Origin of the sequence: Amycolatopsis pittospori, from assembly GCF_013870525.1 — a bacterium.
GTDB classification, from domain to species: Bacteria; Actinomycetota; Actinomycetes; order Mycobacteriales; family Pseudonocardiaceae; genus Amycolatopsis; species Amycolatopsis pittospori.
The window spans coordinates 1-56,971 of sequence record NZ_JACBXD010000007.1 but is presented as its reverse complement, the minus strand read 5'-3'; the positions used below and the strand labels follow the sequence as shown (position 1 = coordinate 56,971).

The 56,971-nt window shown below is 68.9% G+C and carries 51 protein-coding genes (1 of these 51 cut by a window edge); 29 read left to right on the top strand and 22 right to left on the bottom strand.

All coding sequences use genetic code 11. The features are described from left to right. Together H5J31_RS05760 and H5J31_RS05755 are read left to right on the top strand one after the other, a co-directional pair. Positions 1-1,806: the 3' portion of an albusnodin/ikarugamycin family macrolactam cyclase gene (locus H5J31_RS05760; protein WP_181771405.1), read on the top strand. Its footprint begins 15 nt before the window's first position; only the last 1,806 of its 1,821 coding nucleotides appear in the window; its start codon lies beyond the left edge, outside the window; its stop codon occupies positions 1,804-1,806. A gap of 56 nt (positions 1,807-1,862) precedes the next feature. Next, positions 1,863-2,495: a lasso peptide biosynthesis B2 protein gene (locus tag H5J31_RS05755; protein ID WP_181771404.1), complete on the top strand. Its 633-nt coding sequence runs from the start codon at positions 1,863-1,865 to the stop codon at positions 2,493-2,495. Between the two features lie 54 nt (positions 2,496-2,549). Here H5J31_RS05755 and H5J31_RS05750 read toward each other — a convergent pair whose 3' ends face one another. The 3 genes from H5J31_RS05750 to H5J31_RS05740 form a co-directional block, all read right to left on the bottom strand. Further along, complete coding sequence (locus H5J31_RS05750) at positions 2,550-2,690, bottom strand: hypothetical protein (RefSeq protein ID WP_181771403.1); 141 nt, start codon at positions 2,688-2,690, stop codon at positions 2,550-2,552. 482 nt (positions 2,691-3,172) lie between these two features. Further along, on the bottom strand, positions 3,173-3,862 hold the full coding sequence (locus tag H5J31_RS05745) for a dienelactone hydrolase family protein (protein WP_181771402.1): 690 nt from the start codon (positions 3,860-3,862) through the stop codon (positions 3,173-3,175). Further along, a complete protein-coding gene (locus tag H5J31_RS05740) occupies positions 3,859-4,743 on the bottom strand; it encodes an arginase family protein (protein WP_181771401.1) in 885 nt (294 codons plus the stop codon). The genes H5J31_RS05745 and H5J31_RS05740 overlap by 4 nt, the downstream gene beginning before the upstream one ends. Before the next feature lie 76 nt (positions 4,744-4,819). Between H5J31_RS05740 and H5J31_RS05735 the strand changes: the two genes are divergently transcribed. Then, positions 4,820-6,172 (top strand): TrpB-like pyridoxal phosphate-dependent enzyme, encoded by a 1,353-nt coding sequence (locus H5J31_RS05735; protein WP_181771400.1) that lies wholly within the window; start codon positions 4,820-4,822, stop codon positions 6,170-6,172. Positions 6,173-6,240: 68 nt separating this feature from the next. Here H5J31_RS05735 and H5J31_RS05730 read toward each other — a convergent pair whose 3' ends face one another. The 4 genes from H5J31_RS05730 to araD all read right to left on the bottom strand — a co-directional run bounded on the left by H5J31_RS05730 (position 6,241) and on the right by araD (position 12,559). Then, a complete protein-coding gene (locus H5J31_RS05730; protein ID WP_328701388.1) occupies positions 6,241-7,455 on the bottom strand; it encodes a GGDEF domain-containing protein in 1,215 nt (404 codons plus the stop codon). Positions 7,456-7,594: 139 nt separating this feature from the next. Next, positions 7,595-8,806 (bottom strand): MFS transporter, encoded by a 1,212-nt coding sequence (locus H5J31_RS05725; protein ID WP_181771399.1) that lies wholly within the window; start codon positions 8,804-8,806, stop codon positions 7,595-7,597. A gap of 81 nt (positions 8,807-8,887) precedes the next feature. Then, positions 8,888-10,690 carry a VanW family protein gene (locus tag H5J31_RS05720; protein WP_181771398.1) on the bottom strand — a complete coding sequence of 601 codons (1,803 nt, stop codon included), beginning with the start codon at positions 10,688-10,690 and terminating at the stop codon, positions 8,888-8,890. 150 nt (positions 10,691-10,840) lie between these two features. Then, entirely contained in the window at positions 10,841-12,559 is a 1,719-nt protein-coding gene (gene araD / locus H5J31_RS05715; protein ID WP_181771397.1) for an L-arabinonate dehydratase, read from the bottom strand. Between the two features lie 34 nt (positions 12,560-12,593). Between araD and H5J31_RS05710 the strand changes: the two genes are divergently transcribed. From H5J31_RS05710 to H5J31_RS05700, 3 genes are read left to right on the top strand one after another with little or no spacing between them, the layout of a single operon-like run. Then, entirely contained in the window at positions 12,594-13,250 is a 657-nt protein-coding gene (locus tag H5J31_RS05710) for a GntR family transcriptional regulator (protein ID WP_181771396.1), read from the top strand. A 2-nt stretch (positions 13,251-13,252) separates the two neighbouring features. Then, positions 13,253-13,756: a metallophosphoesterase family protein gene (locus H5J31_RS05705; RefSeq protein WP_181771395.1), complete on the top strand. Its 504-nt coding sequence runs from the start codon at positions 13,253-13,255 to the stop codon at positions 13,754-13,756. An 18-nt stretch (positions 13,757-13,774) separates the two neighbouring features. Beyond that, positions 13,775-14,779 (top strand): PHP domain-containing protein, encoded by a 1,005-nt coding sequence (locus H5J31_RS05700; protein WP_181771394.1) that lies wholly within the window; start codon positions 13,775-13,777, stop codon positions 14,777-14,779. Positions 14,780-14,854: 75 nt separating this feature from the next. Here H5J31_RS05700 and H5J31_RS05695 read toward each other — a convergent pair whose 3' ends face one another. The 3 genes from H5J31_RS05695 to H5J31_RS05685 all read right to left on the bottom strand — a co-directional run bounded on the left by H5J31_RS05695 (position 14,855) and on the right by H5J31_RS05685 (position 18,006). After that, positions 14,855-15,706, bottom strand: a complete 852-nt coding sequence (locus H5J31_RS05695) for a chitosanase (RefSeq protein WP_181771393.1) — start codon at positions 15,704-15,706, stop codon at positions 14,855-14,857. Positions 15,707-16,177: 471 nt separating this feature from the next. Next, positions 16,178-17,344, bottom strand: a complete 1,167-nt coding sequence (locus H5J31_RS05690; protein ID WP_181771392.1) for a saccharopine dehydrogenase family protein — start codon at positions 17,342-17,344, stop codon at positions 16,178-16,180. Positions 17,345-17,364: 20 nt separating this feature from the next. Continuing rightward, positions 17,365-18,006 carry a GOLPH3/VPS74 family protein gene (locus tag H5J31_RS05685; protein ID WP_181771391.1) on the bottom strand — a complete coding sequence of 214 codons (642 nt, stop codon included), beginning with the start codon at positions 18,004-18,006 and terminating at the stop codon, positions 17,365-17,367. Positions 18,007-18,208: 202 nt separating this feature from the next. Between H5J31_RS05685 and H5J31_RS05680 the strand changes: the two genes are divergently transcribed. The 6 genes from H5J31_RS05680 (at position 18,209) to hrpA (ending at position 27,077) form a co-directional block, all read left to right on the top strand. Beyond that, a complete protein-coding gene (locus H5J31_RS05680; protein WP_181771390.1) occupies positions 18,209-19,690 on the top strand; it encodes an APC family permease in 1,482 nt (493 codons plus the stop codon). Continuing rightward, on the top strand, positions 19,687-20,256 hold the full coding sequence (locus H5J31_RS05675; RefSeq protein ID WP_181771389.1) for a GNAT family N-acetyltransferase: 570 nt from the start codon (positions 19,687-19,689) through the stop codon (positions 20,254-20,256). Before H5J31_RS05680 ends, H5J31_RS05675 begins: the two co-directional genes overlap by 4 nt. Positions 20,257-20,305: 49 nt before the next feature. Further along, the gene (locus H5J31_RS05670) at positions 20,306-20,617 is read left to right on the top strand and encodes a hypothetical protein (RefSeq protein WP_181771388.1); all 312 of its coding nucleotides are present in this window, start codon (positions 20,306-20,308) and stop codon (positions 20,615-20,617) included. A gap of 40 nt (positions 20,618-20,657) precedes the next feature. Then, complete coding sequence (locus H5J31_RS05665; protein ID WP_181771387.1) at positions 20,658-21,875, top strand: cation:proton antiporter; 1,218 nt, start codon at positions 20,658-20,660, stop codon at positions 21,873-21,875. 13 nt (positions 21,876-21,888) lie between these two features. Then, the gene (locus H5J31_RS05660) at positions 21,889-23,052 is read left to right on the top strand and encodes a lactate 2-monooxygenase (RefSeq protein ID WP_181771386.1); all 1,164 of its coding nucleotides are present in this window, start codon (positions 21,889-21,891) and stop codon (positions 23,050-23,052) included. Between the two features lie 191 nt (positions 23,053-23,243). Then, positions 23,244-27,077 carry an ATP-dependent RNA helicase HrpA gene (gene hrpA / locus H5J31_RS05655; RefSeq protein WP_236004754.1) on the top strand — a complete coding sequence of 1,278 codons (3,834 nt, stop codon included), beginning with the start codon at positions 23,244-23,246 and terminating at the stop codon, positions 27,075-27,077. A gap of 99 nt (positions 27,078-27,176) precedes the next feature. Here the strand turns inward: hrpA and H5J31_RS05650 are convergent, their stop codons facing one another. Beyond that, positions 27,177-28,877 (bottom strand): bifunctional 3'-5' exonuclease/DNA polymerase, encoded by a 1,701-nt coding sequence (locus tag H5J31_RS05650; protein ID WP_181771384.1) that lies wholly within the window; start codon positions 28,875-28,877, stop codon positions 27,177-27,179. 155 nt (positions 28,878-29,032) lie between these two features. Here H5J31_RS05650 and H5J31_RS05645 point away from each other — a divergent pair, with 155 nt between their 5' ends. Next, entirely contained in the window at positions 29,033-30,667 is a 1,635-nt protein-coding gene (locus H5J31_RS05645; RefSeq protein ID WP_181771383.1) for an acyl-CoA synthetase, read from the top strand. Here the strand turns inward: H5J31_RS05645 and H5J31_RS05640 are convergent. Continuing rightward, positions 30,664-31,653 (bottom strand): hypothetical protein, encoded by a 990-nt coding sequence (locus tag H5J31_RS05640; protein ID WP_181771484.1) that lies wholly within the window; start codon positions 31,651-31,653, stop codon positions 30,664-30,666. The two genes, H5J31_RS05645 and H5J31_RS05640, sit on opposite strands and share 4 nt — an antisense overlap. A 259-nt stretch (positions 31,654-31,912) precedes the next feature. Between H5J31_RS05640 and H5J31_RS05635 the strand changes: the two genes are divergently transcribed. From H5J31_RS05635 to H5J31_RS05615, 5 genes are all read left to right on the top strand, one after another. After that, a complete protein-coding gene (locus H5J31_RS05635; protein ID WP_181771382.1) occupies positions 31,913-33,163 on the top strand; it encodes a S8 family peptidase in 1,251 nt (416 codons plus the stop codon). 112 nt (positions 33,164-33,275) lie between these two features. Beyond that, a complete protein-coding gene (locus H5J31_RS05630) occupies positions 33,276-34,028 on the top strand; it encodes an SDR family oxidoreductase (RefSeq protein WP_181771381.1) in 753 nt (250 codons plus the stop codon). Further along, entirely contained in the window at positions 34,025-35,086 is a 1,062-nt protein-coding gene (locus tag H5J31_RS05625) for a phosphotransferase family protein (RefSeq protein ID WP_181771380.1), read from the top strand. The genes H5J31_RS05630 and H5J31_RS05625 overlap by 4 nt, the downstream gene beginning before the upstream one ends. Further along, positions 35,086-35,742, top strand: a complete 657-nt coding sequence (locus tag H5J31_RS05620; protein WP_181771379.1) for a histidine phosphatase family protein — start codon at positions 35,086-35,088, stop codon at positions 35,740-35,742. Before H5J31_RS05625 ends, H5J31_RS05620 begins: the two co-directional genes overlap by 1 nt. A 10-nt stretch (positions 35,743-35,752) precedes the next feature. Further along, complete coding sequence (locus tag H5J31_RS05615; RefSeq protein ID WP_181771378.1) at positions 35,753-36,670, top strand: SMP-30/gluconolactonase/LRE family protein; 918 nt, start codon at positions 35,753-35,755, stop codon at positions 36,668-36,670. Positions 36,671-36,843: 173 nt separating this feature from the next. On the opposite strand, the gene H5J31_RS05610 is transcribed toward H5J31_RS05615, so the two are convergent. Continuing rightward, positions 36,844-37,314 carry a VOC family protein gene (locus H5J31_RS05610; RefSeq protein WP_181771377.1) on the bottom strand — a complete coding sequence of 157 codons (471 nt, stop codon included), beginning with the start codon at positions 37,312-37,314 and terminating at the stop codon, positions 36,844-36,846. 61 nt (positions 37,315-37,375) lie between these two features. Here H5J31_RS05610 and H5J31_RS05605 point away from each other — a divergent pair, with 61 nt between their 5' ends. Then, entirely contained in the window at positions 37,376-38,326 is a 951-nt protein-coding gene (locus H5J31_RS05605; protein WP_181771376.1) for a helix-turn-helix transcriptional regulator, read from the top strand. A gap of 358 nt (positions 38,327-38,684) precedes the next feature. Here the strand turns inward: H5J31_RS05605 and H5J31_RS05600 are convergent, their stop codons facing one another. From H5J31_RS05600 to H5J31_RS05585, 4 genes are read right to left on the bottom strand one after another with little or no spacing between them, the layout of a single operon-like run. Then, positions 38,685-39,512: an enoyl-CoA hydratase family protein gene (locus H5J31_RS05600; protein ID WP_181771375.1), complete on the bottom strand. Its 828-nt coding sequence runs from the start codon at positions 39,510-39,512 to the stop codon at positions 38,685-38,687. Then, positions 39,509-40,201, bottom strand: a complete 693-nt coding sequence (locus H5J31_RS05595; RefSeq protein ID WP_181771374.1) for an SDR family NAD(P)-dependent oxidoreductase — start codon at positions 40,199-40,201, stop codon at positions 39,509-39,511. Before H5J31_RS05595 ends, H5J31_RS05600 begins: the two co-directional genes overlap by 4 nt. Beyond that, positions 40,198-41,700: a benzoate-CoA ligase family protein gene (locus H5J31_RS05590; RefSeq protein ID WP_181771373.1), complete on the bottom strand. Its 1,503-nt coding sequence runs from the start codon at positions 41,698-41,700 to the stop codon at positions 40,198-40,200. Before H5J31_RS05590 ends, H5J31_RS05595 begins: the two co-directional genes overlap by 4 nt. Beyond that, complete coding sequence (locus tag H5J31_RS05585) at positions 41,697-42,422, bottom strand: creatininase family protein (RefSeq protein ID WP_181771372.1); 726 nt, start codon at positions 42,420-42,422, stop codon at positions 41,697-41,699. Before H5J31_RS05585 ends, H5J31_RS05590 begins: the two co-directional genes overlap by 4 nt. Positions 42,423-42,470: 48 nt before the next feature. On the opposite strand from H5J31_RS05585, the gene H5J31_RS05580 reads away from it, so the two are divergent. From H5J31_RS05580 to H5J31_RS05565, 4 genes are all read left to right on the top strand, one after another. Continuing rightward, a complete protein-coding gene (locus tag H5J31_RS05580; protein WP_181771371.1) occupies positions 42,471-43,292 on the top strand; it encodes a PaaX family transcriptional regulator in 822 nt (273 codons plus the stop codon). Beyond that, positions 43,289-44,071 (top strand): tryptophan 2,3-dioxygenase, encoded by a 783-nt coding sequence (locus H5J31_RS05575; protein ID WP_181771370.1) that lies wholly within the window; start codon positions 43,289-43,291, stop codon positions 44,069-44,071. Before H5J31_RS05580 ends, H5J31_RS05575 begins: the two co-directional genes overlap by 4 nt. Then, on the top strand, positions 44,068-45,258 hold the full coding sequence (locus tag H5J31_RS05570) for a PLP-dependent aminotransferase family protein (protein ID WP_181771369.1): 1,191 nt from the start codon (positions 44,068-44,070) through the stop codon (positions 45,256-45,258). The genes H5J31_RS05575 and H5J31_RS05570 overlap by 4 nt, the downstream gene beginning before the upstream one ends. Before the next feature lie 120 nt (positions 45,259-45,378). Beyond that, on the top strand, positions 45,379-46,449 hold the full coding sequence (locus H5J31_RS05565) for a Glu/Leu/Phe/Val family dehydrogenase (protein WP_181771368.1): 1,071 nt from the start codon (positions 45,379-45,381) through the stop codon (positions 46,447-46,449). Positions 46,450-46,545: 96 nt separating this feature from the next. On the opposite strand, the gene H5J31_RS05560 is transcribed toward H5J31_RS05565, so the two are convergent. Both H5J31_RS05560 and H5J31_RS05555 read right to left on the bottom strand, forming a co-directional pair. Further along, a complete protein-coding gene (locus tag H5J31_RS05560; RefSeq protein ID WP_076164687.1) occupies positions 46,546-46,734 on the bottom strand; it encodes a DUF5302 domain-containing protein in 189 nt (62 codons plus the stop codon). Positions 46,735-46,810: 76 nt separating this feature from the next. Continuing rightward, positions 46,811-47,776, bottom strand: a complete 966-nt coding sequence (locus H5J31_RS05555) for a winged helix-turn-helix transcriptional regulator (RefSeq protein ID WP_181771367.1) — start codon at positions 47,774-47,776, stop codon at positions 46,811-46,813. A 131-nt stretch (positions 47,777-47,907) separates the two neighbouring features. Between H5J31_RS05555 and H5J31_RS05550 the strand changes: the two genes are divergently transcribed. Next, on the top strand, positions 47,908-49,380 hold the full coding sequence (locus tag H5J31_RS05550) for a carotenoid oxygenase family protein (RefSeq protein ID WP_181771366.1): 1,473 nt from the start codon (positions 47,908-47,910) through the stop codon (positions 49,378-49,380). A gap of 131 nt (positions 49,381-49,511) precedes the next feature. Next, positions 49,512-50,735 carry an acetyl-CoA acetyltransferase gene (locus H5J31_RS05545; protein ID WP_181771365.1) on the top strand — a complete coding sequence of 408 codons (1,224 nt, stop codon included), beginning with the start codon at positions 49,512-49,514 and terminating at the stop codon, positions 50,733-50,735. Positions 50,736-50,926: 191 nt separating this feature from the next. Here H5J31_RS05545 and H5J31_RS05540 read toward each other — a convergent pair whose 3' ends face one another. Then, a complete protein-coding gene (locus H5J31_RS05540) occupies positions 50,927-51,793 on the bottom strand; it encodes an alpha/beta fold hydrolase (RefSeq protein WP_181771364.1) in 867 nt (288 codons plus the stop codon). A 63-nt stretch (positions 51,794-51,856) separates the two neighbouring features. Here H5J31_RS05540 and H5J31_RS05535 point away from each other — a divergent pair, with 63 nt between their 5' ends. Beyond that, positions 51,857-52,594: a TetR/AcrR family transcriptional regulator gene (locus H5J31_RS05535; protein WP_181771363.1), complete on the top strand. Its 738-nt coding sequence runs from the start codon at positions 51,857-51,859 to the stop codon at positions 52,592-52,594. A 118-nt stretch (positions 52,595-52,712) separates the two neighbouring features. On the opposite strand, the gene H5J31_RS05530 is transcribed toward H5J31_RS05535, so the two are convergent. Beyond that, positions 52,713-53,345: a TetR/AcrR family transcriptional regulator gene (locus tag H5J31_RS05530; protein ID WP_181771362.1), complete on the bottom strand. Its 633-nt coding sequence runs from the start codon at positions 53,343-53,345 to the stop codon at positions 52,713-52,715. A gap of 146 nt (positions 53,346-53,491) precedes the next feature. Here H5J31_RS05530 and H5J31_RS05525 point away from each other — a divergent pair, with 146 nt between their 5' ends. Beyond that, positions 53,492-54,100, top strand: a complete 609-nt coding sequence (locus H5J31_RS05525) for a hypothetical protein (RefSeq protein ID WP_181771361.1) — start codon at positions 53,492-53,494, stop codon at positions 54,098-54,100. 171 nt (positions 54,101-54,271) lie between these two features. On the opposite strand, the gene H5J31_RS05520 is transcribed toward H5J31_RS05525, so the two are convergent. Then, positions 54,272-55,633, bottom strand: a complete 1,362-nt coding sequence (locus tag H5J31_RS05520; RefSeq protein WP_181771360.1) for a sensor histidine kinase — start codon at positions 55,631-55,633, stop codon at positions 54,272-54,274. 111 nt (positions 55,634-55,744) lie between these two features. On the opposite strand from H5J31_RS05520, the gene H5J31_RS05515 reads away from it, so the two are divergent. Further along, on the top strand, positions 55,745-56,260 hold the full coding sequence (locus H5J31_RS05515; RefSeq protein ID WP_236004735.1) for a P-loop NTPase family protein: 516 nt from the start codon (positions 55,745-55,747) through the stop codon (positions 56,258-56,260). Next, positions 56,257-56,916: an ATP-binding cassette domain-containing protein gene (locus H5J31_RS05510; protein ID WP_181771359.1), complete on the top strand. Its 660-nt coding sequence runs from the start codon at positions 56,257-56,259 to the stop codon at positions 56,914-56,916. Before H5J31_RS05515 ends, H5J31_RS05510 begins: the two co-directional genes overlap by 4 nt. The last annotated feature ends 55 nt before the right edge of the window (positions 56,917-56,971 follow it).

The window sequence follows — 56,971 nt, the reverse complement described above, 5'->3', positions numbered from 1 at the left end:
CCAGGCCTGCTCGGAGTCGTTCCCGGGCCGGTGCCTGCCGAGGCCGGGTCGGCCCGCGCCGAGCCGGTGTGGGCCGGTGAGACCTCGTGGGTCACGTTCGGTGCGTGGCGGGACCGCGAAGTGCGGACGGTGCGCTGCCCAGGGGGAATGCTCGCACTGGTCGGCCAATGCTTCGCGAGTGACGCGATCGTTCACGGGGACTTCCGCCACGCGCTGGAAAAGGACCGGCTCGGTGACGTCACCCGGTGGCCGGGCAGCTACCTGGCGGTGGTGGTCCGACCGGACGATGTGACCGCGTTCGTCGATCTCGCGGGCCAGTACCCGCTCTATTTCCACACGACCTCCGGCCGGACCGTGCTCGGTACCCGGGCGGGAGTCACTGCCCGGGCAGCGGGTCTGCGGCAGGAACCGGACGTGCTCGCCCTCGCGGCCGAGGTGTTCTGCCCCGGCATCCCCCTGCCGACCGATGCGCACTCCGTCTACCGGGGACTCAAGAGGGTGACGGGCGGTCAGGCGGTGCAAGTGCGCCGCGACGGCGTGTGCCGGACCTGGGTCTACGAAACCCTCGTCCCGGATCGGAACCGGTCGCCCCAGGAAGCCGCGCACGCGCTGCGTGCGGCCCTCGAGAACGCCGTTCGCGCTCGCGCCGCACCGCGGCTGACCGCCGACTTCAGTGGTGGTCTCGACTCGACATCGCTGGCCTTCTTGGCCGCCGGGCAGCGAGATCGGGTGCTCCCGGTGTTCACCTACCACCATCCCGAAGCGCCGGCCGACGACCTGAGCCACGCGAAGCGCTATCTGGAGCACGACCGGCGGCTGCGGAACACGGTCATCACCGGCACTCGTGCCTCACTTTCCTACCAAGGGCTCGACACGGCCGCCCCGACGGATCTGCCTGATCCGGGTGCGGTCACCCAGGTCCGGACGAGGCTCCGGTTGCGGCACATCGCGGACGAGGGCGGTGGCGTGCACCTCGGTGGCGAGGGCGCGGACGCCCTTTTGGTGGCCGCGCCGGGCTATCTGGGTGATCTCGCGCGTCAAGGCGCGCTGCGGAGACTGAACCGGGAGTGCCGTCAGCTCGCCCGTCAGCGCAAGGTCGCGCCCGCTCGGGTGCTGGCGCGGTCCACGGAGCTCTCCCTGACCTCGCTCGGCCGCGCCCTGCGTTCGTCGGCGAACCGCTTCGAGCGGCCGGTGGACCGTCAGGTCCAGTGGCTGGACGCGATCGCGTGGTGGCCAGAGCCGGGTGCCGAGACCACCTGGCTGACCGGACCGATGCGGACGCGGTTGGCCGAGTTGTTGCGCGCCGGGGCCGCCGAGCTGACCCCGCCCGCGGGCGCGGGGATCGGCGATTGCGCCGCGGTGGCCGAGGTCCGGACCGCCGGAATGGTCCAGCGGCAGCTCGACGAACGCGCGCGGCCGTTCGGGATCTGGCCGCAGGCGCCATTCCTGGACAACGACGTCATCCGTGCCTGTCTCACGCTCCCCGCGTACCAGCGGGCCGATCCGGCGACCCGCAAGCCCCTGCTCCGCCGCGCGCTTTCCGGCGTCGTACCGGAAGCGGTGCTTTCGCGCAGTACCAAGGGAAACTACTCCGGCGAGGACTACAAAGGCGTCCGCGAAGCGTCGGCGGAGCTCAATGCCCGTCTGTCCCGCACGAGGCTGGCCGATCTCGGCCTGATCGAGCCGGGGAAGGTGAAGGCGGCGCTGTCGCGTGCCACCACCGGCCTGCAGACACCGTTCCCCGCGCTCAACCGGTTGTTCGCCGCCGATCTGTGGCTGCAGGGGATCGACGGTGGTGCGGCGTGACCGGGACATCGAGGGTGGTTCATGTCGAAGCCGCCGAGCACGAGGGGGGTGTGCTGTTGAATCTGCGTAGCGGTCGTTGGTACGCCCTCAACACCACCGCCGCGTTACTGTGCCGGGAGTTGCGCACCGGCGGACTCGAGACCGCGGTACAGGCGGTCAAGGATCGGCACCCGTCGGTGGGCGAAGGACGGATCCGCCGTGATGCCGAGGAAATGGTCCAGCGGCTGGCCGATCGGAACCTTGTCGTGTTCGAAACCCCGGAGGCATCGACGGTGCCCGGCACGGGTCCACCGATCGTCGCCGGCACGGGAAGCGGCCGATACCGGCTGCGGGCCAGGTTGGCCCTGGTACTGGTGACACTCCTGCTGTGCCTGCCTTTTCGCTGGACGCTCCGGGCCGCGGCGGCCCTGCGCGTACGGGGCCGCACCGCTGCCACCACGGAAGAAGCGGCGGCCATGGTCCACATGATCGACCGGGTCGCGAAGCATTTTCCCGGTCGCGTGGCCTGTCTCGAACAGTCGCTGGCCGCCGTGCTCACCGCGTGGTTGTCCCGGCGACGACTCACGTGGGTGATGGGCGTCGCCGAGGATCCGTACCGATTCCACGCCTGGGTCGAAAGCGAGGGCGTCCCGGTTCTCCCGGCGGAGGAGCCCGGCTTCTCCGGATATCGGCGGGTGCTGACCCTGTGAACGGGAAAAGGCGATCGCGGTGGCGCCGCGATCGCCTTTTCCTTCCGTCGTCGCTCAGTGGTGCAGCAACGTGATCAGCTCACTCCAATCGTACGACGGCGCCAAAAAGATCACCACGACGATGGTGATCCACCAGCGCAGCGGCAGAGTGGGGAGATCGCTACAACGGACTTCCAATGCGAAACGAACCTTCATGTCTTCACCTCCCCTGATTTCACCCGACAACCTGAGTTTGACACGGGTCGCCGAGGGGTGTCCGAGCCGCGTTTTCGCCTTTTACTTCGGCGTCTATTTCGGCTTAAGCGACGGTTTCCCTTAATTGGGAGAGGGTGATGTGTCGAAATAAAGAAATCGGGCGGGGATCGGGCGATGGTTGCTGCGATTCGAAGAACAGCGACGGGTTCGACGACCGGGGTGCGTTCCCGTGGGCTTCGCTGTGCGTCCTCGGCCGTCGCCTTCGGCCGTCCGGCGTTGTCGCGGCGGGAGACCTCGTACGTTGCGTCCGGCCTGCCCGAAGCGGCCGGACGGCCGAAGATTTGAACGTCCGCCGTGATGACCGGAAGCCGCGACGGTAATCCCGAAGCAGACGTCCGGTCCGACTACGGCCAGAACGTCCTCGTCGGGGATCGGAAAGCGCTGGGATAGTTCACCCGGCCGGGTGAGTGGCCGGTAACGGTTCAAGCGGGGAAGGTCCGCCTCAGGAACTCCAGTGTCAGCTCCCAGGCGGCGGCCGCGGGCTCGGGCTGATGGAACATCGGCGCCACGTGGTTGTGGAACGCGTGCCCCGCGCCTTCGTGAATGTGGATCTCCGCGCCGTCGTGAGAAGCCACCGCGTCGGCCAGCTTCCGCACACCCTCGACGGGGATGTACGGATCCGCCCCGCCGAACTGGAACTGAATGGGGCAGGAGATCTTGTCCAGCAACGGGATCTGCCCCGGCACCTGTGAGCCGTAGTACGACACGGCGACGTCCGGGGTGCCTTCGGCGGCTGCGGCGTAGGCCATCGAACCGCCGAGGCAGAAGCCGAAGACGCCCGCGCGGCCATCGGTTTCGGGCAGGTCGCGGAGCATGGCCAGGGTCGCGAGGACGTCGTTGACCGCGCGTGCCGGGTCGAGTTTCCCGGCGACCTCCATCGACGCCGAGACGCCGGCTTCGTCGTGCGTGGCGGACCAGGAGGGGGCGATCCGCCAGAACAGTTCGGGCACGGCGACGACGTAGCCGAGCGCAGCCAGGTCGGCGGCGACCGATTTGAGGTAGTCGTCGAGGCCGAAGATCTCCTGGATCAGCACCAGACCGGGGCCGGAGCCGGATTCGGGCAGCCAGAGCGGGGCTTCGAACGCGCCGTCGGCGACGGTCACCTGGGTCATCGGGTTCCTTCCAGTGCGCGTACGAGGCAATCCGCCACCAGCGCCGCCTGCGTGCCGTCGGGGTCGAGGTCGGGATCGAAGATGGTCAGTTCCAGTCCGGCCGCGCCGGGGAGCGCGACCAGCCCGCGGAGGAGTTCGACCAGCGCGTCCGGGCCGAGGCCGCCGGGGTCGGGACTGTCCACAGCGGACACGAACTCCGGGTCGAGCGTGTCGATGTCGATGTGGATCCAGAAACCGTCCAGCGGCGCGAAGATCTCGCGCGCCGCGGCGAGTGCGCCCGAGGTGCCGGACGCCATGATCTCCTGGCTGGTGAACGTGCGAAGCCCGGCTTCGCGCGCTTCGGCGGACTCCTCTTCGCGGACGCCCAGAACCAGGACGTCCTCGTCGCGGACGTACGGCGAGAGGCCGTCCACATCGGCCAGTTCCGGAGCGCCGCGGCCGGTCACGACGGCCAGGGCCTCACCGCCGACCGCGCCGACGTGGTCGGCGTTACCGAGGTGCCGGAAGTCGTCGTGCCCGTCGAAGTAGACGATCCCGAAGCGGCCTTCGCGACGCAGAGTCAGCGTCGCGGCGAGAGCGATCGAGCAGTCGCCGCCGAGTACGACCGGGAAGCCGCCGTCCGCGCGGATCTTCGCCAGCCGTCCGGCCAGCTTCGCCGTGTAGTCGGCTATGCCCGCGGCGTTGCGGACACCGCTTCCGGGCGACCAGTCGGGCAGGTAACGCGGCGGGGTGACCACGCCGCCATCGGCGGCGCCCAAGCGAGTGAGCAGGCCGTGATCACGCAGCGCACCCGGCGCCTTGTAACAGCCCGGGACCACTCCTTCGGCGGGCGGACGCAGTCCGAGATTCGACGGTGCGTCGAGCAGTACGAGATTCCCCATGCCCACACCGTAGTAGTGACTCCTGGTGTCGCGCTGTCCGTCCCCTTAGGTTGGAAGGCTCACTGTAGGAGGCGCGATGGTGGAGCGGACGAAGTACATCCTCGACGAAGCTGACATGCCGACCCGCTGGTACAACGTCATCCCGGATCTCCCGGAGCCACCACCGCCGCCCCTGCATCCGGGCACGCGCGAGCCGGTCGGCCCGGACGATCTCGCGCCGCTCTTCCCGCAGGCGCTCATCGCTCAAGAGGTCACCACCGAACGGTACGTCGACATCCCCGAAGAGGTTCAGGACGTCTACCGGCTCTGGCGTCCGTCGCCCCTGTTCCGCGCGCGACGCCTGGAGAAGGCGCTCGGCACGCCGGCGCGCATCTACTACAAGTACGAGGGTGTCAGCCCGGTCGGTTCGCACAAGCCCAACACCGCGGTGCCGCAAGCGTTCTACAACGCGGCCGAGGGTGTCACCAGGCTGACCACGGAGACCGGCGCCGGACAGTGGGGGAGCGCGCTCGCCTTCGCCTGCGCCACTTTCGGCCTCGAATGCGAGGTATGGCAGGTCCGCGCCTCCTACGACCAGAAGCCGTACCGCAAGCTGATGATGGAGACCTTCGGTGCGACGGTGCATCCCAGCCCGTCCACGCTGACCGGGTCCGGCCGCGCGATCCTGGCCGCCGACCCGGACTCCACCGGGAGTCTCGGGATCGCGATCAGCGAGGCGGTGGAGCAGGCCGCGCAGGCGGAGAACACGCGGTACGCGCTGGGCAGCGTGCTCAACCATGTCCTGCTGCACCAGACGATCATCGGCGAAGAGGCGCTCAAGCAGTTCGAACTCGCCGGGGACACCCCGGACGTCCTCGTCGGCTGCACCGGCGGCGGATCGAACTTCGGCGGGCTGGCCTTCCCGTTCCTGCGGGAGAAACTCGCCGGGCGGATGGACCCGGTGATCCGCGCGGTCGAGCCGGCCGCCTGCCCTTCGCTCACCCGGGGGAAGTACGCGTACGACTTCGGGGACACCGCCGGGCTGACGCCGTTGCTCAAGATGCACACCCTCGGTCACGACTTCATCCCCGACCCGATTCACGCGGGTGGCCTGCGCTACCACGGGATGTCACCGCTGATCTCGCATATCCACGAACTCGGGCTGATCGACGCGATCGCCATCGGCCAAGAGGATTGTTTCGCCGCCGGGGTGCGATTCGCCCGTACGGAAGGCATCATCCCCGCGCCCGAGCCGACGCACGCGCTCGCGGCCTGTATTCAGGAAGCATTGCGGTGCAAGGAAACCGGTGAGGAGAAGGTGATCTTGACCGCGCTCTGCGGCCACGCGCACCTCGACCTCCCCGCGTACGGCGCGTACCTGGCGGGCGAGATGGTGGACAACAACCTCTCCGAAGCCGCCCTCGAGAAGTCTCTCGCCGGCCTCCCGTGATCGCGTTTAGTCCTCTGAATGCGGTCCTTGCGCGTGCAACTACCGCATTCAGAGGACTGAACGCGGGGTCAGCCGGTCACCTGGTAGCCGGACGTCCGGTTCCGCCCGGTGTTCTTGGCCTCGTACAGCGCCCGGTCCGCGACAGCGATCAGGGCGTCCAGGTCGGTCATGCCCGGCCGGTCGGCGAGGCCGATCGAAACGGTGACGTGCTCCGGCAGATCATCGGCGTGCGAAGCGATACTCGACCGGATCCGCTCCGCGATCGCGTGCGCGTGCACGGCGGGGGTGCCGGGTAGCAGGACGACGAACTCCTCGCCGCCGAACCGCCCGACCAGGTCGGTTCCGCGTACCTCGGTCCGCAGCGTCTCCGCGATGGCGGCGAGGTACTGGTCGCCGACCAGATGCCCGTGCCGGTCGTTGATGAGCTTGAACCGGTCGACGTCGAGCATCAGCAGGCTGGTGTGCCGTCCCGCGCGGCACGCGCGGTCGAGTTCGTCGGTCGCGGCGTCGCGCCACGCCTTGGCGTTGAGCAACCCGGTCTTCGCGTCGCTGCGTGCCTGCCGCTTCAGTTGCCGCAGCAGCACGCCGCGGTGCAGCACCAGCGTGATCCCGACGATCAGCAGCAGTACCACCGGCCAGTCCCGCAGCGCCCACGCCACCACGACACCGAGCGCGATCGTCGCCGCTTCGAGGGCGTACTCGAACGGCTTCGCCAGCGCGTCGCGCAGCCTGTCATGAGGGGTGCCGTAGTAGACCGCGATGGTCATCAACACCGTGTTGACCAGCAGGAACACCCCGCCGGCCACGACGACCACGCCGAACGACCGGACGTCGCGGGGCATCACGTCGAACGGGACCGCGTACCGGTCGAGGAAGGCGGCGGCCGCGAAACCCGAGAGCACGGTCGCCGACATCGAGAACGTCCGCCGGAACAGCGGGTTCGGCTGCCCTCGGTACCAGCGGTAGAAGAAGGACACGGCGATGACCAGCGCGGCGAGCGTGGGATGCACCAGCAGGACCGCGGCGAAGGTCCAGACGCTGTCCAGCGAGATGTGCGGCGTTCCCGCGAACCGCTCCCGCACCCGTTCCACCGGACGCGACAACTCCGTGTACAGCACGATGCTGGCGATCAGGACCGCGAAAGGGACCGCGTCGCCGGGGTTGAGGGGCACACGGAGAAGAGTCCAGGCGGATCCCACGATCGCCGCGACGTCCACCAGGAGGACGAAGCCGATCAAATTGCGGTGGGGTAGCCGCCACAGCGCCCAATTCGTTAGCGCCACGGTGACGAACGTAATCGGTTGGATACTAGGTGTCACTACGCTGTATGGGTAGGCGTGGGTGCACCACGCGTGACCGGATCCGAGGGTGTGAGGGGGTGGGACCCATGCGCGGGCAGAACTGGTGAATACCCGGTTCCGGTCAAAGGGGGTGAAGCGGGGCCACGTGGCGCCAAGCCCGGGTGGCCGGAACAGCCACTACGAGACCGGCGAGTGCGATGACCGAGACCGTCGTCGCGGGTGAACCGAGTACGCCGACGAGCAGGCCGCCGGCGATCAGCCCGATTCCCTGCACGGCGATGAGTCCCGACCCGGCGAGGCCGAAGGCCTGGCCTCGTTCGGTGTCGGGTACCAGCCGCATGAACGTGGTGCTCGCGGTGACCTGGTAGGCCGCGCACATCCCGGACAGCACGAGCAGTCCGGCGGCGTAGGGCAGCGATGGCCGGAACCAGAACGCCGCGAGCGGCACGATCGCGCCGAGTGCCAGCGCGCCGACCAGCTTCAACCGCACTTCGGGCCGCACGAGACGGCCGAGGACGAACACCCCGAGCACGATTCCGGCCGGATGCGCCGCGAGCAGCAGTCCCGCCGTCACCGCCCCGCCGCCGATCTCCGCGGCGTAGGGCACGGCCAGCCCCTCCGGCACGATCACGAATCCCGCCAGCCACGCCAGGCCGACCAGCGCCCGCAGCCGCCGGTCACGCCAGATCGTGCGGGCACCCGCCGAAAGCCGCCGCATCGTCGACGTCGCGGGCCCGTCGGCTCCCGTCGCGGGCCGGGCGCGGACGCCGAGCCGCAGGACGATCGCGGAGATCCCGAACGTCACCGCGTCGAGGGCGAGACCGCGGCCGGTCCCGACGGTGGCGATCACCGCGCCGCCCAACGCGAATCCGGCCAGCTGGCCGATCTGGTTGGTGATCTTCAGCAACGACTGGCCGAGCACGTACTGGTCCCCGCTCAGCACCGACGGCAGGACCGCGGCCTGCGCGGCGGTGAACGGCGCGTTGGCCAGCTGCACCACCACCAGCACGGCGGCGAGGACGGGCAGTGGGATGCCGGGGATCGCGAGCACCGCGACCAGGAGTGCCCGGACGACGTCGGAACAGACCATCACCGCGCGGCGCGGGAACCGGTCGGCCAGGCCACCGAGCAGCGGCCCGCCGATCAGATCGGGCAGGTACGTGAGGGCGTAGGTCAGCGCGGGCCAGGTCGCCGACCGGGTCCTTTCGAACACCAGGACCGACAGGGCGACCCTGGCCACCTGGTCGCCGAGGATCGACTGGAGTTCCGCGAACCAGATCGCCCGCAGTTCACCGACCGCGAAGATCTGCCGGAAGGTCGCCGTCGAGGTCACGAGGTGGCCACCCCCGTTCGGTCGGGTCGGCCACTCAGCGTACCGCCCCGGACGCGCTAGGTGAACGCGTCCGGGTGAAAATTACTCCGTACCGCAGGTGATCTTCGGCTGCGGGTTGTAATGCACGTTGCGGGTGTGGCGCCGGACCTCGCGACCGGTCGCGGCGTCCTTGATGACCCGGGTGTCCGAGGTGGTGAAGCCGGGGGCGCCGTTACTGGGCTTGCAGTTCTCGGCGGGGCCGGGCTTCGTCGGCGGGTCGGCCGGGTTGGAGCGGCCGCCCGGAATCGACTCGACGGTGTACTTCTTGGTGCCCCAGAGCCGGATCGTGATGTCCGACGGCGACCAGATGGTCTGGATCGCGACCCCGGTGTCACCGTCGTTGGTGAACTTCAGGTCGATCACGCTGCCGCCGTTGTGGTTCTGGAACACGGTCGCTTCGCGCGCGGCGGGGTAGCGACTGATGTAGTAGCTGTGTTCCTTGTGCTCGGTGTCCTTCATCCCGGCGAAGTACGACGCGTTGTACAGAGTGGTCGCGAACTGCGAGATCCCGCCGCCGACCTCGCGGCCGGGCGCGCCGTCCTTGATGACACCGGCCTCGACGTAGCCCTGCGCCGCACCTCGCGGCCCGGTGAACCCGTTGAGGCTGAACGTCTCGTTCGGCTTCACGATGGCGCCGTTGACCTTCTGCGCCACGACGCGGATGTTCGTCCCCGAGTCCGGGGCGAAGCCGCCGGTCTTGAACTCGCTGACGACCTCCTTGATACCGAGCTGGTTCGCCTGCTCGGTGGTCACCTTGGCCGGGGTCTTCTTGTAGGTCACCGGCAGCTCGCGGGCGCCGGTGACCTTGAGGACGTCGAGGATCGGCTTGAGGCTCGGCTCCCAGTCCACGACGTTGGCGTCCTCGGAGGGCTGGACGGTCGGCTTGCCGCCTTCGAAGACGATCTGCGCGTCCTTGCCCTCCTTCTCGGTGGACTTCAGCTGCGGACCCGCGGCTTCGATGATCTTGTTGTTGTCCACCTTCGGGTTCAGCACGCCGCCGTCGGCGGGCTCGAAGGTCAGCGCACCCGCGATGGCGTCGGGTTTGACGATGGCGTCCTTGCCCTCGCCCTTGATCACCAGCGGCGCCGCCACGGCGGGTTTGGCGAACTGTTCGAGGGCGGCGTGGACGGCTTCCGGCGACACCTTGACCGGGGTCTGGGTGATCGCGAGCGTGAGCGGTTCGCCGGAGGCCCAGCGGTCGAGGATGGTCTGCTTGGCGGCCTCGACGTCGAGCTTCTGCCCGGTCTTCGGCTCGACGGCGACCGGCTTGGCCTCTTCGAAGCGGATGGTGCCTTCGACCGGTTCGCGGTCGATCTTGTCGCGCAGGCCCTCCAGCGCGGATCCGAGCTTCTCGTCCTCGGTGTGCGTGACGACGCCGACCTCGGTGGTGGAGAAGAGCGACGCGATCCGCGTGAACGGGTTCAGCGGCTGGTCGCCCGCCTGGTCGAGGGTGGCGGGCCAGTCGAGGGTCAGACCTGCCTTGTTCGGCGCCAGCGACTCTTCGACGTCACCCGCGACGACCTTGACCGGCCGGGTCAGCCGCGGCTCGATGCCGCCCCGGAGCTCCTTCTCGGCCGCGGCGCGGTCCATCCCGCCGACATCGACCCCGGCGACGGTGACGCCGCGGGGGACGCTGCCCTGGGAGACCAGCACGTCGACGGCGTACACGGCGACCAGCAGGCCGAACACGCCGCCGCCGATGAAGGCGGCCTTGCGGTAGCTGCGTCGGCGCTTCGGTGGCGCGGGCTCCTCAGGCGTGGCAGACTCCGCGAACCCGGGCGTGATGACCGGGAGAATGTCCGTCTGCTCTGCATGGGACTCGGGCCAGCGCGGTTCCTGCGGCAACTCTCCACCCTCCACGGTCCGGTGGGGGCCGGACGTCGTGATCGAACATCCGGGCCTTCCACACGTTCCGGACGTACCTTCAAGATACGGGGCGCGTTTTGTGGGCCTGCAACTCGCCCGGTCGGGTGAGCGGGTCACTCCGTCAGGTGGTCACTGCGCGTCAGGTTCCGGGTTTTCACCGGCTCTGGCGAGAAAGTCGAAGTCACAGCCCTGGTCGGCTTGCGTGATGTGTTCGGAGTACAACGCGCCGTAACCCCGTTCGTGGCGCGGGACGGGCTTCGTCCACTGTGCCCGGCGGCGTTGCAATTCGGCATCATCGACGTCGAGGGTGAGCCGTCGTGAAGGGACGTCCAAAGTGATCGGATCACCGTCGCGGACCAGGGCGAGCGGTCCGCCGACGTGGGATTCCGGTGCGACGTGCAGGACGCAGGCGCCGTAGCTCGTGCCGCTCATGCGGGCGTCGGAAACGCGGACCATGTCGCGGACTCCCTTGGCCAGCAGGTGATCGGGGATCGGCAGCATGCCGTACTCGGGCATGCCGGGGCCGCCGAGCGGACCCGAACCACGCAGTACCAGTACGGAATCCTCGGTGATGTCGAGCGCGGGGTCGTTGATGCGCTTCTTCAGGTCCTTGTAGTCGTCGAAGACCACGGCGGGCCCGGTGTGGACGAGCAGACGGGGTTCCGCCGCGATGTGCTTGATCACCGCTCCCGAAGGCGCGAGATTGCCGCGCAGCACCGCGACGCCTCCTTCGGTGGCGACAGGGTTTTCGCGCGTGCGGATTACGTCGTCGTTGTGTACGCGAGCGGTTTCGAGTGTCTCGCCGAGGGTTCTGCCGGTGACGGTGACGCGATCGGTGTGCAGCAGGTCTTCCAGCCGGGAGAGCAGACCGGGAAGCCCGCCCGCGTAATAGAAGTCCTCCATCAGCCAAGCCCCGCCGGGCCGGATGTCCGCCAGTACCGGGACCCGCCGCGCGATCGCGTCGAAATCGTCGACGGACAAGGGGATCTGCCCGCGGCCTGCCATCGCGATCAGGTGGATGACCGCGTTGGTGGAGCCGCCGAGCGCGAGGACGGTGGTGATCGCGTCGGCGTACGCGCGCTTGTCGAGGATCTTCGTGATCGTGAGGTCCTCCCACACCATGCCCACGACGCGCGCGCCGCTCGCCGAGGCCATCCGGTGGTGCGCCGAATCGACGGCGGGGATCGACGCCGCGCCGGGCAGGGTCAGCCCGAGCACTTCGGCGACCGACATCATCGTCGAGGCGGTGCCCATCGTCATACAGGTACCGGGGGAGCGGGCGAGCCCACGCTCCAATTCGGACAGTTCCTCGTCGCCGATCAGCCCGGCCCGCTTGTCGTCCCAGTACTTCCACATGTCGGTGCCGCTGCCGAGTACCTCGTCGCGCCAGTGGCCGCGCAACATCGGCCCGGCGGGCACGAAGATGGCGGGCAGTCCCGCGCTCGCCGCGCCCATCAGCAACGCCGGCGTCGTCTTGTCACAGCCGCCCATGAGGACGGCGCCGTCGACCGGATAGGACCGCAGGATCTCTTCGGCCTCCATCGACAACATGTTGCGGTACAACATCGGCGTCGGTTTCTGGAAGGTCTCCGACAGCGTCGCGACCGGGAATTCCAGCGGGAAACCGCCCGCCTGCCACACCCCGCGCTTGACCTGCTCCGCGCGCTCGCGCAGATGCATATGGCAGGGATTGATGTCGCTCCAGGTGTTGAGGATCGCGATGACGGGCTTCCCGAGGTGCTCTTCCGGGTTGTAGCCGAGTTGCCTGCTGCGTGCCCGGTGGCTGAACCCGCGCAGTTCGTCGCCGCCGAACCAGCGGTGGCTGCGGAGCTCCTCAGGGGTTTTCATGACCCGAGTATGGCATCTCATATATGATCTGCTCATGGCATCGACGTTCAGTCTTCCCGCCTCGCGTACCGAAGTGGTACTCGAGGAGATCCGCCGCGGCATCCTCACTCGTGAGCTGAAGCCCGGCCAGCCACTGGTGGAGGCCGAACTCGCGGCGCGGCTCGGAGTGTCGAAGACGCCGGTCCGCGAAGCGCTCAAAGTGCTGTCGAACTCGGGGCTCGTGACCTTCAGCCCGTACAAGGGCGCGTCGGTCTGCGTGGTGGACGCGGAACTGGCGAAGTCGGTCTACGACATCCGTATGGTGCTGGAGCCCGAAGCCGTGCGCCGGTCGGTGGAACGCCGCTCGCCGGACCTGCTCGAAGACGCCGCTGAGGCGCTGAAGGAGGCGTCGGCGGCGATCGCGGACAAGGATCAGGCCGCGCTCAGCCTGCTCAACCGGCGTTTCCACCGTGCGCTCTACAGTGGCTGCGGCAACCCGCTGATGGTCTCGATGCTCGACGGGCTCAAAGACCGCGCCGCGCTGATCAGCGTCGTCGGGTGGGAGGCGAATCCCAGCTGGCGCAAGGAGTGGAACGAGCACAAGGCGGTGCTCGCGGCGGCGAAGAAAGGCGACGCCGACGGTGCGGCCGGGTTGCTGCGAGCGCATATCGGGGACTTCCTCGACCGGATCCTCGACGCCATCGGGGAGTAGCGATGCGCCTGCTGCTGATCGCCGACACCCATCTGCCGCTGCGCGCGAAAGCGATGCCGGATCAGGTCTGGCGCGAGGTCGAGGCGGCGGACGTCGTCGTCCACGCCGGCGACTGGGTCGAGGCCGCTCTCCTTGACGAACTCGAAAGCCGGAGCCGTCGGCTGATCGGCGTCCACGGCAACAACGACGGCCCGGATCTGCGCTCGCGGCTGCCCGAGATCGCGCGGGCGGAACTCGACGGCGTCCGGCTCGCCGTCATCCACGAGACCGGCGGCAAACAGGGGCGCGAGCGACGTTGCGACGAGCTCTTCCCCGAAACCGACGTCCTCGTGTTCGGGCACAGCCACATCCCCTGGGACACGGTCACGCCGAGGGGCCTGCGGCTGCTGAACCCCGGCTCGCCGACGGACCGGCGGCGGCAGCCGTTCTGCACGTATCAGACCGCCGAGATCCGCGACGGTGAGTTGCGCGATGTCGCTCTGCATGAGCTGCCCTCACGCCGCTGACGGGGTAGACAGGTAGCCATGGAACCGGCGCAGGCGTTGAGGGAGATCGCGTTCCGGCTGGAGCGCGCGGGCGAGCCGAGTTACCGGGTGCGGGCCTTCCGGCAGGCGGCCTCGGTGATCGCCAAGGTCAAGCCCGACGACCTGCGCAAACGCGCCGAAGCCGGGACGCTCACCGCGTTGCCGAACATCGGCAAGGCGACCGCGGCCGTCGTCGAGGACGTGCTCGCCGGACGCCGTCCCGCGTACTTCGAGAAGATCGGCGAACCGAAGCTGCCCGACGGCGGTCCGATGCGTGCGGCGCTGCGCGGCGACTGCCACACCCATTCGGACTGGTCCGACGGCGGCAGCCCCATCGAGGAGATGGCCGAGGCCGCCCGCGCGCTCGGGCACGAATGGATGGTGCTGACCGATCACTCGCCCCGCCTGACCGTCGCCAACGGGCTCTCGCCCGAGCGGCTGCGGCGGCAGATGGACGTCGTCGCCGAACTGAACGAGACGATGGCGCCGTTCCGGATCCTGCACGGCATCGAGGTCGACATCCACCTCGACGGCACCCTCGACCAAGAGGAAGACCTGCTGGCACAGTTGGACTTCGTCGTAGCGAGCGTGCATTCGAAACTGCGGATGCCCGCGAAGGAGATGACGCCACGCATGCTCGCCGCCGTGCAGCATCCGCGCGTCCGGGTGCTGGGGCACTGCACCGGTCGGCTCGTGATGGGGGCGCGGAAGCGGCCCGAGTCGGAGTTCGACGCGGAGGCCGTGTTCACCGCCTGCCGGGACAACGGGGTCGCCGTCGAGATCAACTCGCGCCCCGAACGCCGGGACCCGCCGACACGGCTGCTGAACCTGGCCGTGGACCTGGGCTGCGACTTCGCCATCGACAGCGACGCGCACGCGCCGGGGCAGCTGGACTGGCTGGTGTACGGCTGCGTGCGGGCCATGGAGATGGGGATCGAACCGGACCGGGTGATCAACACGCGGACCGCCGAAGACCTGCTCGCCTCGGGCCGAGACCGCAACTAGTCCTCTGGTTGCGGTAGTTCGAGCGCGAACTACCGCATTTAGTCCTCTAGTTGCGGTCTCGGGACGGGCGTTCGGTCAGTCGATCTCGAACGGGTCGCCGTAGACCTTCCACTTCAGCGGCGTGTGCAGGTCGAGGTTGCCCTCGTTGAGCCACACGAGCTGCGCGGTGTCGATCCGGGAGGTGTCCGCGTGCGCCTCTTCCTGCTTCATGATCACGCGCCGCGCGTCGAGGAACGCCGTGAGGTACGTCTTCTCGTCACCGCCCTGCGACGGCGGCTTCGCCTTGCCGATCGCGGTGGAGCGGATGCCGCCGAAGCTGTCCGAACTGGTGCCCGGGCCATGCATCACGATGGCGTCGTAATAGATGAATTGTCCCAGTGCGCCCAGACCGTCCGATTTCGCCTGGTTCACCGAGGGATCGAAATAGACGCGGTCGCGTTCGCCGTTCTGCGCGGCCTGGAAGTCGGACTGGGCCGCCGCCTCACGCCACGCGTTTTCGAAACCGCTGCCGAGGCCTTCGTGCGAATCGGAGCCGTCGACCGCGCGCAGGGCGGGGAGGTATTCCGCGAGCGGGTTGTCCGGGACGGAGTTCGTGTAGCGCTCGACGAGTTCGAGCATGTCGCCGGTGCCGGAACAGAACCCGATGATGCCGGCGGTGTACCCGCGTCCGTCGCCGATGTCCTCGATGTACTGATACTGCGCTTTCCAGTCCAGCGAAGAGTTTTCCGCGCTGGAGACGATCTGCATCGCGATCTCCTTCTTCTCCGGCGAGGCGAGATCGCCACCGGAGGCGAAGATCGAGGCGCTCGCCGGAACCGGTTCGGCGGAGGCGAGTGAAGAGATCGCGACAGGGCCGGAAACGGCGAGAGCGAGGACGGAGACCGCGCCGAGAGCGCGGCGCATCGCGGGCCGCAGGGCGTTACTCATGAAAGGTGTCCCTTTCCACAGAGAATTGTCATCTTCTGTCAGGTGTAACTGCGGCGTGGCCACACGATAACCACGAGTGAATGCGCGCCACAAGACCCGCGACCGCGAAAAGTCGCGACGCGATCACCGACGAAAGGACCTTGTGGCGGGCCGGCTCCCCGTGATTCCCCGCGCCACGCGTGCTTGAACGGCGATCACGCGTGCTTGGAAGGCGCACTCACGTGATCAGCCGGACGACTCACGTGATCAGCCGGACGACGCGCGTGATTGGATGGACGACGCGTCGAGACCGAGGCCCGCATCGTGGCGTCCGTCTGATCACGCGAGTGCGCCGCTCAATCACGTGTGTCGTCCGTCTGATCACGCGAGTGCGCCATCCAGACACGCGAGTTCGGCGCTCAAGCACGCGAGTTCGGTGTCCAGGCACGCGAGGGGAGGCTGAGACGTCGGGCTCAGGGCCCCGCGGGGCGGCTACAGGACGCTGAACCGCAGGCCGGCGCCGCTGAGCCGGTCAATCAGCGGTTGCCCCATCGCGGTCGCCGTGGTCACCTGGCCGGCGACCTTCGGCAGGTCGTCCAGCGCCAGGCACATCGCGGACTCGGCGAGCATCTTCGCGGTCTCGCCGTAGCCGGGGTCGCCGCCGGAAACCTCGGTCACCACGCGCTCGCCGCCGCTTTCGGCATGGAACCGCACGGAGAACCACGAGCGCGCCCGCCGCTGCTCGTCCGGCCCGGCGCCGGGCTTCAGGAGGTTCGACAACGCCCGGCGCGCCGGCGGGATCTGGGCGGCGGCGAAGACGAGGCCCATCCCGGCAGCACCGGCGGCGACCACCGGAAGTCGTTTGATGGCCGCGAAATGCCGGTAGGTGAAGTCGGGACCGTAGTTCTCCAGTGCGGCGGCGGAGCGTGCGACGATCATCGGGTCGATCGTCGGCAGCGGCACGGCCCAGAAGCCGTCCGGGTTGCGGTGCGGCGTGCCGATCGGGGCTCGTGCGCGACGGCCCTCAGGACGCGGCTCGGCCGACGAGCGTTCCCGCGCGGCGCGAAGACTGGAAGGCATCCGGGAAAACGCGGTCAGTGCCGAAAGGAAGGTGCCGCCCGACGGCATCCCGCCCGCCCGTACGTACCCGTCGATCTCGATTGGTTTCCCTTGTGGTAGCTGGGAAACCGTGAACAGTGCGCCGAGATCGTGCGGGATCGAGTCGAATCCGCACGCGTGCACCAGCCGGGCGCCGGTCTCGGCCGCGCGGGCGTGGTGGGCGAGGTACATCCGGTCGACGAACTCGGGCTCGCCGCACAGATCGGCGTAGTCGGTCCCGGCTTCGGCGCACGCGGCGACCAGTGGTTCGCCGTAGTGGATGTACGGGCCGACGGTCGTGGCGACGACCTTCGTGGACTCCGCGACCTTCCGCAGAGAGTCCACATCGGAGACATCGGCCCGCAGCAAGGGCAGTGTGGCCAGGTTTTCGTCGATCGAGGAAAGCTTCTCACGCAGCGTTTCCAGCTTGCGCCGGTCGCGTCCGGCCAAGGCCCAGCGCAGGCCGGGAGGCGCGGTGCGGGCGAGGTATTCCGCGGTCAGGCCACCGGTGAACCCGGTGGCCCCGAACAGGACGACGTCGTGGTCACGCTCAGTGGACATGGCGCCCAGGCTACCGCCGGTCAGTGCCGGTCGCCGGTGTAGACGACGGCGGCGCCCACCGCGTCGATCCCCGAGATCAGGTCGGCCAGCGACCTCGGGAGGTCACGGTGGGTCGCTTCGGCCCAGTCCCGCAGCGCGGCGCGGTCGAGTTCGGGCTCACAGAGGTCGTCGAGACCGATGGTCCAGGCCAGTAAGGCCAGGCAGACCGAATGCGGATCCGGCCGTTCGGTGCCGAGTACGGCGGCCCTGGCCTTGCTGCGCGCGGCGGTCGACATCAGCAGATCCCGAGGTGGGTAGCGGTGAATTTTCCGCATGAGACCCCGATCGGTCTCGCGGTTGATCACCCCCGCGTCGAGCAGATTGTTCGCTACCGTTTCCCCGATGTCCTGACGGAGATGGTCGACCCATTCCCGGACGGTGTGCCACTCGCGCTCGCCGAGGATTTCCGAGAACGCGCGATCCAGCACGGGATGACCGATCCGGCGGCGGGACAGCGGCCGGATTCGCTTGCGTTCCACGGTGATCCGCTCGGCGAGGAGGAGATCGCAGAGCGCGGAACCGGCCATTCCGATGCCCAGTCCCGTGCGGCGCAGCGCGGGTTTTCCGGTGAACTCGTCGTGGGCGAGGAAGAACAGGGAATCGACCAAGGTCAGCCGACGCATGAATGGCACGCCCTCCGGCGTTGAAAGTGCGGGACGGCCAAAGTAGCGGTACCGGGTGTACCACTGCGACCCGAGGTCCGTTTTTAGCCTGAACGGACGTACCTCGCCGGGTTGTCCGGCCCTAGGGTGGGATGGCTTCTCAAGATCAAGAGCACGAACCGACCGTGTTCACCACGATTTCGACGTCCGGGGGGACGGATCAATGGGTACGCACAGACCGCGACGCGGTCTCGGCCATCGGCGGCTCGGGGCCGCCCAGATCGTCTTCTTCGTGGTGGCGGCGGCGGGTCCGCTGTTCGCCATCGCGGGCGGGGTCCCGACGAACTACGCGGTCACCGGCAGTGTCGGTGTGCCGTTGTCGTTCCTCCTGCTCGCCCCGATCCTGGGCCTGTTCGCGGTCGGGTATGCGGCGATGAGCCGCTACATCACCAACGCGGGTGCCTTCTACCCGTACGTCGCCAACGGGGTCGGTAAATCCACCGGCGCCGGGATCGCGTTCGTCACGCTGATCACCTACAACGCCATTCAGACCAGCATCTACGGCCTGTTCGGCTGGTCGGTGTCGACCTGGCTGGGCACGCTCACCGGTTCACCGCCGCCGTGGTGGCTGTGCTCCTTGGTGATGGTGGTGATCGTCGGCATGCTCGGCGTGTTGAGGGTCGACCTCAACGCCAAGGTGCTCGGGGTGGCGTTGTGTCTCGAGGTCGCCATCATCACCGTGGTCGACATCGCGTTGTTCACGAATCCGGCCGGAGGCGGCGTTTCCTGGGTGCCGTTGGAGCCGTCGAGCCTGTTCACGACCGGGGTGGGCGCGGTGTTCGCGTTCTCCGCCGCGGCGTTCATCGGCTTCGAGGGCGCGGCGACCTACGGCGAGGAGACGCGTGAACCCAGCCGTACGGTCGGCCGGGCGACGTTCGCGGCGATCGGTCTCACCGCGGTCCTCTATGTCGTGTCCTCGCTCGCGCTCGCCGTCGGCACCGGACCCGACGCGATCGTCACCACCGCGTCCGCCCACGGACCGGATCTGCTGTTCGATCTGGCGGGCGAACATCTCGGCGGCACGTTCTCCGACATCGCCTACACGCTTTTCGTGACCGGTCAATGCGCGGCGCTGCTGAGTTTCCACAACGCCGTCGCGCGGTACTTCTTCGCGCTCGGCCGCGAGGGCCTGCTGCCGCGTTCGCTCGCCAAGACGAGCAAGCGCACCGGGGCGCCGTCGGCGGGTTCGCTCACGCAGACCGCGCTCGCCTTCGTGGTGGTGTCCGCGTTCGCGATCGCCGGGCGCGATCCGGTGACCGAACTGTTCACCTGGCTCGGTGCGACGGCGTCGATGGGTGCCGTGGTGATCATGATCGCCGTCTCGCTTTCGGTGATCGGCTTTTTCAAACGGCGCCGTCAGGCCGAAAACGCCTGGCGCCGCTGGATGGCGCCGAGTCTGGCGATCCTCGCGCTGTCGGCCGTCCTCGCGTTGATCCTGCTCAATTTCGACGTGCTGCTCGGGCCGGCGGGCACCTTCCTGCTGCGCTGGGGACTGCCCGGGCTCGTGGTCCTCGCCGCGCTGGTGGGCTTCCTGCGCGCGGAAGTGCTGCGGACACGGGATCCCGAGACCTACGCCGGGATCGGCGGCCCGCTCGAAGACGACGAGGACGAACGCGAACCCGCGGTCCTGAGGCGGGGCCGATGATCATCCGGCCCGCCGAACAGTCCGAAATGGACACTGTGGTCGACGTGCTGGCCGAGGCCTTCCACGACGACCCCGTCAGCGTGTGGTCCTTCCCCGATGACGAGCGCCGCGCGGTGGCGCTGCCGATCTTCTATCGCGCGATCGTGCTCGGGGCGTGGGCCACGGGTGGCCATATCGACGTCACCGGTGATCTTTCGGCGGCGATCGTCTGGACCCCCGGCGAGGCGGAAGGCGAGCCGGACGGTGATGTCTTCGCCGGGCTCACCGAGGTCGAACTGGGGCGGCTCGGCGCGTTGTTCGCACTGATGACGGAGCGTGCTCCCGGCGGCGAGTACCACCACGCGCAGTTCATCGGCGTTCGCAAGAACGCGCAGCGGCAAGGGATCGGTGCCAGGCTGCTGCGGCACGGGCTCGACCGCTGTGGCGCCGAGGGCGCACCCGCGTACCTGGAGGCCAGCTCGCCGGACAGCGCGAAACTGTACCGGCGACTGGGTTTTCGCGATCATGGCCCGGTGTTCGCCGCCGAGGACGGGCCGCCGATGCGGCCGATGTGGCGGGACCCGTGACAGATCTCTCGTCGATTTGTCTATAAAGGACTGGTAAAGTCGCGGGCAGATGACGACGACCCGTGCCCCCGCCCCACGGCACCGTTCCGTCTTCTTCTTGCTGATCTTGCTCGTCTTCGCCTTCGTCACGCCCACCGTTCCCCACGGGCACGGTGGTGCTACCGGGGACGATCCGGTCGCCGTCTTCGCGACCCATCCGCTGCCCGCCTTCCACGGCGGCCAAGCCGTTCCCCTCGCCGACGTCCCCGCCGAGACGGCGACCGTCGACCTCCCCGACGCCGGGCCCGCTCCCGAACAGGGCGAACCCGTCGTCGTCACCCGCGCGCTGCCCCATGCCGCCGCGCGGGCGCCTCCGCGCTGATCCGGCCCTCGACCCGTATCAGCCACCATCGGAGGTCTCCATGAGTTCCGGTCATGCCCTGCTGGCCGTAGGCGGGGCGTTCCTCGCCGCCGGTGTGATCGCCAGAGCCGGCGCCCGCATCGGGCTGCCCACCATCCCCCTGTTCATGCTGGCCGGTTTCGTCTTCGGCCCCAACACCCCCGGACTGTCCCTTGTGGACGATCCGAGTGAGCTCGGCGTACTCGCCGGGCTCGGTCTCGTCTTCCTCCTGTTCTACCTCGGCCTCGAGTTCTCCCTCGACGACCTGGCCAAGGGTGGTCGCAAACTCGTCTGGTCAGGGCTGATCTACCTGATCCTGAACATCGGCGGAGGGCTCGCCTTCGGCTTCCTGCTGGGCTGGGGCACCCGGGAAGCGCTGGTCATCGCCGGCGCCATCGGGATCTCGTCGTCGGCGATCGTCACGAAACTCCTGCTCGAAGCACGCCGGATGAACAATCCCGAGTCCCGGCTCATCATGGGCATCATCGTGATCGAGGACCTGTTCCTCGCGCTCTACCTGGCGTTGCTGCAGCCGGTGCTGTCCGGTGCCGGGACGTTCGGCTCGGCCGCGGCCGACTTCGGCAAGGCGTTCGCGTTCCTGATCGTGATGGCCGCGCTCGCCCGCTGGGGCGGCCGCGTGGTGTCGAAACTGTTCGGTTCGGCCGACGACGAACTCCTGACCGTCTGCTTCGTCGGTGTCGCCGTCATGGGCGCCGCCGTCGCCGAAGAGGTCGGGGTGTCCGACGCCATCGGCGCGTTCATGGTCGGCATGATGCTCGGCGGTTCGAAGGTCGCGCCACGCATCCACAAGCTGGTGCTCCCGCTGCGGGACGCGTTCGGCGCGCTGTTCTTCTTCATCTTCGGACTCAGCATCGACCCGAACGCGGTCGGCTCGGTGGTCGTCCCGGTGCTGATCGCGGTGGCGCTGACCATCGTGCTGAACCTGGGCGCGGGCGCGCTGGCCGCGCGGCTGCACGGATTCGACCGGCAGGCCGGGGTGAACATCGGGCTGACCGTGCTCACCCGGGGCGAGTTCTCGCTGGTGCTCGCCGCGATGGCGACCGCGGCCGGGCTGGACTCGCGGGTCGCGCCGTTCGTCGCGGGCTACGTCCTGCTGCTGGCCGTGATCGGTCCAGTCGCGGTCATCCGCTCGGAGAAACTCGCCTGGTTGCTACCGGCGAGTATCGTCCGGGGTGATTCGACCCGTCGTGGCCGCGAAGAGCCGGCCCGGGCGACGTGACGAGGAGGCCTGGGTGACAGAGCGGTTCGGCGGCTACCAGAACGAGATCTACCTGCAGGGGCTCGGCGGGATCCTCCCGCCGTGCTCCACCGACGCCACGAAGCTGGAGGAGTCGGCGCGGGAGATCCTGGAGCCGGGGCCGTTCTGGTACGTCGCGGGCTCGGCCGGTTCGGGCGCCACCGCGCGCGCGAACCGGGAGGCGTTCGATCGCTGGCGCCTGGTGCCCCGCATGCTCACCGGGTCGACCGAACGCGATCTGTCGACGACCGTGCTGGGGACGTCGCTGCCCGCGCCGGTGCTGCTGGCGCCGGTCGGCGTCCAGTCGATCGTGCACGAGGGCGCCGAACCGGCGGCCGCTCGCGCGGCGACCTCGGTCGGCCTGCCCTACATCATGTCGACGGCGTCCTCGACGAGCATCGAGGACGTCGCCGAGGCCAGTGGCGAGGGCTCGCGCTGGTTCCAGCTGTACTGGCCGACGGACAACGAGGTCTGCGCGAGCATCCTGGCCCGGGCGAAGGCCGCGGGCTTCACGACGCTCGTCATCACCCTCGACACGTGGACGCTGGCGTGGCGCCCGAACGACCTCGACCACGCGTACCTGCCGTTCATCAAGGGAGTGGGGCTCGGTGTCCCGCTGAGCGACCCGGTGTTCCGCGGCCTGCTCGAGAAGTCGCCCGAAGAGGACCCGCCCACCGCGATCCTGCGCTGGATCTCGATGATCACCGGCACTGACAGCACCTGGGACCGGCTCCCGTTCCTGCGTGAGCACTGGGACGGGCCGATCGTGCTCAAGGGCATCCAGCATCCGGACGACGCGCGCCGCGCCGTCGAGGCCGGAATGGACGGGATCGTCGTCTCCAACCACGGCGGCCGCCAGGTCGACGGCGCCGTCGGTTCGCTCGACATGCTCCCGGAGATCGTCGCCGCGGTCGGGGACCGGCTCGAGATCCTGTTCGACTCCGGGATCCGCACCGGCGCCGACATCGCCAAGGCGCTCGCGCTCGGGGCGAAGGCCGTGCTCGTGGGCCGGCCGTGGGTGTACGGGCTCGCGCACGCGGGGGAGGACGGCGTCCGGCACGTGCTGCGGAGCCTGCTCGCCGACCTCGACCTGACCATGGGCCTGTCCGGGCACCGGACCCTCGCCGACCTCACCCCGGGCTCCCTCACGCGCTCCTGATTAAGCGTCTAGTCCTCTGGATGCGGTAGTTCGTATCGCCGACTACCGCATCCAGAGGACTGAACGCGGGGGGTGGCGGTGACGTGGGGGATATTCGGAAGCCCTGATCGTCACGCACGGCTATCCTGGTGCCGGTCATGGCTTCCACAACTTCCCCGCTCGGCGCCCTGCGCGCTCGCCTGCCCGAACTCATGTCGCGCGACGAGCACCGCCTCCGGCGCCGGCTCGACGGTGCCCGGAAAGCGCGGAACGCCGAGAGCGTCGCCGCGCAGATCGAGGCCGACATCGAGGCCGCGGAACTGCGGGTCACCCGCAGGCGCGACGGCGTCCCGAAGATCTCGTACCCCGAAGAGCTGCCGGTCAGCCGGCGCAAGGACGAGATCGCCGCCGCCATCCGCGACCACCAGGTGGTGATCGTCGCGGGCGAGACCGGATCCGGGAAGACGACCCAGCTGCCGAAGATCTGCCTCGAACTCGGACGCGGTATCCGCGGCCAGATCGGGCACACGCAGCCGAGACGGCTCGCCGCGCGCACGGTCGCCGACCGCATCGCCTCGGAACTGAACACCGAACTCGGCGAGGCCGTCGGCTACAAGGTCCGGTTCACCGACCAGTCCGGTCAGGACACGCTGGTCAAGCTGATGACCGACGGCATCCTGCTCGCCGAGATCCAGACCGACCGGATGCTGCGGCAGTACGACACGCTGATCATCGACGAGGCGCACGAGCGCAGCCTCAACATCGACTTCATCCTCGGCTACGTCAAACAGCTTCTGCCGCGCCGTCCCGACCTCAAGGTGATCATCACCTCGGCGACGATCGACCCGGAGCGGTTCTCCAAGCATTTCGACGACGCCCCGATCGTCGAGGTCTCCGGCCGGACGTATCCGGTCGAGGTCCGCTACCGGCCGATCATCGACCCCGACGACCCGGACGCCGACCAGGATCGGGACCAGACGCAGGCCATCTGCGACGCCGTCGACGAACTGCAGTACGAGGGACCCGGCGACATCCTGGTGTTCCTCTCCGGGGAGCGGGAGATCCGCGACACCGCGGACGCACTGTCCAAACAGGACCTCAAGAACACCGAGATCCTGCCGCTGTACGCGCGGCTTTCGTCGTCGGACCAGCATCGCGTGTTCCAGCGCCATACCGGGCGCCGCGTCGTCCTCGCCACGAACGTCGCCGAGACGTCGCTGACCGTGCCGGGTATCAAGTACGTCGTCGACCCCGGCACCGCGCGGATCTCGCGCTACAGCCATCGCACCAAGGTCCAGCGGCTGCCGATCGAGCCGGTGTCGCAGGCGTCGGCGAACCAGCGCAAGGGCCGCTGCGGACGAACCTCCGACGGTATCTGTATCCGGCTGTACTCCGAAGACGACTTCGACGCGCGGCCCGAGTTCACCGATCCGGAGATCCTGCGGACCAACCTCGCGTCGGTCATCCTGCAGATGACGTCGCTCGGCCTCGGCGACATCGCGGCGTTCCCGTTCGTGGAGCCGCCGGATCGCCGCCAGGTCACCGACGGTGTCCAGTTGCTGCAGGAACTCGGCGCCTTCGAGATGTCGGACGGCAAGAAGCTCACCGAGACCGGCCGCAAACTGGCGCTGCTCCCGGTCGACCCGCGGATGGCGCGGATGGTGCTGGAGGCCTCGCGCAACGGCTGCATGCGCGAAGTGATGATCATCGCCGCCGCACTGTCCATTCAGGACCCGCGTGAGCGGCCCGCGGAGAAGCAGCAGGCGGCGGACGAGCAGCACGCGCGGTTCGCCGACAAGACGTCCGACTTCCTGGCGTACCTGAACCTGTGGGAGTACGTCAGCGAGCAGCAGAAGGCGTTGTCCAGCAACCAGTTCCGCCGGTTGTGTCGCAACGAGTACCTGAACTACCTGCGCATCCGCGAGTGGCAGGACATCTTCAGTCAGCTGCGTCAGCTGGCCAAACCGCTCGGCATCACGCTCAACGCGGGCGACGCGGCCGACCCGCAACGGGTGCACACGGCGCTGATCGCCGGGCTGCTGTCGCACGTCGGGCTCAAGGACCCGGCCAAGGGCGACTACCTCGGCGCGCGCGGGGCGCGGTTCTCGGTGTTCCCCGGCTCGGCTCTGTTCAAGAAGCAGCCGCGGTTCGTGATGTCGGCCGAGCTCGTCGAGACCTCGCGGCTGTGGGGCCGGGTCAACGCGCGCATCGAGCCGGAATGGGTCGAGCCGCTCGCCGGGCACGTGGTGAAGCGGAACTACTCCGAGCCGCACTGGGAACGCAAACAGGGCGCGGTGATGGCCTTGGAGAAGGTGACCCTGTACGGCGTCCCGTTGGTCGCCGACCGCCGCGTCAACTACGGCCGCATCGACCCGGAGATGAGCCGCGAGCTGTTCATCCGGCACGCGCTGGTGGAAGGCGACTGGGAGACCCGGCACCACTTCTTCCGCGAGAATCGCGCGTTGCTCGACGAGGTCGAGGACCTGGAGAACCGGGCGCGCCGCCGCGACATCCTGGTCGACGACGAGACGCTGTTCGAGTTCTACGAGCAGCGTGTCCCTGCCGACGTCGTCTCCGCGAGGCATTTCGACAGCTGGTGGAAGAAGGCCCGCCACACCGAGCCCGACCTGTTGAGCTTCGAGAAGACGATGCTCATCAACGAGACCGCGGGTGGCGTGCGCGAGGCCGACTACCCCGATTTCTGGACGCAGGGCACGCAGACCTTCAAACTCACGTACCAGTTCGAGCCGGGCGCGGACGCGGACGGCGTCACCGTGCACCTCCCGCTGCCGGTGCTGAACCAGGTGACCGCGGACGGCTTCGACTGGCAGGTCCCCGGCCTGCGCGAAGAACTGGTGACGCAGCTGATCAAGTCGCTGCCCAAGGCGATCCGGCGCAACTTCGTGCCTGCACCGGACCACGCCAAGCTGGTCCTTTCCCGGGTCGGCCCGGCCGACGGACCGCTGCTGCACGCCGTCGCCGATGAGCTGGAAGCGCTGCGCGGCGTGGTGATCCCGGATGACGCCTGGCAGCTTTCGGCGGTCCCGGAACACCTGAAGATGACGTTCCGCGTGGTGGACGTCCGCGGCAAGAAGGTGTCCGAGGGCAAGGACATCGAGGCGCTGAAACGAGACTTGAGCGGCCAGGTGCGCGCGACGATCTCGAAGGCCGCCGACAGCATCGAGCGTGAGGGCCTGACCACCCCCGCGTTCGGCGAACTGCCGAAGGTGTTCGCGAGCAAACAGCGCGGGCACGACGTCAAGGCGTATCCGGCGCTCGTCGACGAGGGCGGGACCGTGGCCGTGCGGCTGCTGGACACGCCCGGCCAGCAGGAACAGTCGATGTGGGCGGGTACGCGGCGGATGCTGCGGCTCAACCTGCCGTCGCCGATGAAGTTCATCACCCGCAACCTGGGCAACTCGTCGAAACTCGTCCTCAACCGCAACCCGCACGGTTCGGTCGCGGCCCTGCTCGAAGACTGCGTCGACTGCGCCGTCGACCAGCTCGTCGCCGAGAACGGCGGCCCGCGCTGGGACGAGGCCGGATTCGCCGTCCTGCTGGAGAAGGTGCGCGCCGGGCTGAACGCCGGAGTGCTCGACGTCCTGACGAACGTCGAGAAGATCCTGCGCGCGGCCAACGACGTCGAGACGCGGCTGGCCGACACCCGCGGCCCGGCGGATTCGCTCGCGGATATCCGGTCGCAGCTGAACGGCTTGGTACACAAGGGTTTCGTCACCGAGACCGGCCAGGATCGGCTGAAGCACGTCGTCCGGTACCTGCGCGGGATCGAGCGGCGGCTGGAGAAACTCCCGACCGAACCGACCCGCGACATCCAGCGGACCGGCGACATCGCGTGGCTTCGCAACGAGTACAAGACCGCGCTCGACGCGCTACCGCCCGGAACCTCGTCGCCGGCACTGCGGGACATCCGGTGGATGATCGAGGAGCTGCGGGTCAGCTTCTTCGCCCAGACACTCGGGACGGCCCATCCGGTCTCGCTGAAGCGGGTCATCAAGGCCCTGGACGACGCCGCGGCCGGGTCGTGAGTGGCGTTTCGGGTTAGAACCCGAAACGCCACTCACGACCAACCCGACCCACTCGGTACCGCGCCACCACCTGCTCCGCAATTAGTCCTCTACTTGCGTTCACTTCGCGTCGGCGTAGGTGTCCACGGCGGCGATGTGCAGTGGGAACCGCACGGGGCAAGCGGCACCGAACAGCATCCGCGCCGCCTCCGTCATACTGTCCACAATGGACTGCGATACCTCGTCGGCGAATTCGGCCGGGGTGTGCACCAGGACCTCGTCGTGCTGGAAGAACACCAGGTGCGCGGGGGAGGGGAGCCGGCTGCGCAGGGTCGCCAGCAGGACCGCGGTCATATCCGCCGCGCTCGCCTGCACGACGAAGTTCCGGGTGAACCGGCCCCAGCCGCGTGACGCCTGCCGTGCCTTGGTCTCGGCCGCTTCGTCCTCGGTGAAGCCGCCGGTCAGGGCGCGCCAGGCCTCCGACGGCGCGGGTGAGGTCCGGCCCAGCCGGGAGCGGACGCGCTCGCCGCGTTCCCCGGCCTGCGCGGCACGCTCCACATAGGACACCGCGTCCGGGAATCTGTTGCGCAGCAACGCCAGCAGTGGCCCGGCCTCGCCGGACGTGCCACCGTACATCGCCGAAAGCATCGCGATCTTCGCGCGGTCGCGATCGTCCCTGTCGTCCCACGCGGGCACCGGCACGCGGCGGACCCCGGAGAACATCGCCTCCGCGAGGCTCGCGTAGAGATCCGTGGCCGCGGCGACCTCGGCCAGTTTGCGGTCGCCGGACAGCGCCGTCAGCACCCGCGGTTCCAGTTGAGCGGCGTCGGCGACCACCAGTTTCCAGCCCGGATCGGCGCGGACGCAGGTCCGCAGGACCTTCGGGATCTGCAGTGCGCCGCCACCACGGCTGGCCCAGCGCCCCGAGACGACGCCGCCGACGATGTAGTGCGGGCGGAAGCGACCGTCGTGCACCCACTCGTCGAGCCACGTCCAGCCGTTGGCCGAATGCAGCCGCGCGAGTTCCTTGTACTCCAGCAGCGGCGGGACGGCGGGGTGGTCGATGTCGCGTAGCAGGTACTTCCTGGCCGAAGCGACCTCGATACCTTCGCGGCCCAGCGCCCGCACGACGCTGGCCGGGGCGTCCGGATTGACCGGACGGCCGCCGAACGCGTCGCTGATCTTCGCCGCGAGTTCGACCAGGCGTTTCGGCCGGTGGCCCGCCGGGACGCGCGGGCCGAGCTGGTCGGCGAGCAGTTCCAGGTGCAGGTCGGCGCGCCACGGCAGTCCGTCGTAGGACATCTCCGCGGCCGCCAGCGCGCTCGCCGACTCCGCCGCGAAGAGCAGCCGAAGTCGCTCCGGATGCTCCGTGAGGGCGACCCGCTTCTCCTGTTCGGCCAGTACACGGCGAGCGGCTTCGACGACGGTCACCCCGGCGGGCAACCGGGGGCCGCGCGTCTCGAACAGGGTCGGCTGGTCGTCCTCGGCCCACAGTGGGGCCTCGTCGGCGGGCGCCTCCTGCCCGTTCGCCCTGGCCAGTGCCGCGCGCAGGCTCCGTGACTCCTTCGGGCGGCCCTCGTGCGCCAGCAGCAGCCCCTCGGTCAGTGCGAGGTCGTGGCAACGCCGGACGCGGACCCCGGCCTTGATCAACGCCGGGTACGCCCGCTCGACCGACGGGAACACCCAGCGCGGCGAGTGCTCCGCCTCCACCACGCGCACCGAGTCGACGAACTCCGTGAGCTTCAGGCCACTGCGCAGCGGTTCCCCGGAAATCGAGATCGCGAAGTCGCCATCTTCCTCTTGACCTGCGATCGCTTGCACGTTGCCATTGTGCTAGTTCCCTACGACATTTCTGTCATCAGCAGGCTAGTGCGCCGTGGCTACCGGTCGGCTACTGTCGAGTAGCAACCCCATACCGCCGGTACGCGAACGCCGGCGGCATGGCGTCTCGCCGCAGCAGCAACGGAGGTGCCCGGATGAGAAACCCCACCGGCCTCGCCACCTTGGTGGCGGGCAAGGTGACCGAGACCGTGCGCAGCATCGACGTGATGCGCCAGGCGGGCCTGCTCCCGATCCCGCGGGTCGACGAAGGTCTGCGTTCGCTGGTCATGGTGCGGAAGTGGGGCCCGTTCGCCGGCGCGACCATGATCGCCGCCCGCCGGGATCCGACCGCGACCGGCATCATCGACGAGCTCGGCCCGCTGACCTTCAAACAGCTCGACACCCAGTCGAACGCGCTGGCCAGGGCCTGGGCGGAACGCGGGCTCGGCCCGGGTTCGGTGATCGCCGCGCTGTGCCGTGACCACCGCGGTCTCGTGCTGACGATGCTCGCCTCCGGCAAGCTCGGCGCCAAGCTGCTGCTGATGAACACCGGGTTCGCCAAACCGCAGCTCGCGGATGTCGCGAAGCGCGAAGGCGTCACCGCACTCGTCTACGACCAGGAGTTCACGGACCTGCTGGACGCGGTCGAAGGCGAGGTCGACCACTACCTCGCGTGGGTCGATTCGGGCACCGCGCGCCAGGAGGACATCCCGGTCGTCGCCGAACTGGTGGCCAGCACCGACGACCGCCCGTGGCCGGCACCCGCGAAACCGGGCGGCTTCATCCTTCTGACCAGCGGAACCACCGGGACGCCGAAGGGTGCGCCGCGGCCGCACACCTCCGCGCTCGCGTCGGCGCAGTTCCTCGACCGCATCCCGCTGCGGACCGGTGAGGCGACCTACATGGGCGCGCCGCTGTTCCACGGCACCGGGCTTTCGCAGTTCATCCTGTCCTTCGCGCTCGGCTCGAAGGTCGTCATGCGGCGCAAGTTCTCGCCGGAGGAGACGCTGCGCGGGGTCGCGGAGAACGGCTGCACCACGCTGGTGCTCGTGCCCACGATGCTGCAGCGGATCGTCGACCTGCCCGAAGAGGTCCGCGCCAAGTACGACACGTCGGCGTTGCGGATCATCTTCCTCGCCGGGTCCGCGCTCTCCCCGGACCTCGGGAACCGTGCGACGGCCGCGTTCGGCGACGTCGTGCACAACCTCTACGGCTCCACCGAGGTCGCGGTCGCCACGGTCGCGACGCCCGAGGACTGGCGGAAGGCGCCGGGCACGGTCGGCCGCGCGCCGGTCGGCTGCAAGGTCGCGCTGTACGACGAGAAGGGCGGCAAGATCACCGAGCCGCACGTCACCGGCCGGGTGTTCGTCGGCAGCGGCCTGAGCTTCCAGGGCTACACCGACGGGCGGAACAAGGAGATCATCGACGGTCTCCTCTCCAGCGGTGACGTCGGGCATTTCGACGAAGACGGCCTGCTGTTCATCGACGGCCGCGACGACGAAATGATCGTCTCCGGCGGCGAGAACGTCTTCCCGGTCGAGGTCGAAAACCTCCTGGTCGAGCGCGAGGACGTGCTCGAGGCGGCCGTCATCGGCGTGGAGGACCCCGAGTTCGGGCAACGACTGAAGGCGTTCGTCGTGCGGGCCGAGAAGTCGGATCTGGACGTCGACGGGGTGCGGGAGTACGTCAAGGCCAACCTCGCCCGGTACAAGGTGCCGCGCGACGTGGAGTTCCTCGACGAACTACCGCGCAACGCGACCGGGAAGGTGCTGCGCAACAAGCTGCACTAGTACTCCCAGTCGATGCCGAAGACCCCGGGACCGAAGTCGAGCGCGACGGCGTGGACGCCGTTGTTCTGGTCGAGCTTCAGCTCCCGGCGGTCCAGCGGCGCCGTGCCCTGACTCAGGCCCGAGGCACTTGTTCCCGCCGAGGGCCCATGTGCGCTGTACTGCCAGCATTTCGTCGGAATGGTGTCCGGGTCGAACCGGATCTCCAGCAGGTACTCGCGCACCGGGCGCCGGAACTCGCGATAGTGCGTGTTCCGGCATTCCGGGTACGGCGGGCCGGGGTTCGTCAGGGAGTACTCGATCAGGTGAGTCTCACCGCGGTCGATGGGCCGGTCGAAGAGCAGTTCGGCCACCGTGAGCCCGTGCTCGTCGTCGACTTCGGCGCGGCCGACGTGGCAGTTGCGCAGCGTGTTCAACACGGGCGGGCCCGCCTCGGGGTCACCTTGCGCGTAGACCAGCAGCCAGCGATCCTGTCCGTCCGCGCCCGCCTGGAACACCGCCCGGGCGGTCACCGCGCGTTGTCCGCCGTCCGCGGCGATCTCGCACAGGTCGTGCAGGCCGACCAGCTTCAGCTGATGGTGTTGTTCGAGCGCGTTGGGCGCGCCGACCTTTTCCAGCAGCGCCTGGAGCGCTTCGAGCGGGAAGGTCAGCGGCTGTTCGGTCGTGGCGCGGCTGCGGCGTGACGACGCCCCGCGCGGCCTCGGCGGCGGCAGCAGGCTGAGCAGCGAACCGGCGGGCACCGCCAGTACCTCCTCCAGCACCCGGACGGCGGACAGCGAACTCTGCCGTTCCGGTTGTCGTTTCCCCGACTGCCAGTAACTCAGCGCGGTCACGCTGACCGACGCGCCCCGCGCGAGAAGCCGGGCTTGGATGCGGTCGAGACTGAGCCCGCTGGTCGCTATCGCCGACCGCAACGCGGTGGCGAACGCGGTACGCGGCTGGTCCTCATCGTCCGTGCTCACTCGGTCCGTCGCGCTCCCCGCCACCATATGCTGTCCGACCGCCCCCGCCTGCCGTTTCTTGACCTGCCCGGTTGATAACAACACGAATAACTTTATCAGTCTGGGGTAACACTCCAGGGGCGCCTTCTGCCAGGTGAAAACGACTTTCCGGACGAGCGCCGTTACTCCTTTCGGCCTAGTACTGGTAACTGTGAATCATTGCCCGCGACCCTGTGCGGCGGTTTGCATGGCTCCAGCAACGATCATCCTCCCGGGTGATCCGCACGGCGCGGCAGGAAGGGAACCAGTGAGCAAGTCCCGGAAGAACCTGAAGTCCCGAAAGACCCGTAGCGGCCTGGTGGCGGGAGTCGCCCTCGCCGGTGTCACCGCGGCGGTCGCCACCTTCGGCGCCGGAGCGGCGCAGGCCGACCAGCAGGGTCAGATCCGCGGTGCGGGTGAAGCCAACACTGTCGCGGGCAGTTACATCGTGGTCCTCAAGCCCACCGCCGTCGGCCAGGGCGTGGCCGCCGCGGGCGAGGTCACCGCGAACGTGGCCGCCAAGGCGCAGGGCCTCACCGGTGAGTACGGCACCACGCTCTCCCGGACGTACGGCTCGGCCCTGAACGGCTTCTCGATCAAGGCCGACGAGGCCGCGGCGAAGCGGCTCGCCGCCGACCCGCAGGTCGCCTACGTCGTCCAGAACAAGACGTTCAAGATCAGCGAGACCCAGGACAACCCGCCGTCGTGGGGCCTGGACCGCGTCGACCAGGCGGACCTCCCGCTCGACAGCAAGTACACGTACCCGACGAAGGCCGACAACGTCACCGCCTACGTCATCGACACCGGTGTCCGCGGCTCGCACAAGGACTTCGGTGACCGCGCGACCGGCGGCAAGGACTTCGTCGACAACGACGACACCCCCAACGACGAGCACGGTCACGGCACGCACGTCGCCGGCACCATCGGCGGCACGGACCACGGCCTGGCCAAGGGCGTGAAGATCGTCGGTGTCCGCGTTCTGGACGCCAACGGCAGCGGCACCACCGAAGGTGTCGTCGCCGGTGTCGACTGGGTCGCGGCGAACGCCAAGGCCCCGTCGGTCGCGAACATGAGCCTGGGTGGTGGCGCGGACGACGCCCTGGACGAGGCGGTCAAGGGAGCCATCGGCAAGGGCGTGACCTTCGCGCTCGCGGCGGGCAACGAGTCCGCCGACGCCGGCACCACCTCGCCGGCCCGCGTCAAGGAGGCCATCACGGTGGCCGCCAGCGACAAGACCGACAAGCAGGCCAGCTTCTCGAACTACGGTTCGGTCGTGGACCTGTACGCCCCGGGTGTCGACATCACGTCCACGTGGGGCACCGGTGACGACGCCACGAACACCATCAGCGGTACCTCGATGGCCTCGCCGCACGTCGCCGGCGCTGCCGCGCTGTACCTCGCGGCGAACCCCGACGCCACTCCGGCCCAGGTCGCCGAGGGTCTGGTCGCCGCGGCCGCCGACGGCAAGATCAGCAACCCGACCGGGGGCACCGCGAACAAGCTGCTCCAGGTGAAGTAACCCGCTCCCTCCAGACAGGCTGCCCCCGGCGTACCCAGGCGTCGGGGGCAGTCTCCTGTCCGGCTCCGGTCGGGAGGGCGCCGGTGTTGTTACCAACGGGTACGCTCCAGGCATGGTCCTGCGGAAGAACATCCTGATCACCGGTGCGAGCTCCGGACTCGGCGAGGGAATGGCCCGGCAGTACGCCGCCAGAGGCCGCAATCTCGCCCTCGCCGCCCGCCGCGTCGACCGTCTCGACGCCCTCGCCGCGGAGCTCAAGAAGGCGTATCCCGGGATCACCGTCGTCACCCGGAAGCTGGATGTGAACGACCACGACCAGGTCTTCACCGTCTTCGAGGAGTTCCGTGAGGAGCTCGGATCCCTCGACCGTGTGATCGTGAACGCGGGCCTCGGCAAGGGGCAGCCGATCGGCTCCGGCCGGTTCGACGCCAACCGGCAGACCCTTCAGACCAACTTCCTCGCCGCGGCCGCCCAGATCGAGGCCGCCGTCGGCATCTTCCGGAAGCAGAAGGCGGGCCACTTGGTGGTCGTCTCCTCCTTCTCCGCTCTTCGCGCCTTCCCTGGCAACCTGACCGCGTACGCCGCTTCGAAGGCGGGCGTCTCGGCCCTGACCGAAGGCACTCGGATCGAGTTGCTGAAGACGCCGATCAAGGTCACGCAACTGCTCCCCGGCTTCATCGAGTCGGAGATGAACGTGGACATCTCGAAGATCCCGCTCGCCACCAAGGCGGAGGCGGGTGCGCAGGCGCTGGTCAAGGCGATCGAATCCGAGAACGCGAAGGCGTTCGTGCCGTCGTGGCCGTGGAGCGTGCTGGCGAAGGTGTTCCGGTTCGTTCCCGTCTCGGTGCTGCGGAAGTTCGGATGACGGTGGCCGACAAGACCGTCGAGGTCCGCGACGAGGACTCCTTCGATCCCGTCGTCGTGCACAGCTGGCTGGCCGAACGTGTTCCCGGACTGGGCGACACGCCTCCGGAGGTTCGCCAGTTCCCCGGCGGAGCCTCGAATCTCACGTATCTGCTGACCTATCCGGATCGGGAGCTGATCCTGCGGCGCCCGCCCGCCGGGCACAAGGCGGCGTCCGCGCACGACATGCGCCGCGAGTTCCGGGTCCAGCGGGCGCTGCGGCCGGTCTTCCCCTATGTGCCGGAAATGCTCGCCTTCTGCGACGACGAAAGCGTGCTGGGCGGCGACTTCTACGTGATGGAGCGGCTCGAAGGGCTGATCCTGCGCGGGGATCTGCCGCGGTCACCGGCGTTGTCCGCCGAGGGCGCGCGCGAGCTGTGCGGCAAGGTCGTCGACAGGCTGGTGGAATTGCACGCCGTCGACGTCGACGCGGCCGGGCTGGCCGACCTCGGCAAGGGTGCCGGGTACGTGGAGCGTCAGGTACGCGGCTGGTCGGAGCGGTTCCTCAAGGCTCGCACGGAGAACGTCCCGGATTGCGCCGAGGTGATGGCGTGGCTGAAGGAGAACCAGCCCGCCGAAGTGAAGATCTGCCTGATCCACAACGACTACCGGCTCGACAACCTGGTGCTCGACGACGATCTCGACATCGTCGGCGTGCTGGACTGGGAGATGGCGACGCTCGGCGATCCGCTGATGGAACTGGGCAGCACGCTCGCGTACTGGGTGCAGGAGGATGACGACGACGTCATGAAACTCAGCCGTCGTCAGCCCACGCACGTACCCGGGATGTACACACGCGAGGAATTCGTGCGACGGTACGCGGAACGGTCCGGGCTCGAAATCGGCGACTGGACATTCTACGAGGTTTACGGCCTGTTCCGGCTCGCGGTGGTGATCCAGCAGATCTACTTCCGATTCCATAATGGACAGACGCACAATCCGGCCTTCGAGGATCTGTGGCAGTTCGTCGGCTATCTGGACGGGCGCTGCCGCCGGATCATCGGCGGAGGACACGCGTAGTGGGTGCGATCTACCTGGTCCGGCACGGGCAGGCGTCGTTCGGTGCGGAGAACTACGACCAGCTCTCGCCACGCGGGTTCGAACAGGCCACCGTGGTCGGTAACGAGCTGGTGCGGCGCGGCGTCGAATTCAGCCAGGCACGGTCCGGATCCCTGGCCCGCCAACGCGATACGGCGGCGACGGCGGTGAAGGTGCTCGGTTCCGGGGTCGCCGTCGTCGAGGACGAGCGCTGGAACGAGTACGACCACGTCGACATCGCGAAATACCACGCCGCCGGCGTCCAGCAGACCGATTCGCGGGCCTATCAGGCCGCTTTGGACGGTGCGCTGACCGCGTGGATCGCGGCGGGGGAGACCGGCCCGTGCGCCGAGACCTGGCCGGCGTTCCTGGCCAGGGTCGAGGGCGCGCTGGCGGATCTCGTGACGTCGCTCGGCAAAGGGGAGCACGCCGTGGTCTTCAGCTCCGGCGGCGTGATCGCGACGGTCTGCGGCGCGCTGATGGGCACGCCCGAGGCCGGACTGCTGAAACTGAACCGGGTCACCGTGAACGCGGGCATCACCAAACTGGTGTCCGGCCGCGGCGGGGTGACCCTGCTGTCGTTCAACGAACATCCGCATTTCGAGGCGGAAGCCGCGGAACTGCTCACCTACCGCTAGGAGACACGCGATGGCGTTCGGCGAGGTCACGGTCATCCCGGTCAACGGGCACGGTCCCGAGGACGTCGTGGTCGACGACCAGGGGCGGATCTACACCGGTGTCGACGACGGGCGCATCCTGCGCGTCGCGCCGGACGGCAAGCGGATCGACGTCCTCGGTGACACCGGCGGACGTCCGCTGGGCATCGAGTTCTACGGCGACGACCTCCTGATCTGCGACGCGAAGGCGGGACTGCTCACGATGCCGCTCGGGGGTGGCTCCGTGACCACCTTGGCGACTTCGGCGGCGGGCCTCGATTTCGTGTTCTGCAACAACGCCGCCGTGGCCGCCGACGGGACGGTGTACTTCACCGACTCGTCGCGGCGGTTCGGCATCGAGAAATGGCGTGACGACCTGATCGAGCAGACCGGCGGCGGCCGTCTGCTGCGCCGGACCCCGGACGGGAAGATCGAGCAGCTGGCCGACGGTTTCCAGTTCGCCAACGGCGTCGCGCTCCCGCCCGACGAGTCCTATGTGGCCGTCGCCGAGACCGGCGCCTACCGGGTGAGCCGGATCTGGCTGACCGGCGAGCGGGCAGGCGATCGCGACGTCCTCGTCGAGGACCTTTGGGGCTATCCCGACAACATCTCCACCGGCAGCGACGGGCTGATCTGGATCACCGTGGCCAGCCCGAAGGTGCCCGCGCTCTCGGTGATCCAGAAGTTCCCCGCGCCGCTGCGAGCCGCCGTGCGCGCACTGCCGACGTCCCTGCAGCCGTCTCCGTTGCGGGAGTGCGGAGTGCAGGGCGTGAGCCCCGAAGGAAAGCTGGTCCACGAACTGCGCGGGGAGATCGACGGTTTCCACGTGCTGGTCGGCGTCCGTGAGCGGGCCGGGAAGCTGTACTTCGGGTCGCTGGAGGACAACGCGATCGCCGTCACCACGGTCTGAGGCGTGCCTCACGCCGCTCCTCCGGGAGGCGTTGCGAAAGCCACTTTCGCAACGTTGAAGGTTGTGAAAGTGGCTTTCGCGACATCGTCCCCGTGACGTACCGCAGCGGAACCCAAGACCCAGTTGGCTTCAGCCGTCACAGCCACTCGCGGGGTGGATGCTCATCGAAACCGTTAGTCGAGACAGAACTCGTTGCCCTCGGGGTCGTTCATCACGATGAAGCCGAGGCTGAGCGGCTGTTCGGGCTCGAAACGCTGGATCCGCTTCGCCCCCAGGGCGACGAGCCTGTCGCACTCCGCTTCGAGCGCCGCCATCCGCTCGTCGCCCTGAAGTCCGGGAGCGGCGCGGATGTCGAGGTGGAGCCGGTTCTTGGCGACCTTGTCCTCCGGGACCTGCTGGAAGAAGATCCGCGGCCCCTCGCCGTCCGGGTCTTCGAGGGCCGAGCGGGTGTTGCGCTGATCCTCGGGCACGCCGACACGTTCGAGGAACTCGGCCCAGGCGTCCAGCGGATCGGTGCCCTCGGGCACCTCGACCCCCGGGGGACCGGGGTGGACGTAGCCCAGGGCGTCGCGCCAGAAGGTGGACAGCGCCTTCGGATCGTGGGCGTCGAAGGTGACCTGGATTTCGCGGCTCTTGCGGTTCATGGGACCACTCTCGCATGACTAGCGGACAGGATCGGTCCGCTATCTCTGGGAGACTGGTGGCATGGAGGACGAGCGGAGTACGACCGAGCGAGTGCTCACGCTGCTCGGCCTGTTGCAACAGCGCACCGTGTGGACCGGCCCTGAACTGGGGAAACGACTCGGCGTCACGCCGCGCACGATCCGGCGGGACATCGAGCGCCTGCGTGCGCTCGGCTATCCGGTGCAGGCCAGCAACGGGGTCGGCGGCGGCTATCAGCTGGGTCCCGGACAGGACATGCCGCCGCTGCTGTTCGACGACGAAGAGGCGATCGCCACCGCCGTCTCCCTGCTCGCCGGCGCGGGTGACGGCGACGCCGCGCTCCGGGCGCTGGCGAAACTCGACCGGGTGCTGCCGACCCGGTTGCGGCACGAGGTGCGCGCGCTGTCGGGCTCGGTGGAATCCTTCGGTGGCGGCCGCACCCCGGTCGATCCCGACGTCCTCATGACGTTGGCCCGTGCCTGCCGCGACGAGGTCGAAGCCGGGTTCGGCTACCCGTCGTCCTCGGGTTCGATGCGGCGCCGGGTCGAGCCGTATCGGCTGGTGGCCTCCGACCGGCGCTGGTACCTGCTGGCTTACGACCTCGACCGCGACGACTGGCGCAACTTCCGCGTCGACCGGATGACCGAGGTGTCCGCCCGCTCCTGGCGATTCCGGCCGCGACCCGCACCCGACGCGGCGAGCTACGTGCAGGAGAGCGTCGCGAGCCGCGTTTATCCGCACCAGGCGCGTTTTCTGGTGCACGCGCCTGCTTCGATGGTGCGCGCGCAGATCTCGGCGTCGGCCGCGGTGGTGACACCGCGCGAGGATTCGCGGTGCGAAGTGCTGAGCGGGGCGGCGAATCTCGACGCCGTGCTGCTGCACGTGGTGTTGCTGGGGCACGCTTTCGAGGTGATCGAGCCGGTGGAGCTGGCGGAGCGGTGCCGATTCTTGGCCGAACGGCTGTTCTCCGCGGGTGGTGCTTCCCGCATTTAGCCGACTGGTTGCTTGGGTCCAGCGGGTCGTGAGTGGCGATTGGGGCTCTAACCCTCTTTATCACTCACGACCCCTTCCAGGACGTCAAAAAACGTCCTTTATGGACAGTCGCGGACCAGGCAGCCGACATACCACGTTTGCGCTGCCTCTCGACGAGAACCCGAATCGCCACTCGCGACCCCTCGGTTCAGCGCGGGTCTGCCGGTGAGACGGTGTTGCGAAAGCCACTTTCGCAACGTTCAAGGTTGCGAAAGTGGCTTTCGCAACCCTTCACCTGGGCTCACGACCAATCCGGCCACCCACCGACCGCCGGACTCCCAGCCCACGCACTTAGTCGACTAAGTGCGGCGGCAGAGCCTTACCGGCCGGTCCACTGGGGCGTGCGCCCAGCGGTCCAGGCCGCATAGAACTCCCCGTGGTCCTTCGCCGTCATCAGCAGAGCCTGCGTGATGGCCTCAAGCTCGATGGAACTCCCCAGGTCCATGTCCAGCTCCCGTGTCAGCAGCACCTTGGTCGTGCCGTACGCCAGCGCCGGTCCATCCGCCAGACGGCGAGCCAAAGCGGCGGCGGTGGAACCCAAAGAGTCGTCGGGAACGACCTGTGAAGCCAGGCCGATCGCCTCGGCCCGGGCGGCGTCGATCTTGTCGCCCAGCATCAGCAGTTCCGTCGCCCGTCCGAGCCCGACGAGCCGCGGAAGCAGGTACGCCGAGCCCATGTCCGCGCCGGCGAGGCCGACTTTCGTGAACAGGAAGGCGAACTTCGCCGAGGACGCCAGCAGCCGGAAGTCGCTGGCCAGCGCGATCACCGAACCGGCGCCCGCCGCGACGCCGTTCACCGCGGCGATCACCGGGATGGGGCACTCTCGCAACGCCTTCACCACGGCGCCGGTCATGCGGGTGAATTCGAGCAGTTCGGCGGATTCCATCTTCTGTAGTTCGCCGATGATCTCCTCGACGTCGCCGCCGGAGCAGAACCCGCGTCCGCGTCCGGTGACGACCAGGACCCGGACGTCGCCGCGGTGTGGTAGTTCGGCCAGGAGGTCGCGGAGGTCCGCGTAGACGTCGAAGGTGAGCGCGTTCAGTTTTTCGGGGCGGTCCAAGGTCACCGTGGCGACGCCGTCGTCCACGGTGAACTCGAAGTGCTCCCAGTCCGTCGTGATCGGCGGCGTGGCGCGGAACGGGCTCATGATTGGATCCCACCTCCATCGAGGACGAGTGTCTGTCCGTTGATCGCGGCGGCTTTGGGCGCCGCGAAGAAGGCCACCGCGTGGGCGACCTCGCCGGGTTCGAGCAGTCTGCCGAGCGGTGACGCGGCGGCGAGGGCGGCTTCCGCCTCGGCCTCGTCGCGGCCGGTCCGTTCCTGGATCCGGGCGACCGAGGCGGCCGTCATGTCCGTGCGCACGAAGGCCGGGCAGACGGCGTTCGCGGTGACGCCGGTGCCGGTGACCTCGGCGGCGGTCGCTCGCATCAGGCCGACGGCGGCGTGCTTCGACGCCGTGTAGCCGGCCGTGTAGCGGTAGCCGATATGCGACGCCGTCGAGGCGACGGTGACGATCCGGCCGGTGTCGCGGGACCGCATACCGGGCAGAACCGCCCGTGTGCACAGGAAAGCGCCGGTCGCGTTGACGTCGAGCTGCGTCCGCCATTGGTCCAGCGACGTCTTCGCCAGCGGCGCGCTCGCCGAGATCCCGGCGTTGTTGACCAGCACGTCCACCGGGCCCAGGCCGTCGAAGTAGCGTGCGACGGCGTCTTCGTCGGTGACGTCGCAGTCGGCCCGGCCGGGGGCGTGCACCTGGTCACCGGCGGCTTCGAACCGGGCGGCGATGGCCGCGCCGATCCCGCGTGTCCCGCCGGTGACGACGACGATCCTGCTCACCCTGCCTCCATCCGGCGCAGTGTGCGCCGATCGAGTTTTCCGTTGGCGGTGCGGGGGAGTTCGGTCACGAACACCACCTCGCGCGGATATTTGTGCTTCGCCAGCTGTGCTCGCGCGTGGTCCTTCAGCTCCTCCGCCGTGACGGAAGCGCCCTCGGCGAGGACGACACACGCCCGAGGGACGACCAGGCCGTCGATGGTCACGCCCAGCACAGCGCAGTCGACGACGGCGGGATGCCCGATGAGGCAGTCCTCGATCTCGCTCGGCGCGACGAACACCCCGGACACCTTCAGCAGGTCGTCGGCGCGGCCGTGGTGGTGGAAGTAGCCGTCGCTGTCGCGGCTGAACAGGTCGCCGGTGCGCAGTGTCTCTCCGTGGAACGTCCGCGCGGTCTTCTCGGCGTCCCCGTAGTACTCGCGCGCGATGGTCGGTCCGGTGACCTCCAGGGTGCCGATCTCGCCGTCCGGCAACGCTTCCCCGGTCTCGTCCAGGATCCGCGCGGTGTAGCCGGGAACCTCACGGCCGAGACTGCCGATCCGTTGCGCGCCGGGCAGATTGGAGAGGTAGATGTGGTACGCCTCCGAGGAGCCGATGCCGTCGATCACCGGGACGCCGAACAGGTTGTCCCATTTGCGATGCAGTTCCGACGGCAGTGCTTCGCCCGCGGACGTCGCGAGCCGCAGGGAACTCATGTCCACTGTGGACGCGTCCGGATGGGCGATCATCGCGCTCATCATGGTCGGCACGTTGACCAGGATCGTCGGGCGGTGCTTCTCGATCAGCGAGAACAGCAGCTCCGCCGTACTGCGCTGCGGGAACACGATGCCGGACGCGCCGACGCCGAACGGGAACAACGCGGTGAGATCGCGCGCGTACCCGAAGAACAGCTTCGGCACGGCCAGGACGCGGTCGTCCTCGCGCAGGCCGAGTACGCCGAGCGCGTACCGATCGAAGCTCTCCAGTGCGCTGCGCGCCGGGTGCACGCAGGCCTTGGGCGAGCCCGTGCTGCCGGTGGTGAACTTCCAGATCGCGATGTCGTCCAGCGTGGTCGGCGCGGCCTCCAGCTCGTCCGAAGCCGCGGCGACGAGGGCGGCGAACGAGTGCTCGCCCGGCGATAAGGCGACGTCGCCGATCACCAGCAGGTTCCGCGCACCGGCCTCGCGCAGCGCGGGAAGCGTGGAGCCGTCGGCGATGACGACCACGGCTTCGGTGTACTTCAGGTAGTACGCGTAATCCTTGGGCTGCAGAAAGGAATACACCTCGGCGGTGACCGCGCCGATCTTCTGCGCCGCGTACCAGACCGCGACGAACTCGACGCTGTCGTTCAGCGCCAGCAACACCCGTTGTCCACTTCGGACACCCAGATCCCGCAGTACGTTCCCGGCCCGGTTCACCAAGGCGGACAGCTCCGCGTAGGTGACCTCCTCGTCGCCGCAGACCAACGCCGTCCGTGCGCCAGGGAGCCGGTCGACGAAATGGGTCGCCAGGTTGAAGGTCATGCCAGCTCCCGGATCGCTTCGACCAGGATGTCGGCGAGCACGGAGAAGGTCTTCTCGCCTTCCTCGGCGGTCGCCTGGGCGGGGGTGCCGCAGTAGGCCTCGGTCATCCCGGCCGAGGCGAAGTCGGTGACCCCGCCACGCGCCAGGTCGACGTGGACCGGCGGCAGATCACGCTGGACGACGGCGTCGACCAGATCCGGCCGGTCGGCCAGCACCAGCGACGTCTCGTACTGCCCGGCGTGGCATTCCCCGGAACGGAACTCGTCGGTGAGCCGCGCCGCGTACCGGCGTCGGACCAGGTCGACGAGGCCGACGCCGTCGGTCTCCGCCACGCGACGCAGTACCGCCAGATGTGCCGGCTCGAAGTGGTTGTTGACCAGCAGGATCCTCGTCAACCCCTGCTCGGCGAGCGCGCCGCAGATGTCGGTCAGGAGCGCGTGCAGGGTTTCCTCGCCTATCGAGATCCCGCCCGCGAACCCGGCCGCGAACCGCGTCACGCCGTAGGGAACCTCGGGCAGGATCAGCACCCGCACGCCGGGGTCACCGGCCAGCCGCGCGGCGGCCCGTTCGCACATTCCCCGCGAGATCAGGGGATCGGTGCCCAGCGGGGCGTGCGGTCCGTGCGGTTCGACGGCGCCCACCGGCAGGAGCAGCACGGGTACTCGCTCACTGGACGCCAGCGCGGCGACCTGGCGCGAGCTCAAATCCGCGAAGTACGTCACTCGAATCAAGCTACACCGCAGCGGCCTGAGGTGTATAGAGTTGCGCTCATGCCCGAATCGGCCCCGCTCCACGGCGACCCAGGTCCCCAGGAACTGGTGATGACCCTGCTCGGCACCTACGTGGCGCCGCGCGAAAGCCGTCGTGTCTGGTCCGGTGGCCTGGTCGGCGTGCTGGCCGGGTTGGGCTTCTCCGACGGCGCCGCGCGGATCGCGCTGGCCAGGCTCGCCCGGCGCGACCTGCTCGCGAGACACAAGGCGGGCAGGCTCGTCCACTACTCGCTGACCCGCCGCACGATCGCGCTGCTGGAGGACGGCGACCGCCGGATCTTCTCCCTCGGCAGACGCGATCGCGAGATCGGCGAGTGGACCGTCCTGTGGCAGAGCATCCCGGAGAGCCGTCGCCAGGCTCGGGAACGGCTGGTCCGCCGGCTGCGTTTCCTCGGCTTCGGCCCGGTGCAGGACGGCACCTGGATCGCCCCGCACGACCGCGAGGCGGAGGTGCTCACCCTGCTGGCCGAACTCGACGTCTCCGAGTACGCCGGGCTGATGCTGGGTAAACCGTCCGCGGGACTCGACGTCCAGCGGTTCGCCGGCCGCGCCTGGAACCTCGACGGCCTCGCCGCGAGCTACGACGCGTTCGTCCGAGATTTCGGCGGATATTCAGGCGACCTGCCTGACGCCGAGGCGTTCCAGGTCCGAACCTGGCTGACGCACACCTTCCGCGCCTTCCCGTCGCTCGACCCGGAACTCCCGGTCGGGCTGGTGCCGGCTCCGCCGAGCCGGGCGGCCGCGGTCGAGCTGTTCCATGATCTTTACCAGGCACTTGCCCCGGCGGCACAGCGCCACTTCGACGAGGTGACAGAACCATGAACGACACCCAGGCGGCATTGAGTTACACGTCCTACCTTTCGCTGGACGAATTGCTCGACGCACAGCACCCGCGGTCCGATGAACACGATGAACTGCTCTTCATCGTGATCCACCAAGTGTATGAACTTTGGTTCAAACAAGTTCTCCACGAGGCGCTTTACCTGCAGGAGCAACTCGAGGCGGGTAACACCGCTCACGCCATCCGCACGCTGAGGCGGATTCTGACTATCTTCAAGGTGGTGGTCGCGCAGATCGATGTGCTCGAGACGATGACTCCGAGCCAGTTCACCAGTTTCCGTGCGCGACTCGACGCTTCGAGCGGGTTCCAGTCGGCTCAATTCCGCGAACTCGAGGCCGTGCTCGGCCGCCGGGACGAGCGGGTGTTCGCGCATTATCCCGAAGGCGGTGAACAGCGTGCCCGGATCGCCGGCGCGATGGCCAAGCCCTCGCTCTTCGACTCCTTCGTCACGTATCTCGCCGTGAAGGAGTACGCCGTCCCGACAGGGCGCGACGTCACCAAGCCACTCGAACCCTCTCCAGCGCTCCAAGAGGTTCTGCTGCAGGTTTATCGCGATGACACAGGGCCGTCAGTGGTGGCGGAGCACCTGGTCGACCTGGACGAAGGGATGCAGGAGTGGCGGTATCGGCACGTGAAGATGGTCGAGCGCACCATCGGAGACAAGACCGGGACGGGGGGTTCGTCGGGCGCTTCCTACCTGCGTACGACGCTTTTCAACCCGATGTTCCCGGACCTCTGGGCGGTGCGGAGCCGACTTTGACCGACCTCGACTCGCTTCGCCGCGGCCCCAACGCGCTCGCGGAGCACTACACGAAATTCGGTGTGGCGGACCGGATCCTGCTGACCGGGCACTCCCACCAGGCCTGGCCGGACGTCGCGGAGGAGGGCCTTCTCGAAGCCTTCGCGGACGCGGCCGAAGAGGTCGACACGAAGTGGGAGCGGGCGTTCGAGAAGGCCGAAGAGATGCGGGCCGGGTTCCGTGCCCTGCTCGGTGACCCGCACGGTGGCATCGCGCTCGGCGCCAGCACCCACGATCTGGTGATCCGCTTCCTGTCGGCGATGGACCTGCGCGGGCGCCCCCGGATCGTCACCACCGACGGCGAGTTCCACACGCTGCGCCGTCAGCTGGCGCGGCTGGCCGAAGAGGGCGTCGAGGTGGTCCGCGTCCCCGCGTCGCCGGTCTCCACGCTGGCCGAACGCGTCGCCGCCGAGGTCACCGAGGACACCGCCGCCGTACTCGTCTCGGCCGTGTTGTTCGAGACCTCCCGGCTGGTGCCGGGGCTGGCGCACCTCGCCGACGACTGCCTAAAGAAGTCGGTGAACCTCGTCGTCGACGCCTACCACGCGCTCGGCGTCGTCCCGTTCGCGTTGCACGACCTCGGGCTCACCAACGCCTGGGTGCTCGGCGGCGGCTACAAGTACCTCCAGCTCGGCGAGGGCAACTGCTTCCTGCGCATGCCCGCGCACGCGCAGGAACTGAGGCCGGTCGTCACCGGCTGGTACGCCGAGTTCGGCGCGCTCGCGGACGAGCGCCGTCCCGGCGAAGTCGCCTACGCTTCCGGATCGGACAGGTTCGCCGGCGCGACCTACGACCCGACGAGTCACTACCGCGGCGCGCGCGTCTTCCGGTTCTTCGCCGAACAAGGACTCACACCCCAGTTCCTGCGGGAGGTCTCGCAACACCAGGTCGGCTTCCTGGCCGAGGGCTTCGACAAGCTCGGCCTGCCCGAAGACGTCATCACCCGGGACCGGGAGACGCCGCTGGACCGTATCGGCGGCTTCCTGTCGCTGAAGTGCGCGAACGCCGGAGCGCTGCAGGCCGCCCTCGCCGAACGCGGGGTCCGGACCGACAGCCGCGGCTCGTACCTGAGGTTCGGCCCGGCCCCTTATCTGTCCGACGGTCAACTCGATTCCGCACTCCGCACCCTGGACGAGATCGTCCGCTAGATTGCGGGGTGTGGCACCGTCGCCGCCGGATGACCTTCGTGCGGAGGCTCGTGCCTTGATCCAGGAACTCCGCACGTCCGCCACAAGCGGCGTGCACTCCAGTGACAAGGAGTCACCACAGTGACCGAAGTGTTCGGCCAAGGTACCGGCCATGAACAGGTCGTCTTCTGCCAGGACCAGGCCACCGGCCTGAAGGCCATCATCGGGATCTACTCGACGGCGCTGGGGCCGTCGCTCGGCGGAACCCGGTTCTACCCCTACGAGTCCGAGGACGCGGCGCTCGCCGACGTCCTCGCGCTGTCGAAGGGGATGGCCTACAAGAACGCGCTCGCCGGGCTCGACCTCGGTGGCGGCAAGGCCGTCATCATCGGCGACCCCCACAAGCACAAGACCGAGGCGCTGCTGCGCGCCTTCGGCCGGTTCGTCCAGTCGCTGGGCGGCCGCTACATCACCGCCTGCGACGTCGGCACCTACGTCGAGGACATGGACATCGTCGCCCGCGAGTCGGAGTTCGTCACCGGCCGCTCGCCGGAGAACGGCGGCGCGGGTGACTCCTCGGTCCTCACCGCCTTCGGCACCTACCAGGGCATGCGCGCCTCCGCCGACGCCGTCTGGGGTGTCCCGGACCTCGCCGGTCGCAAGGTCGGCGTCGCCGGGGTCGGCAAGGTCGGGCACATCCTCGTGGGGCACCTGATCGAAGCGGGCGCGCAGGTGGTCATCACCGACGTCTCGCCCGCGGCGATCGAACGCACCCGCGCGGCATACCCCGCCGTCGAGGTCGTCGAAGACCTCGACACGCTGATCCGCACCGAACTCGACGTCTTCGCGCCGTGCGCGCTGGGCGGCGTGCTCACCGACGAGACCGTCGCCACGCTCCGCACCAAGATCGTGTGCGGCGCGGCCAACAACCAGCTCGCGCACCCCGGCGTCGGCAAGCAACTCGACGACCGCGGCATCCTCTTCGCGCCGGACTACCTGGTCAACGCCGGTGGCGTGATCCAGGTCGACGACGAGCGGCACGGCTTCGACTTCGCGCGCGCGAAGCGCAAGACCACGGCCATCTTCGACACCACCAAGGCGGTGTTCGCGCTGGCCAAGGCCGACGGCGTGCCCCCGGCGACCGCGGCCGACAGGCTCGCGGAACGCCGGATGGCCGAGGTCGGCGGCCTGCGATCGATCCTGACCGTGTAATCGGCCCTGTCTCGCAGGTCCCTGAACGCTATGAACGGCCCGTTACTTGCAAAATTTGCAAGTAACGGGCCGTTCATAGCACGCGGGGGCCGGGACTCAGCCGCTCTTGCGACGGAAGGTGCGCTTGTTCGCGGCCGGGCCGTGAGCGTGCAGGTTCTTGCCGCCGGCGTTCTCGTGGGCCGAGCCGGAGCGCGCCTGTGCCTGCTTGCGCTCCAACGCTTCGCGGAACTTGCGCTTGGTGTCGTCCTCTTCGCCATCCGCTGGGGACGGTGCCGGTTCAGTCATTGCTACCTCCGAGGTGACGACATGTGACAAGTCCTCAGCCTGTCAGGAACCACCCCGGTTGGCGAGTCGATTTTCCTCACCTGGGCGGCTCCGGCGGCTGGACCGGACCGCCGAACCGTACGCGGTTCCGCAGCAAGGGCCGCCAGCAGTGGTCGCACAGCAGGATCGGCTTCAGCCGGTTGCCGCAGTCGACGTGGTCCAGCGTGATGTCCGGTGCCTGCCCGGGGGTCTCGAAGCCACGGGACCACTCGGCGATGAAGGCCAGCGCGGGGAAGAACGCGAGGCCTTTCGCCGTCAGCCGGTAGTCGTGCGCGTCGGTGCGGGTCTTCGCGGCTCCCGTCCGCAGTACGCCGACGTCGACGAGTTTCGACAGCCTGCCCGAGAGCACGCTGGGGCCGATGCCGAGTTCCCGTTCGAACTCCGAGAAGTGCCGCGCCCCGAGCAGCGCGCTCACCACGAGTCCGGTCGACCAGCGGTCGCCCAGGAGTTCCATGGTGTCGGGGAAGAACATCAGCGGATCGCCCGCCAGGGACTCGGCGTCCTTGCGGCGGAAGCGTTTCGTCGCCGTCGCTTCGACGACGCCGGTGTCGTCGAGCCGCCGCGCGCGGATGTCGCGGGCGTCGACGCGGCGTTCGCAGGAAGCGCAGCCGAGGGGCGCCGAGGTGGCCAGTTCGCAGTCCAGATGGATCAGCGTCGGCAGGACGGCGCGCCGTCCCTCGACCCATTCCCGTTCCCAGGCCCAGATCGAGATCAGCAGTGGCCACAGTTCCAGCCCGCGTTCGGTGAGCCGGTATTCGTGCCGGGTGCGGCGCGCGTCGCGGTACGGCGTGCGGACGAGCATGCCCGCGTCGACCATCTCGCGCAGCCGTCCGGACAACGCGGTGGGGGAGATGCCGAGACGCAGCCGGAGTTCCTCGTAGCGGCGGAAGCGGAGGAAGAGGCTCTGCAGGATCAGCAGGGTCCACTGGTCGCCGAGCAGTTCGAGGGCCCGGCGCAGCGGGTCGCCCGCCGGCCTCACGCGGTGCGCGGTCGCCTCTGTCACGTACGTCCCCCTCAAGTGGTGTCGCGGTCAGCGTACTACTGACTACAGCAAACGAAGTCTCTTGACAGCTGACTACAGAAATCATAGTGTCTCAGCCAATCGGTCAACGCGAACCAACCCGGGGAGAACCGATGGCCAGCACCTCCGAGCAGCCGATCATGGTGGCCGCGGCCACCGGTGAACCGAAGGCCAACCCGTACCTGATGGGCGTCTACGCCCCGGTCGGCGAAGAGATCGACGCGAGCGATCTGCAGGTCATCGGCGAGATCCCCGCCGACCTCAACGGCGTGTACCTGCGCAACGGGCCCAACCCCCGGTTCGAGCCGGAGGGCCGCTACCACTGGTTCGACGGCGACGGCATGATCCACGCCGTCCACCTGGAGAACGGCAAGGCCCGCTATCGCAACCGCTGGGTCCGCACCAAGGCGTTCGAGGCCGAATCCGAGGCGGGCAAGGCGCTCTGGAAGGGCGTCATGGAGTCGCCGAAGGGCAATCCGTTCGGCAACACGCACGGCCTGAACGTCAAGGACAGCGGCAACACCGATCTGATCTTCCATCGCGGCCAGGTGCTCGCCACCTGGTACATGTGCGGCACGCCGTACGCGGTCGACCCGCTCTCGCTGGAGACGCTGGGCGCCGAGGACTTCCTGGGCACGCTGGTCGGCGACATGATGGCGCATCCGAAGGTCGACGAGCGCACCGGCGAGATGTTCTGGTTCGACTACGGGCCCAGGCCGCCGTACCTGCGTTACGGCGTGATCAGCGCGGACGGCAAGGTCGTGAACACGACCGAGATCGAACTGCCCGGCCCGCGTCTGCCGCACGACATGGCGATCACCGAGAACTACGCCGTCCTGATGGACCTCCCGCTGGTCCAGGAGATGGAGGCGGCTCGCAACGGGCGCCACAAGCTGTTCTTCGACCGGTCGCTGCCGAGTCGTTTCGGGGTGATGCCTCGCTACGGTAGCGGTAGCCAGATCCGCTGGTTCGAAGCCAGCCCGTGCTACATCTACCACGTCGTCAACTCCTGGGAGCAGGGCGAAGAGATCGTCCTCGACGTCTGCCGGGTCCAGCGCCCGCAGCCGGCGGCCGACGCGCGCACGCCGCTCGCCAAGATGCTGTCGTACCTGCGGCTGGACGCCTCGCTGCACCGCTACCGGTTCAACCTGCGGACCGGACAGTGCCTGGAAGCGCAGCTGGACGACGACAACACCGAGTTCCCGACCGTCGACTCGAGGGTGGTCGGCGGCCGGAACCGCTTTTCCTACGCGGTGCACATCTCGCCGGATTCGACGCTCAAGTTCGACGGCCTGGTGTGCTACGACAATCGTGCCGGCTCCAAGACCGAACATCGGTTCGGTCCGGGCCGGTGGGGCAGTGAGGCGCCGTTCGCACCCCGCGACGGCGCGGCCGCCGATTCCGACGACGGCTATCTGGTGACCTTCGTCCAGGACGAGCGCGAGGGGCGCTCGGAGCTGGACATCTTCGACGCCGCCGATCTCGCTGCCGGACCCGTGGCCAGGGTCCTGCTGCCCCAGCGTGTCCCGCTCGGTTTTCACGCTACCTGGGTCCGGGCGGACCAGCTGGAACCTTCCCGTAGTTGAGAATCCCCCTTTGCCGCCCGCCCACCGGAGGGGTGTGGGCAGGCGCAAAGGGGCCGAAAGCCGCCGTCCGATTCGCCCCTTCCCGGGGGAGGGGCGAATCGGGCACGGCACCAGAGGGTGGAACCAGGCCGATGACGGTCTTCGTTTTGGGCGGGGCACAGACCGATTTCGCGCGGAATTTCGCGAAAGAGGGCGGCGGACTGTTCGAGATGTTCGCCGAAGTGGTGCCGGACGCCCTGGTGGACGCGCAGGTCGAGGCGAACGAGATCGGCGTCGCGCATGTGGCCAACCTGGCCGCCGAGTTGTTCACCGGCCAGGCCCAGCTCGGTGGGCTCCTGGTGGCGGCCATCCCCGATCTCGACGGCGTGCCGAGCGTCCGGCACGAGGCCGCCTGCGCTTCCGGTGGGACGGCGGTGCTCGCCGCGAGCGCCGACATCGAATCCGGCCGCTACGACGTCGCACTGGTGACCGGGCTCGAACTCATGCGCAACACCGACGCGCGGTCCGCGGCCGGGCATCTCGGCTCCGCGGCCTGGGTCGGCGGCGAGGCGCAGTCGGCGGAATTCCCTTGGCCCGCCTTGTTCGCCGACGTCGCCGACGTCTACGACTGGCGCTACGGACTCGATCCCGCGCATCTCGGTCTGTTCGCTCAGAACGCTTTCGCGAACGCCGCGCTCAACCCGATGGCGCAGGCCCGCGACTGGAGTTTCCCCGAGGGCTCGTTCGGTCAGGACGACCGGCTGAACCCCGTCGTGGAAGGCGTGCTGCGCAAGAACGACTGCGGCCGGATCTCCGACGGCGCCGCCGCGATCGTCCTCGCTTCACCGGAATTCGCCGCTGTATGGGCGAAACGCGCGGGACGTGACCTCGCGGACGTCCCGCGATTGACCGGTTTCGGGCATCGGACGGCGCATTTGTCCTTACGTGGCAAGCTTGATCGTGCCGAAGGCCAGGAGTACCTGTTCCCGCATCTGCGCGGCGCGGTGCTCGACGCGTACCGGCGAGCTGAGGTTTCCGGCGCCGAGGAGATGGACGTCGTCGAAGTGCACGACTGCTTCACCATCACCGCGTTGGTGGCGCTGGAACATCTCGGCGCCGCACCGCCGGGATCGGCGGGACGGCTCGTCGAATCCGGCGGGATCGCGCGGGACGGCGTCCTGCCGGTGAATCCCGGCGGCGGATTGCTCGGACTCGGGCATCCGGTCGGCGCGACCGGGGTGCGGATGGTGCACGACGCCGCGCGCCAGGTGGCGGGAACCGCCGGGCCGCTTCAGGTCGAGGGTGCGCGGAACGTGCTGACCCTGAACGTCGGCGGCTCCTTCACGACCGTCGTCGCGATGGTCGTCGCCCGATGAAGCACTCACGACCGCTTCGGCCTGGCGCGGTCGGTGGGTCGGTCGGGTCGGGGATACGGTGTTGCGAAAGCCACTTTCGCAACCTTCAACGTTGCGAAAGTGGCTTTCGCAACACCTTCCGCGGGATCGAAAGCCAACGGGAGGCACGGAAACGCGCCACTGGTGCCTATCGGTGGAACCCGGATCGCCACTCACGACCGCGCGTGCGCGACGATCGTTTCGGCGATCGGTGCCCACAGCTGACGCGGCAGCTCGTGCCCCATTCCGGGGTACAGCACCAGTTCGGCGCCGGGGATCGCCTCCGCCGTCGCCTTCCCGCCGCTGACGTTGATCAGCGGGTCGCTCTCGCCGTGGATCACGAGGGTCGGGACGCGGACCTCGCGCAGTTTCGCGGTGCGGTCGCCGGAAGCGACGACGGCGGCGGCCTGCCGCAGCGCGCCCGCCGGATGATTCGCCCGGTCGTAGTTGCGGGCGGCCTTCATCCGGAGGAACTCCTCGTCGGACGGATGCCCGGGCGAACCCACGAGCTTGAACCACGTGACGCCGTCCTCGATCGCCTGCTCGCGGGTGGTGGCCGGCGGCCTGGTCAGCCCGGCCAGCGCGGCCGGTTCCGGATGGCCCACCGAAGGATCCCCGGTGGTCGACATGATCGACGTGAGGCTGAGCAGCCGCTCCGGCGAGTCGATCGCGAGTTGCTGCACGATCATCCCGCCCATGGACGCGCCGACGACGTGCGCGCGTTCGAAGCCGAGCGCGTCGAACAGCCCGGTGACGTCGGACGCGAGATCCGACAGCAGGTACGGCGCGGACGTCAGGTCCCCGGCCGCGAGCGCCGCGAGATCCGGTGCCGGAAGGTCGTCCAGGTAGGTCGAGAGGCCGATGTCGCGGTTGTCGAACCGGACGACGTGGAACCCGCCCTCGGCGAGCAGCTCGCAGAAGCCGGTCTCCCAGGTGACCATCTGGGCGCCGAGCCCCATGACCAGGACGAGTGGCGGGTTCTCCGGGGAGCCGAAGGTGTCGTACTCGAGTTCGAGGCCGTTCACACGCGCGCGGGGCATGGGGCCGATCCTCCCCGGATGTCCCCCGTCGTGCCACCGGCGAGTGCGGATACGGTAGCCCGCATGCCGACTTTCTCCGAAGACGCGAGTTCCCGGTCACGGTCGCGCGCGGCTTCCGGACGGCCGGCGGTCACCAAGGACCGGATCGTCGAGGCCGCGCTGGAGCTTTCGGCCGAGGCGGGCCTGGAGAACTGGACGTTGCGGCAGCTCGCGGCCGCGGTCGACGCCTACCCCGCGGTGGTCTACCACCACGTAGGGGACCGGGACACCGTCGTCGTCGAGGTCCTGGACCGGGTGGTCGGTCAGCTGGTCCTGCCCGACGCGACGCTGCCGTGGCGGGAATGGTTCAGCGAGTTCCTGCCGACGATGCGCACCGTGCTGCGCCGCTATCCCGGTTCGGCGCGACGGCTGGCCCTGTTCGGGCCGTCGGTCGCCGCCGCCGTGCCGACCATGGACACCGGCATCGGCCGCCTGCTCGCGGCGGGTTTCGGGGACGAGGCCCCGCTCGCCTACAACCTGCTGGTCGCCACCGCCTGCCAGTTCGTCGCGATGGAGGACGACCGCGAGAGCGCGATGGCGCTGCAGCTGGACCGGTCCGAGGGGTACGCGACCTATCGCGATCGTGGGGATCTGCCGGGGATGGCGGCGCTGGGCAGGTCGATCACCGAACTGGTCGCCGATCCGGACCTCGCGGCCGGCTACTACGAACGGCTTTACGCGTACGCGGTCGAGCGTTGTCTGGACGGTCTGGAACACCGCATCGCCCAGCTGAGTGAGCCCGAGACCGCCTTCGAGCTTTGACAGAGCCGTGACAGTGACTCGGCGTATTGTGGAGGTACACCGGTGGTCCGCCACCGGCCCGGAGCCCCTGGCACCAACCTCCCCCTCGAGGTGCCGGGGGCTTCTCCCCTGATCGCCGTCAGTTCCGCGAAACGCCGCGCTGGATCTCGGGGAACACTTCACCGACCAGCGTGACGAGCGACTTGCTGAGCAGGGTGTGCACCTGCTCGCGATTGAGCGAACCGCGGACGAGCCATTCCCGGCCCGCCGCCTTGACCATCCCGCCGAACGCGCGGACCAGCGCGTTCAGTTCCTGGCCGTGTTCGCTCTCGCGGGACAGGCCGACCGCTTCCAGCACCCTGTCCGCCGATTCGCGATCGGCCTCTTCGAGGATCTGCTCGACTTCGAGGTCCCGGCCGATGCCTTCCGGCGCGATCGCGGCCAGCCACATCTTCTCCTGGCTGGTGACCATGTCCAGGAACCAGTCGATGGCGACGTCGGCGCGCAGTTCGAGCGGGCCTTCGGGGAGGATCTCGACGGCGAGGCGCGGCACGGTCAGCGCCCGCCGGATGATCTCCAGGTACAGCTCGCGTTTGGTGCCGAAGTAGTGATTGATCAGGCCCCTGGCCACCCCGGCGTCGGCCGCGATGTCCGAAGTGGACACTTCCGAGTACGGACGGTCCCCGAAAAGGCGCGCCGCGCAGGCGAAGATCTGTTCCTTACGCTCGTCCGGTTCCAGTCTCCGCCATCTCGGCGCCGGCTCGGTGGTCATGGGACCAATCTTCCCACGATCGATTCAGCCCGGCCGGACGGTCGCTGAAGGCCGCGCTTGGCCGGTGCTTAGCCCGCGCCTAGCGGTCTCGGACATCGTCCCCCCGGCGGTCGAGGCGTTCGTCCTCGGCGCGGAAGGGAACGATGATGAGGAAACGTCTCGCCGGGATGCTGGCCGCGGTGGCCTGCTGCCTAATGGTGGGTGTCGCCCCCGGCGCCCAGGCCGCGGAACCCGATCCGGTCGCCATCCAGGAGGCGCTGGCCAGAGTCGCGGCCACCGGGGTGATGACCGACGCCGACCGGGCGATCATCCAGACCGATCCCGAACTCGCGCAGACCGTGATCGACCCGGGCAAGACCGAGGTCACGGACGTTTCGAACGAGACCCCGGGCCCGGCACCGGTCCAGGGCAAGACTTCCTGCACACACGCGGACCGCTACATCGTGTATCGCAGCACCCTCGGCTTCAAGACCGCCGAGTGGCATATGCGCGTCGACTGGTGCTACAACGGCAAAACCGTGTCGAGCGTGACCCGTGACGCCTACATCGCGAAGTACGACAAGGCGACGATCCGGTACAAGGGCGAGATCAAGAACAGTCTCCAGTACCGCCCCGGCAACGTGAACGCGCGTACTTACATGCAGGGCCACCTCGAACAGTGCGTCGTGAAGTACGGCTGCTACGCGAACTACTACCCGTTCCAGGATTTCACGGTCGGGAACAACGGCAGTTACGCGCTCATCCAGCGCAAATGACCGGGTACACCGGGGTCCTGACCTGTGACATTTAAAAGCAAAGTGTCAGTTAATCCCGCGTGTACCGTCTGTTGGCCCGCTGGTCTTTACCGTCTTCCTTCAGGTGGCATGCCGTGCGCGCTGTCGGGGCGCGTTTGCCTCCTACCGGCCCGGCCTGGCGAGTAACCCCCCCTAGCTCGCCAGGCCCGGGCCTTCTTCTCGCGGTGCGGGGCGTTCGGCGGGCAAGAGCAGCGTGAACGTCGTGGGCGACGGGCTCGTCAGCCGCAGTCGTCCGCCCTCCGCCTCGGCCAGGCTCCGCGCCAGGCGCAGGCCGATCCCGTGACCTTCCCGCTCCTCGGTCTCTTCCCGGTTCGTGTCGAACGGATCGTTCCCGTCCGCGAGCGCGCCCTCGTCGCTGACGTCGATCGCCAGCGCGTCCCCGGCGTCGCGTGCGAGGACGCTGACCGTGCCGCGCCCGTGCGTCGCCGCGTTGTCCAGCAGTACGGCGAGCACCTGCCGCACCGCCGCGTCGGCCGCCCTCGCCGGCAGGGCCTCGCGGCCGCTGATCCGCAGCGCCCGGCCGCGTTCGGCGAGCAGGCCGTGCCAGGTCTGGCGGACCTCCTCGAACAGTTTGCCCAGGTCGAGCAGGGCACGCGGGGCCCTGGTCTGCTTGGCCAGCGCCAGCAGGTCGTCGATGGTGCGTTCCAGCCGGTCGGCCGAGGCGATGCCGTCCCGGATCGTCGCGTAGGGATCGCGGTCCGGGCTCTCCAGCGCCGCCTCCAGCTGCAGCCGCAGCCCGGTCAACGGCGTCCGCAGCTGATGGGAGGCGTCGGAGGAGAAGGTCCGTTCGCGTTCCAGCGTCTCGCCGATCCGGACCGACGTGACGTCGAGCGCTTCGGCGACCTGATCGATTTCGGGAACGCCGGTGCGGGCCGCGCGCACGGTGAAGTCGCCTTCGCCGAGGCGCTCGGCCGTGACGGCCAGGTCCTCCAGGGGCCGCGCCAGCCGGCGGGAGATCCGGAGACCGATCAGCCAGCTCGCCCCGATCGCGACCCCGCCGAGCCCCGCCATCTTCAGCCAGGTCAGCCAGATCCGCCGGTCCAGTTCGATCCGCGGATGGGCGGCGCGGATCACCCCCACCAGGGAGGAGCCGCTCAGCACCGGGACGGCGAGGACCACCTCGTCGCCGAGCGTCCCGGTCGCCATGTCGGTGTGGTGCGCCTGGCGCACGTAGTCGTCGGCGGTCGCCGGACCGTCCCCGACCAGGAGTTTCCCGGTCGGGGTGTAGATCGCGACCTTGATACCCCGGATCCGCGACCGTTCCTCGTCCGCGCCCTCGTCCTCGTTCTCGGGGCGCGGCGGTTTCAGCACCGGCGTCCGGCCGTTGGCGAGGTCGCCGGTCGCGTCGAGGACGACGGTGTCGGCGGCCCGTTCGAGGTCGTGCGTCGACATGCTCTCGTGGAATTTGGCGACCGCGAGGGCCAGTGGCACTCCGAAGAGGGTGATCGCCAGCACCGCGGCCAGCACGGTGAGGGTCACGATCCGGCGGCGCACGGACGACAGTGTGGCCGACCGGCGCGAGGATCACCCGCCGGACGCGATATTTTGCCGTCCGTTGACCTGGGATCAAGGCGATGTTGACCCCGTTCGCCTTACCTTGGGGCCATGCGCCGACGTGCCGCCGTAATGGCAGGCCCGGGGCCCGGATCCGTCCCCCTCGTCCGGTTCGCCGTCCCGGGCGAATGTGTGGCCGTGCTGCCCTCCGGAGGTGGCGATCTCCCCTCCGGTGGCGACGGCGTCGGAGTGCTGCTCAGGCGCGGGAACCTCTTCGGCCACCTCACCGTCGAGCAGAACGTGGTGCTGGCCGGCAGGCTCGCCGCCCGCCGCGCCCCGGAGAACGCCGCCGAACTGCTGGAGCTGGCCGGGCTGACCGGCCGCGGCGACGCCTACCCGGGCACACTGTCGATCATGGAAAGCGCGCGGGCCGGGGTCGCCGTCGCCCTGGCCGGGGCACCCGAGGTCGTCGTCGCCGACGAACCGGCGGGCGAACTCGACGGGCTCGCCGCCCTCGAACTCATGGACCTGCTGCGTGCCGTCGCGAGTCGCGGGACGGCCGTCGTCGTGGCGACCCGCGATCCCGACGTCGCCGCCGCCGCGCACCGGATCGTGAGAGTGGCGTGACGGAGCCCCTGGTCCGCACGAACGAATTGGCGCACACCTATGGCACCGGCGTGACCGCGGTGGTCGCCGTGCACGGTGTGAGCTGCGTGATCGGTGCCCGGACCCGGGCGGTGGTGACCGGGCGGGCCGGGACCGGGAAGACCACGCTGCTGCATCTGCTCGCCGGGATGAAGAAACCGACGGCGGGCACGATCGACTGGCCCGCGTTCGCGCCGTCGCCCCCGGGACCCGATCTGGTCGGGCTGGTCCTGCAGGACGGCGGCCTCCTGCGCGACCTCGACGTCCGGCTCAACGTCGCGCTGCCGCTGGTCCTCGCGGGCCGGACCGGCACCGCGGTCCGCGACGCCGTCGACCATGCCCTGGACCTGGCGGGGCTGACCGGCCTCGCGAAGAAGGCGCCCCGGGACCTGACCGGGGAACAGATCCGGCTGGCCATGCTGGCCAGGGCGCTCGCGCCGGCTCCCAGGCTGATCCTCGCCGACGACCCGGCGGGCTGGCTGGACCGGCCCGCGGCGGAGCGGTTGATGGGCAGGCTCGTGCAGGCGGCGGACCGGCTGGCGGCCGGGTTGCTGGTGGCCACCACCGAGCCCGCGCCGGACGGGTTGTTCGACGACCGCTGGGCGATGGTCGACGGGAAGCTGGTGCAGGACCTGTGATCGCCGCGATGGCGCTGTGGGTCGGCGGGATCGCGCGAGTGCGACCCGCCCGGCT

Coding starts and splice junctions, on each gene's coding strand:
- H5J31_RS05745 (WP_181771402.1), bottom strand. CDS start 3,862: ATGACCCAGGTGACCGTCGCCGACGGCGCGTTCGAAGCCCCGCTCTGG.
- H5J31_RS05750 (WP_181771403.1), bottom strand. CDS start 2,690: ATGAAGGTTCGTTTCGCATTGGAAGTCCGTTGTAGCGATCTCCCCACT.
- H5J31_RS05665 (WP_181771387.1), top strand. CDS start 20,658: ATGAGTTCCGGTCATGCCCTGCTGGCCGTAGGCGGGGCGTTCCTCGCC.
- H5J31_RS05645 (WP_181771383.1), top strand. CDS start 29,033: ATGAGAAACCCCACCGGCCTCGCCACCTTGGTGGCGGGCAAGGTGACC.
- H5J31_RS05710 (WP_181771396.1), top strand. CDS start 12,594: ATGGCATCGACGTTCAGTCTTCCCGCCTCGCGTACCGAAGTGGTACTC.
- H5J31_RS05575 (WP_181771370.1), top strand. CDS start 43,289: ATGAACGACACCCAGGCGGCATTGAGTTACACGTCCTACCTTTCGCTG.
- H5J31_RS05605 (WP_181771376.1), top strand. CDS start 37,376: ATGGAGGACGAGCGGAGTACGACCGAGCGAGTGCTCACGCTGCTCGGC.
- H5J31_RS05670 (WP_181771388.1), top strand. CDS start 20,306: ATGACGACGACCCGTGCCCCCGCCCCACGGCACCGTTCCGTCTTCTTC.
- H5J31_RS05675 (WP_181771389.1), top strand. CDS start 19,687: ATGATCATCCGGCCCGCCGAACAGTCCGAAATGGACACTGTGGTCGAC.
- H5J31_RS05525 (WP_181771361.1), top strand. CDS start 53,492: ATGAGGAAACGTCTCGCCGGGATGCTGGCCGCGGTGGCCTGCTGCCTA.
- H5J31_RS05545 (WP_181771365.1), top strand. CDS start 49,512: ATGACGGTCTTCGTTTTGGGCGGGGCACAGACCGATTTCGCGCGGAAT.
- H5J31_RS05590 (WP_181771373.1), bottom strand. CDS start 41,700: ATGACCTTCAACCTGGCGACCCATTTCGTCGACCGGCTCCCTGGCGCA.
- H5J31_RS05735 (WP_181771400.1), top strand. CDS start 4,820: ATGGTGGAGCGGACGAAGTACATCCTCGACGAAGCTGACATGCCGACC.
- H5J31_RS05685 (WP_181771391.1), bottom strand. CDS start 18,006: ATGCGTCGGCTGACCTTGGTCGATTCCCTGTTCTTCCTCGCCCACGAC.
- H5J31_RS05695 (WP_181771393.1), bottom strand. CDS start 15,706: ATGAGTAACGCCCTGCGGCCCGCGATGCGCCGCGCTCTCGGCGCGGTC.
- H5J31_RS05550 (WP_181771366.1), top strand. CDS start 47,908: ATGGCCAGCACCTCCGAGCAGCCGATCATGGTGGCCGCGGCCACCGGT.
- H5J31_RS05580 (WP_181771371.1), top strand. CDS start 42,471: ATGCCCGAATCGGCCCCGCTCCACGGCGACCCAGGTCCCCAGGAACTG.
- H5J31_RS05535 (WP_181771363.1), top strand. CDS start 51,857: ATGCCGACTTTCTCCGAAGACGCGAGTTCCCGGTCACGGTCGCGCGCG.
- H5J31_RS05540 (WP_181771364.1), bottom strand. CDS start 51,793: ATGCCCCGCGCGCGTGTGAACGGCCTCGAACTCGAGTACGACACCTTC.
- hrpA (WP_236004754.1), top strand. CDS start 23,244: ATGTCGCGCGACGAGCACCGCCTCCGGCGCCGGCTCGACGGTGCCCGG.
- H5J31_RS05740 (WP_181771401.1), bottom strand. CDS start 4,743: ATGGGGAATCTCGTACTGCTCGACGCACCGTCGAATCTCGGACTGCGT.
- H5J31_RS05560 (WP_076164687.1), bottom strand. CDS start 46,734: ATGACTGAACCGGCACCGTCCCCAGCGGATGGCGAAGAGGACGACACC.
- H5J31_RS05630 (WP_181771381.1), top strand. CDS start 33,276: ATGGTCCTGCGGAAGAACATCCTGATCACCGGTGCGAGCTCCGGACTC.
- H5J31_RS05700 (WP_181771394.1), top strand. CDS start 13,775: ATGGAACCGGCGCAGGCGTTGAGGGAGATCGCGTTCCGGCTGGAGCGC.
- H5J31_RS05690 (WP_181771392.1), bottom strand. CDS start 17,344: ATGTCCACTGAGCGTGACCACGACGTCGTCCTGTTCGGGGCCACCGGG.
- H5J31_RS05615 (WP_181771378.1), top strand. CDS start 35,753: ATGGCGTTCGGCGAGGTCACGGTCATCCCGGTCAACGGGCACGGTCCC.
- H5J31_RS05680 (WP_181771390.1), top strand. CDS start 18,209: ATGGGTACGCACAGACCGCGACGCGGTCTCGGCCATCGGCGGCTCGGG.
- H5J31_RS05705 (WP_181771395.1), top strand. CDS start 13,253: ATGCGCCTGCTGCTGATCGCCGACACCCATCTGCCGCTGCGCGCGAAA.
- H5J31_RS05640 (WP_181771484.1), bottom strand. CDS start 31,653: ATGGTGGCGGGGAGCGCGACGGACCGAGTGAGCACGGACGATGAGGAC.
- H5J31_RS05625 (WP_181771380.1), top strand. CDS start 34,025: ATGACGGTGGCCGACAAGACCGTCGAGGTCCGCGACGAGGACTCCTTC.
- H5J31_RS05600 (WP_181771375.1), bottom strand. CDS start 39,512: ATGAGCCCGTTCCGCGCCACGCCGCCGATCACGACGGACTGGGAGCAC.
- araD (WP_181771397.1), bottom strand. CDS start 12,559: ATGAAAACCCCTGAGGAGCTCCGCAGCCACCGCTGGTTCGGCGGCGAC.
- H5J31_RS05515 (WP_236004735.1), top strand. CDS start 55,745: ATGCGCCGACGTGCCGCCGTAATGGCAGGCCCGGGGCCCGGATCCGTC.
- H5J31_RS05530 (WP_181771362.1), bottom strand. CDS start 53,345: ATGACCACCGAGCCGGCGCCGAGATGGCGGAGACTGGAACCGGACGAG.
- H5J31_RS05610 (WP_181771377.1), bottom strand. CDS start 37,314: ATGAACCGCAAGAGCCGCGAAATCCAGGTCACCTTCGACGCCCACGAT.